Annotated in this window: 52 protein-coding genes and 1 pseudogene (2 of these 53 only partly in view); 33 read left to right on the top strand and 20 right to left on the bottom strand. The window is 71.8% G+C overall.

Going from position 1 to position 56183, the window contains the following annotated elements; all coding sequences use genetic code 11:
* On the bottom strand, nt 1-650 hold the 5' portion of the coding sequence (locus A8W25_RS18680; protein WP_079126170.1) for a hypothetical protein. It extends 28 nt beyond the left edge of the window; 650 of the gene's 678 nt are visible here — the first part of the coding sequence; it begins with the start codon at nt 648-650; the stop codon falls past the left edge of the window.
* A 318-nt stretch (nt 651-968) separates the two neighbouring features.
* Between A8W25_RS18680 and A8W25_RS18675 the strand changes: the two genes are divergently transcribed.
* The 3 genes from A8W25_RS18675 (at nt 969) to A8W25_RS18665 (ending at nt 7148) form a co-directional block, all read left to right on the top strand.
* A complete protein-coding gene (locus tag A8W25_RS18675) occupies nt 969-1628 on the top strand; it encodes a helix-turn-helix domain-containing protein (RefSeq protein WP_067162944.1) in 660 nt (219 codons plus the stop codon).
* Between the two features lie 211 nt (nt 1629-1839).
* A complete protein-coding gene (locus A8W25_RS18670) occupies nt 1840-2070 on the top strand; it encodes a hypothetical protein (RefSeq protein ID WP_067162942.1) in 231 nt (76 codons plus the stop codon).
* Nucleotides 2071-3146: 1076 nt separating this feature from the next.
* Entirely contained in the window at nt 3147-7148 is a 4002-nt protein-coding gene (locus A8W25_RS18665) for an AAA family ATPase (RefSeq protein WP_067162941.1), read from the top strand.
* 208 nt (nt 7149-7356) lie between these two features.
* On the opposite strand, the gene A8W25_RS18660 is transcribed toward A8W25_RS18665, so the two are convergent.
* Nucleotides 7357-7797 carry a hypothetical protein gene (locus A8W25_RS18660; RefSeq protein WP_067162939.1) on the bottom strand — a complete coding sequence of 147 codons (441 nt, stop codon included), beginning with the start codon at nt 7795-7797 and terminating at the stop codon, nt 7357-7359.
* Nucleotides 7798-8163: 366 nt separating this feature from the next.
* Here A8W25_RS18660 and A8W25_RS18655 point away from each other — a divergent pair, with 366 nt between their 5' ends.
* Nucleotides 8164-8952, top strand: coding sequence for a GntR family transcriptional regulator (locus A8W25_RS18655; protein WP_067162937.1), 789 nt, complete (start codon nt 8164-8166; stop codon nt 8950-8952).
* 4 nt (nt 8953-8956) lie between these two features.
* Complete coding sequence (locus A8W25_RS18650; protein WP_067162936.1) at nt 8957-9718, top strand: glycosyltransferase family 2 protein; 762 nt, start codon at nt 8957-8959, stop codon at nt 9716-9718.
* A 45-nt stretch (nt 9719-9763) separates the two neighbouring features.
* On the opposite strand, the gene A8W25_RS18645 is transcribed toward A8W25_RS18650, so the two are convergent.
* Together A8W25_RS18645 and A8W25_RS18640 are read right to left on the bottom strand one after the other, a co-directional pair.
* Nucleotides 9764-10687, bottom strand: coding sequence for an FkbM family methyltransferase (locus tag A8W25_RS18645; RefSeq protein ID WP_107470723.1), 924 nt, complete (start codon nt 10685-10687; stop codon nt 9764-9766).
* A gap of 83 nt (nt 10688-10770) precedes the next feature.
* Nucleotides 10771-12009, bottom strand: coding sequence for an amidohydrolase family protein (locus tag A8W25_RS18640; RefSeq protein WP_067162934.1), 1239 nt, complete (start codon nt 12007-12009; stop codon nt 10771-10773).
* Nucleotides 12010-12185: 176 nt separating this feature from the next.
* Here A8W25_RS18640 and A8W25_RS18635 point away from each other — a divergent pair, with 176 nt between their 5' ends.
* Nucleotides 12186-12638 (top strand): DoxX family membrane protein, encoded by a 453-nt coding sequence (locus tag A8W25_RS18635; RefSeq protein WP_067162932.1) that lies wholly within the window; start codon nt 12186-12188, stop codon nt 12636-12638.
* 225 nt (nt 12639-12863) lie between these two features.
* On the opposite strand, the gene A8W25_RS18630 is transcribed toward A8W25_RS18635, so the two are convergent.
* Nucleotides 12864-13388 carry a hypothetical protein gene (locus tag A8W25_RS18630; protein WP_158942613.1) on the bottom strand — a complete coding sequence of 175 codons (525 nt, stop codon included), beginning with the start codon at nt 13386-13388 and terminating at the stop codon, nt 12864-12866.
* Nucleotides 13389-13895: 507 nt separating this feature from the next.
* On the opposite strand from A8W25_RS18630, the gene A8W25_RS18625 reads away from it, so the two are divergent.
* Nucleotides 13896-16127 (top strand): MMPL family transporter, encoded by a 2232-nt coding sequence (locus tag A8W25_RS18625; protein WP_067162929.1) that lies wholly within the window; start codon nt 13896-13898, stop codon nt 16125-16127.
* Between the two features lie 250 nt (nt 16128-16377).
* On the opposite strand, the gene purU is transcribed toward A8W25_RS18625, so the two are convergent.
* Together purU and A8W25_RS18615 are read right to left on the bottom strand one after the other, a co-directional pair.
* Complete coding sequence (gene purU, locus A8W25_RS18620) at nt 16378-17229, bottom strand: formyltetrahydrofolate deformylase (RefSeq protein WP_067162927.1); 852 nt, start codon at nt 17227-17229, stop codon at nt 16378-16380.
* Nucleotides 17230-17288: 59 nt separating this feature from the next.
* Entirely contained in the window at nt 17289-17735 is a 447-nt protein-coding gene (locus A8W25_RS18615; protein ID WP_067162925.1) for an SCO4402 family protein, read from the bottom strand.
* A gap of 173 nt (nt 17736-17908) precedes the next feature.
* Between A8W25_RS18615 and A8W25_RS18610 the strand changes: the two genes are divergently transcribed.
* Entirely contained in the window at nt 17909-19246 is a 1338-nt protein-coding gene (locus A8W25_RS18610) for an ABC transporter substrate-binding protein (protein WP_067162923.1), read from the top strand.
* Nucleotides 19247-19302: 56 nt separating this feature from the next.
* Here A8W25_RS18610 and A8W25_RS34045 read toward each other — a convergent pair whose 3' ends face one another.
* Nucleotides 19303-20160 carry a hypothetical protein gene (locus tag A8W25_RS34045; protein ID WP_324616233.1) on the bottom strand — a complete coding sequence of 286 codons (858 nt, stop codon included), beginning with the start codon at nt 20158-20160 and terminating at the stop codon, nt 19303-19305.
* Between A8W25_RS34045 and A8W25_RS18600 the strand changes: the two genes are divergently transcribed.
* Nucleotides 20159-21202, top strand: a complete 1044-nt coding sequence (locus A8W25_RS18600; RefSeq protein WP_234386501.1) for an alpha/beta hydrolase family protein — start codon at nt 20159-20161, stop codon at nt 21200-21202. The two genes, A8W25_RS34045 and A8W25_RS18600, sit on opposite strands and share 2 nt — an antisense overlap.
* A gap of 42 nt (nt 21203-21244) precedes the next feature.
* On the opposite strand, the gene A8W25_RS18595 is transcribed toward A8W25_RS18600, so the two are convergent.
* Nucleotides 21245-21544: a DUF2087 domain-containing protein gene (locus A8W25_RS18595; protein WP_067162919.1), complete on the bottom strand. Its 300-nt coding sequence runs from the start codon at nt 21542-21544 to the stop codon at nt 21245-21247.
* Nucleotides 21545-21769: 225 nt separating this feature from the next.
* On the opposite strand from A8W25_RS18595, the gene A8W25_RS18590 reads away from it, so the two are divergent.
* Entirely contained in the window at nt 21770-22738 is a 969-nt protein-coding gene (locus A8W25_RS18590; RefSeq protein ID WP_067162918.1) for a helix-turn-helix domain-containing protein, read from the top strand.
* Here A8W25_RS18590 and A8W25_RS18585 read toward each other — a convergent pair.
* Nucleotides 22698-24074, bottom strand: a complete 1377-nt coding sequence (locus A8W25_RS18585) for an AMP-binding protein (protein WP_067162916.1) — start codon at nt 24072-24074, stop codon at nt 22698-22700. The two genes, A8W25_RS18590 and A8W25_RS18585, sit on opposite strands and share 41 nt — an antisense overlap.
* A gap of 120 nt (nt 24075-24194) precedes the next feature.
* On the opposite strand from A8W25_RS18585, the pseudogene A8W25_RS33510 reads away from it, so the two are divergent.
* The 4 genes and pseudogenes from A8W25_RS33510 to A8W25_RS18570 form a co-directional block, all read left to right on the top strand.
* Nucleotides 24195-24299, top strand: a pseudogene (locus tag A8W25_RS33510) (DNA primase); the annotation flags it as partial.
* A 55-nt stretch (nt 24300-24354) separates the two neighbouring features.
* Nucleotides 24355-25197: an ABC transporter ATP-binding protein gene (locus tag A8W25_RS18580; RefSeq protein ID WP_067162914.1), complete on the top strand. Its 843-nt coding sequence runs from the start codon at nt 24355-24357 to the stop codon at nt 25195-25197.
* On the top strand, nt 25194-26825 hold the full coding sequence (locus A8W25_RS18575; protein WP_067162913.1) for a transporter: 1632 nt from the start codon (nt 25194-25196) through the stop codon (nt 26823-26825). Before A8W25_RS18580 ends, A8W25_RS18575 begins: the two co-directional genes overlap by 4 nt.
* Before the next feature lie 106 nt (nt 26826-26931).
* Nucleotides 26932-27837, top strand: coding sequence for a polysaccharide deacetylase family protein (locus A8W25_RS18570; protein ID WP_067162911.1), 906 nt, complete (start codon nt 26932-26934; stop codon nt 27835-27837).
* Nucleotides 27838-27856: 19 nt separating this feature from the next.
* Here the strand turns inward: A8W25_RS18570 and A8W25_RS18565 are convergent, their stop codons facing one another.
* Together A8W25_RS18565 and A8W25_RS18560 are read right to left on the bottom strand one after the other, a co-directional pair.
* Nucleotides 27857-28738, bottom strand: a complete 882-nt coding sequence (locus tag A8W25_RS18565) for an alpha/beta fold hydrolase (RefSeq protein ID WP_067162909.1) — start codon at nt 28736-28738, stop codon at nt 27857-27859.
* 563 nt (nt 28739-29301) lie between these two features.
* Nucleotides 29302-29994, bottom strand: coding sequence for a metal-dependent transcriptional regulator (locus A8W25_RS18560; RefSeq protein WP_067162907.1), 693 nt, complete (start codon nt 29992-29994; stop codon nt 29302-29304).
* 237 nt (nt 29995-30231) lie between these two features.
* On the opposite strand from A8W25_RS18560, the gene A8W25_RS18555 reads away from it, so the two are divergent.
* Nucleotides 30232-30987, top strand: coding sequence for an SIS domain-containing protein (locus A8W25_RS18555; RefSeq protein ID WP_067162906.1), 756 nt, complete (start codon nt 30232-30234; stop codon nt 30985-30987).
* A 115-nt stretch (nt 30988-31102) separates the two neighbouring features.
* Nucleotides 31103-32263, top strand: coding sequence for a crotonyl-CoA carboxylase/reductase (gene ccrA / locus A8W25_RS18550; RefSeq protein WP_079126278.1), 1161 nt, complete (start codon nt 31103-31105; stop codon nt 32261-32263).
* Here the strand turns inward: ccrA and A8W25_RS18545 are convergent.
* The 3 genes from A8W25_RS18545 to A8W25_RS18535 are packed head-to-tail and all read right to left on the bottom strand — an operon-like array spanning nt 32247 to nt 34730.
* Entirely contained in the window at nt 32247-33017 is a 771-nt protein-coding gene (locus A8W25_RS18545) for a 4'-phosphopantetheinyl transferase family protein (protein WP_234386500.1), read from the bottom strand. The genes ccrA and A8W25_RS18545 overlap by 17 nt on opposite strands.
* Nucleotides 33010-34479, bottom strand: coding sequence for a class I adenylate-forming enzyme family protein (locus A8W25_RS18540; RefSeq protein ID WP_067162903.1), 1470 nt, complete (start codon nt 34477-34479; stop codon nt 33010-33012). The genes A8W25_RS18545 and A8W25_RS18540 overlap by 8 nt, the downstream gene beginning before the upstream one ends.
* Nucleotides 34479-34730, bottom strand: coding sequence for an acyl carrier protein (locus A8W25_RS18535; RefSeq protein WP_067162901.1), 252 nt, complete (start codon nt 34728-34730; stop codon nt 34479-34481). Before A8W25_RS18535 ends, A8W25_RS18540 begins: the two co-directional genes overlap by 1 nt.
* A 181-nt stretch (nt 34731-34911) precedes the next feature.
* Between A8W25_RS18535 and paaA the strand changes: the two genes are divergently transcribed.
* The 10 genes from paaA (at nt 34912) to A8W25_RS18485 (ending at nt 43333) form a co-directional block, all read left to right on the top strand.
* Entirely contained in the window at nt 34912-35919 is a 1008-nt protein-coding gene (paaA, locus tag A8W25_RS18530) for a 1,2-phenylacetyl-CoA epoxidase subunit PaaA (RefSeq protein WP_067162899.1), read from the top strand.
* Nucleotides 35916-36218: a 1,2-phenylacetyl-CoA epoxidase subunit PaaB gene (gene paaB, locus A8W25_RS18525; protein ID WP_067162897.1), complete on the top strand. Its 303-nt coding sequence runs from the start codon at nt 35916-35918 to the stop codon at nt 36216-36218. Before paaA ends, paaB begins: the two co-directional genes overlap by 4 nt.
* On the top strand, nt 36208-36981 hold the full coding sequence (paaC, locus tag A8W25_RS18520; RefSeq protein WP_067162895.1) for a 1,2-phenylacetyl-CoA epoxidase subunit PaaC: 774 nt from the start codon (nt 36208-36210) through the stop codon (nt 36979-36981). The genes paaB and paaC overlap by 11 nt, the downstream gene beginning before the upstream one ends.
* On the top strand, nt 36978-37472 hold the full coding sequence (gene paaD / locus A8W25_RS18515; protein ID WP_420708480.1) for a 1,2-phenylacetyl-CoA epoxidase subunit PaaD: 495 nt from the start codon (nt 36978-36980) through the stop codon (nt 37470-37472). Before paaC ends, paaD begins: the two co-directional genes overlap by 4 nt.
* Nucleotides 37473-37481: 9 nt before the next feature.
* Complete coding sequence (locus A8W25_RS18510; protein WP_067162893.1) at nt 37482-38588, top strand: 2Fe-2S iron-sulfur cluster-binding protein; 1107 nt, start codon at nt 37482-37484, stop codon at nt 38586-38588.
* 97 nt (nt 38589-38685) lie between these two features.
* On the top strand, nt 38686-39468 hold the full coding sequence (locus A8W25_RS18505; RefSeq protein WP_067162892.1) for an SDR family oxidoreductase: 783 nt from the start codon (nt 38686-38688) through the stop codon (nt 39466-39468).
* Between the two features lie 33 nt (nt 39469-39501).
* Entirely contained in the window at nt 39502-40353 is an 852-nt protein-coding gene (locus A8W25_RS18500; protein WP_067162890.1) for a tryptophan 2,3-dioxygenase, read from the top strand.
* On the top strand, nt 40346-41164 hold the full coding sequence (locus A8W25_RS18495) for an alpha/beta hydrolase family protein (RefSeq protein WP_067162889.1): 819 nt from the start codon (nt 40346-40348) through the stop codon (nt 41162-41164). Before A8W25_RS18500 ends, A8W25_RS18495 begins: the two co-directional genes overlap by 8 nt.
* A 127-nt stretch (nt 41165-41291) precedes the next feature.
* A complete protein-coding gene (locus A8W25_RS18490) occupies nt 41292-42767 on the top strand; it encodes an MFS transporter (RefSeq protein WP_067162886.1) in 1476 nt (491 codons plus the stop codon).
* Nucleotides 42764-43333: a TetR family transcriptional regulator gene (locus A8W25_RS18485; protein WP_067162884.1), complete on the top strand. Its 570-nt coding sequence runs from the start codon at nt 42764-42766 to the stop codon at nt 43331-43333. The genes A8W25_RS18490 and A8W25_RS18485 overlap by 4 nt, the downstream gene beginning before the upstream one ends.
* Nucleotides 43334-43432: 99 nt before the next feature.
* Here the strand turns inward: A8W25_RS18485 and A8W25_RS18480 are convergent, their stop codons facing one another.
* Both A8W25_RS18480 and A8W25_RS18475 read right to left on the bottom strand, forming a co-directional pair.
* Nucleotides 43433-44623, bottom strand: a complete 1191-nt coding sequence (locus tag A8W25_RS18480) for a sensor histidine kinase (protein WP_067162882.1) — start codon at nt 44621-44623, stop codon at nt 43433-43435.
* Nucleotides 44620-45279: a response regulator transcription factor gene (locus A8W25_RS18475; protein ID WP_067162880.1), complete on the bottom strand. Its 660-nt coding sequence runs from the start codon at nt 45277-45279 to the stop codon at nt 44620-44622. Before A8W25_RS18475 ends, A8W25_RS18480 begins: the two co-directional genes overlap by 4 nt.
* Before the next feature lie 89 nt (nt 45280-45368).
* Between A8W25_RS18475 and A8W25_RS18470 the strand changes: the two genes are divergently transcribed.
* The 4 genes from A8W25_RS18470 to A8W25_RS18455 are packed head-to-tail and all read left to right on the top strand — an operon-like array spanning nt 45369 to nt 48869.
* The gene (locus A8W25_RS18470; RefSeq protein ID WP_067162878.1) at nt 45369-45869 is read left to right on the top strand and encodes a hypothetical protein; all 501 of its coding nucleotides are present in this window, start codon (nt 45369-45371) and stop codon (nt 45867-45869) included.
* Nucleotides 45866-46924 carry an efflux RND transporter periplasmic adaptor subunit gene (locus tag A8W25_RS18465; protein ID WP_199831776.1) on the top strand — a complete coding sequence of 353 codons (1059 nt, stop codon included), beginning with the start codon at nt 45866-45868 and terminating at the stop codon, nt 46922-46924. Before A8W25_RS18470 ends, A8W25_RS18465 begins: the two co-directional genes overlap by 4 nt.
* Nucleotides 46921-47610: an ABC transporter ATP-binding protein gene (locus A8W25_RS18460; RefSeq protein WP_067162875.1), complete on the top strand. Its 690-nt coding sequence runs from the start codon at nt 46921-46923 to the stop codon at nt 47608-47610. Before A8W25_RS18465 ends, A8W25_RS18460 begins: the two co-directional genes overlap by 4 nt.
* Nucleotides 47611-47624: 14 nt before the next feature.
* Nucleotides 47625-48869, top strand: coding sequence for an ABC transporter permease (locus A8W25_RS18455; RefSeq protein ID WP_067162873.1), 1245 nt, complete (start codon nt 47625-47627; stop codon nt 48867-48869).
* Between the two features lie 78 nt (nt 48870-48947).
* Here the strand turns inward: A8W25_RS18455 and cynS are convergent, their stop codons facing one another.
* Nucleotides 48948-49418 carry a cyanase gene (cynS, locus tag A8W25_RS18450; RefSeq protein WP_067162867.1) on the bottom strand — a complete coding sequence of 157 codons (471 nt, stop codon included), beginning with the start codon at nt 49416-49418 and terminating at the stop codon, nt 48948-48950.
* 39 nt (nt 49419-49457) lie between these two features.
* On the bottom strand, nt 49458-50054 hold the full coding sequence (locus A8W25_RS18445) for a carbonic anhydrase (RefSeq protein ID WP_067162865.1): 597 nt from the start codon (nt 50052-50054) through the stop codon (nt 49458-49460).
* A 123-nt stretch (nt 50055-50177) separates the two neighbouring features.
* Between A8W25_RS18445 and cynR the strand changes: the two genes are divergently transcribed.
* Together cynR and A8W25_RS18435 are read left to right on the top strand one after the other, a co-directional pair.
* Entirely contained in the window at nt 50178-51080 is a 903-nt protein-coding gene (cynR, locus tag A8W25_RS18440; RefSeq protein WP_199831775.1) for a transcriptional regulator CynR, read from the top strand.
* Nucleotides 51081-51188: 108 nt separating this feature from the next.
* Nucleotides 51189-52355: an alpha-hydroxy-acid oxidizing protein gene (locus A8W25_RS18435; protein ID WP_067162863.1), complete on the top strand. Its 1167-nt coding sequence runs from the start codon at nt 51189-51191 to the stop codon at nt 52353-52355.
* On the opposite strand, the gene A8W25_RS18430 is transcribed toward A8W25_RS18435, so the two are convergent.
* Nucleotides 52304-53188 (bottom strand): AfsR/SARP family transcriptional regulator, encoded by an 885-nt coding sequence (locus A8W25_RS18430; protein ID WP_158942609.1) that lies wholly within the window; start codon nt 53186-53188, stop codon nt 52304-52306. The two genes, A8W25_RS18435 and A8W25_RS18430, sit on opposite strands and share 52 nt — an antisense overlap.
* 527 nt (nt 53189-53715) lie before the next feature.
* On the opposite strand from A8W25_RS18430, the gene A8W25_RS18425 reads away from it, so the two are divergent.
* Nucleotides 53716-56183 carry the 5' portion of a CHAT domain-containing tetratricopeptide repeat protein gene (locus A8W25_RS18425; protein ID WP_067162860.1) on the top strand. 1351 nt of this gene lie beyond the right edge of the window, so only the first 2468 of its 3819 coding nucleotides appear in the window; its start codon is at nt 53716-53718; its stop codon lies off the right edge, out of view.

The raw sequence follows: 56183 nt of genomic DNA, 5'->3' as shown, positions 1-56183 counted from the left end.
TGCACCCGTGACTCCATGGGCAGAGAGCGGTAGTCGCTCCAGATCTGCTCCACGCGGCTGAACTCGCGCCGGTCGGCCGCTACCCAGCCAGACAGTACGCTGCGCTCGACCGGGTCAAGGGCAGCGGCTGCCGTGAGCACCTTGTGCAGATCCGCTGCGAGCGACTTGCCTCCTACCCGGCACCGCTTGCACTCGGTGACCAGCTCCGTGCCCTTCGCGCCGTTCGGCTTCACTACTTCCCTGCGGGCGATGTCGAGCTGGGCTGCCTCATCGGTGCCGGCATAGGTCTCGCCGGGGGTGATGCCGCAGGAGCGGCACATGTGCCCGTCCCTAGCCAGCACCTCGCGTCGTCGAGCTGCGCCGATCGCGACCGTACCTGTCTTGCGGGTGGCGCGACCAGGCTCCCAGACGGGGTCGCCGGGCTTCACGAAGCGCTGCTCGTGGGAGTCCAATCCAGCGTCTTCCCTGTTGGTGTCGATGCGCCAACCGAAATCCCGAAGGTCTCGCATGCGCCGGTCGACTTGAGACACCCCGGGGAAGGCTGCTCGCAGCTCTTCCTTGGTGAAGGTGTTGCCCTCGCCGACCACGGAGACCAGCCACAGGGCCACGCGCTTCATCGTTCCGAGGCCGGCATCCTGCCAGGACGGCATGACATCTCCATTCGCGGGGGGCCGCCCTGCGGCGGCCGGGGTAGCACGGTGGGCAGCGGACTGCGGACATTCATTAGTAGCACGGCCCACACCCTCACTCCAGCGATTAGCGATCTTTACAGGAACAAGGAAACAGAGGACGTCCGTAAAGATCCGTTTTGGCCCTATTTTTCGGAATTAAAGACGCCAAATGCCCCCATGGAAAGTAGTCAGGAAAAAGCGCGGAACCATGCACCGCTGAGCCGGGGAGTGGCTAGGCTTCCAGTGATCGCCGGTTCCCCGTAGGCAATCTCGAGCGAGCGGAAGGGTTCGTTTGGCATGCCGTCACTTGGATCGATTAGCACCACCTGTGCGCCCGAGGCCACGGAAGAAGTTCGGGCGTTCGCCAACGCCCTCAAGCGCCTCATCCACTATGTCCGCCCTGGCGACACGATGGCGCAGAAAGCGAAGGCGATGCACATCTCGCCGCCGCTCCTCTCCCACTGGCTCAACGGACGTCGACTTCCGCGCCCGGCGGCCATCGAGGCACTGTCCGGGTTGGCGCTGGAGGGTGTGGCGGGCGATAGGGACATCGCCAAGCTGGCCCACGAGTTCGCAGCACTCGAGCCACTCCTCCAGGCTGCGCGGAGGTCGACCTGCCGCCGATGCGCGGCCGGTTGCACCTGCGCCGAGCCGGGAGGCAAGGGGGACCGGCGCAACAGTTTCTGCAACACCGCCGCCGACAAGGGGGACCGGCGCAACAGCACGGCACCGTCGAAGCCGGATTTACCCATGCGCCTGGCGGCGATGCCCGACATCGACCGCGTCAACCTTCTGCAGAGGCTGGGGGCGGTGCTGCCCGAAGGGGAAATCGGCGCAGTCGCGGATACCCTCGCATGCGCGGGAATGAAAGTGGAAATGGAGATCCTTATCCGGCACGCAAAGTCGGCCGGGAGGGATTCGACGGAAATTGCAATCGCCCTCGGTGGACTCCGCTAGAATTTCGAATAATCACTTCTCGCTCGAATCAGAAATGAGGGAGAACCACTGTCCAGTGAAACGCGTGAGGGATTACGTCACCCTCTCAACGACTACTGCCGCGCACCTCCAGAAGTGCAGGGAAGGCCCGGCCTGAAGGGTCTGCAAACCACGACCGGGACCTCCCCTGCCGAAACGCCCGTCGGATCGATGACCAACTAGGAGTTCCACCTTGAATGGTAAGACCCTCCTGGCCCGATTGGCCAGGAAGATCAAGGCTGCCTGCCAGCAGCTCCACGTCGCCTTCGACGGCGCGGGACGCGTAAGCCCCCTGTGGGAGAAGACCCGTCGCCGACTCCGCTTCCTCCGCTGGACGCTGGTGATCCAGATCATCAAGGGAGCCGCATTCGCCGGCGGCGGCATCATCATCCAGATGATGGCTACTCGGTTCCTCAACCGCTGAGGTCGACTCGACGCTCACTGCCGCACCTGCCGGCGGAAATCAGGGGATGACAGACCCGCCGTATCAGCGACGGCAGGCTGAACAGCCAAGTGGTGTGCGGTACCCGGCGAATGTCGGCGGGCGCCGCACACCGCTGGCCTGCATCAAACAGACAGCCGGATCACCCACGCCGCCGGCGACCTCACCGTGCGCCAGAGCCCATCTCCCCCAGATCACCGCCGGCGCCCGCGAACGCAATGACCATGCGGGCGCACGTCGACGAGGACGAACCATCGGGTGGCCCCCTGGGAGCCATCTGGGAGCCGACCCGCTCCCCGAACCCCGTCCAGGCCACGCAAGACCAACCGGGACCATGGGCCTGACCTGCATAAACGCCATCGCCACTGGCTAGATCACCAACCGAACCTCATTCGGGACGAAGAGGTCGTGGGTTCAAATCCCGCCACCCCGACAGCCGCAGGACCAGATCAGGTCCGGTACTGAGAAATCAGTGCCGGGCCTGATCTGTTTTTCCGGGCCGTCCGGAGACCGGAACGCCCGGGGAGCCGGCGGGGAGCGGATCATCGCGGGCGCCCCACGCGGAAGAGGCCGTTCTCCGGGAGAACGGCCTCTTCCGCGTTGTCTGCTGTCGGTGCCCTCTGCGACCGAAGCATTCACGGCTGACCGCATGGGTCCGGCACCGGTCCCTCCCCTGTGGGGACCGGTACCGAACCACACGGTCGGCGTCGTCCGCGCCGGCGTGGCGCGGAATGCCGGACCCGTGGTTGACGCGCCGGCGGCCCGGAGGGGGCTGGCTCCACGGATCCCTCAGGCTCACGCGGCGAGGCCGTCGCCGCCGTCTCGGGTGACTCCGAATCGAAGCTGACCGAGAACATGCGGCATCATGAGCTGTCTCTTCGAGCGCCGGGCCGGTGGCCTGTCTGGGCTTCGCCCGGTCGGTGCGCTACTGCGTCGAGATCCTGCCAGCTGCGGCTCCCACCGAGGAGGCCCTGGCATCGATTTCACGGCTTAACCGCAGGTCAGCCGTATAGGGTGAGTTTTCCGGTCCGGATGTCCAGGCGCGGGGGAAGTAAGGAGTGGAGACCTTGAGTTCCGACTCAGGGCCACGCACAGCCTTCGCGGAACGTCTCGCGCTGCTGTACACGGAGGCCGGCAACCCTCCCCTCAAGCGCGTGGCCGAGGCAGTCGTCCGGCTTCAGCGCGTCGACGAACGAGGGCGGCCCGTGCGGGTGTCCGCCCAGCGGATCAGCGACTGGCGACGGGCCCGGAACGTGCCTGCCCAGTTCGCCGCCCTCTCCGTGGTGCTGCACGTCCTGATTCCCGAGGCGCGGCGCTCGCGGCCCGCGCCCGTGTCCAAGGGCCTGTACGACCTGGCGCAGTGGCAGCGTCTGTGGGAGCGCGCGGTCGCCGACCCGGTCGGCGACCGCCCCGCCGCACCCCCGGAAGAGGACGAGCGGCCTCCGGTCGAAGCCGTGGCCGTGCCCGGTGGCGTGTGCCCGTACCGGGGGCTGGCCTCGTACCGTCAGCAGGACGCCCGGTGGTTCTTCGGCCGGGAGCGGAGCAGGGACGCCCTCGTCGCCCAGCTCCGCGCGGCGGAGCGGACGGGCGGCCTGGTCATGCTCGTGGGCGCCTCGGGAGCGGGAAAGTCCTCCCTGCTGAACGCCGGGTTGGTGCCCGCGCTGCGGAACGGCGGACCGGGCGACGAGGAGAGCCGGGCGAGGCAGGTGCTTCAGCTCGTGCCGGGAGGCGACCCGCTCGCGGAGCTGACCCGCCGGATCCCTGAGCTCGCACCCGTCGTCTCCGCTTCGGCGGAGCCCGGTACCGCGCGGTTCGCGCACGCGGTGCGGGAGGCCGTCACGGCATGGGCGCGGCGCGAGACCTCTGCCGCCGCCTCTCCCGTCGTCATCGTGGACCAGTTCGAGGAGACGTTCACCCTCTGCTCCGACGAGACGAGCCGGCGTACCTTCGTCCAGCTCCTCCACGCCGCGTGCACGCCGGCCGACTCGGGCGACCCGGCCCCCATGCTCGTCGTCCTCGGCATACGCGCCGACTTCTACGAGCGGTGCCTCGGGTATCCCGAACTGGCCGACGCCCTGCAGCACCGGCACATGGTGCTCGGGCCGCTGACCACCGCAGAGCTGCGCGAGGCGGTGACCGGCCCGGCCAAGGCCGTGGGCATGGAGCTCGAACCGGGCCTGGCGGAGCTGATCGTCCGGGAAGTGAGCGCCGACGGCCCCCGAGGGGTGCACGACGCCGGGGCGCTGCCGCTCCTCTCCCACGCCCTGCTCGCCACCTGGCAGCGGCGGAAGGCCGGAAGGCTGACGCTGGCCGGCTACCGCGCGGCGGGCGGAATCCAGGGGGCGGTGGCGGCGACCGCCGAGCGTGCCTGGTCGAGCCTCGACCCGGCGGCGCGTACGGCCGCGCGACTGCTCCTGCTCAGGCTGGTCAAGCTGAGCGAGGACACCCAGGCCACCCGTAGACGGGGGACGCGGCGCCAGCTGGCGGAGGAGTCGACGGATCCCAACAGGACCGAGGAGTCGCTCGAAGCGCTGGTGAGCGCCCGGTTGGTGACCCTCGACGCGGAGACCGTGGAGATCACCCACGAAGCGCTGCTCCACGCCTGGCCCCGGCTGCGCGACTGGATCGACGAGGACAGGAACGACCATCTGCTGCGCCAGCGGCTGGAGGAGGACGGCAGGGCCTGGGAGAGCTCGGAGCGGGACACCTCGCTGCTCTACCGGGGTTCCCGGCTGGAACAGGCGCACGCCTGGGCGAAGTCCGCCGGCGACACCTTCCTGACCCGTAGCGCCGTGGAGTTCCTGGCCGCTTCGGCCAGGCTGCGCAAGCGCACGGTCTGGCTCAGCCGCAGTGCGATATCGGCTCTGGTCGTCCTGGCGATCCTCGCTGTCTGTGCGGCGTGGGTCGCACGGGAGCAGCGGGACGACGCCGTGTTCGAGCAGGTGGTCGCCGAGGCCGATCGCGCCCAGCACACGGACCCGTCGCTGTCCGCGCAGCTCGCCCTGGTCGCCCACCACTTGCGGCCGGACAACGAGGGCACGAAGAACCGGCTGATCTCGATCGTGAACGCCCCGCTGGCCACTCCGCTCCTCGGCCACACCGGAGCCGTCTACCTCACCTCGTTCAGCCCGAACGGGCGGATCCTGGCCACCGCCAGCTACGACCGGACGGTTCGGCTGTGGGACGTGGCCGACCCGGCGCGGCCCAAGCGTCTCGGCGCACCCCTGACCGGCCACACGAGCTGGGTGAGCAGCGCGGTCTTCAGCCCGGACGGCAGCACCCTCGCCAGCGCTTCGGACGACGGCACGATCAGGCTGTGGGACGTACGCGATCCCAGCCGTCCGCAGCCGCTGGGTGCTCCTCTGACCGGCCACGACGGCACGATCTACCTCCTCGCCTTCAGGCCGGACGGACACACCCTGGCCTCCGCCGGCGAAGACCGCACCGTTCGGCTGTGGGACGTGGCCGACCCGCGCCGGCCGAAAGCCCTCAGCGCCCTGACCGGCCACACCGCCGCCGCCCGTTGCGTGGCGTTCAGCCCTGACGGGCGGACGCTGGCAGCGGGTGGCGACGACGGCTCGATCAGGCTGTGGGACACAGCGGATCCGCTGGAGCCGGTGCTCCTCGGCACGGGGCTGACCGGCCACACGGGCACAGTGCACTCCGTGGCCTTCAGCCCCGACGGCCGCACCCTCGCCAGCGGCGGCGCGGACGACACCATCCGGCTCTGGAGCGTTGCCGACCCCCGTCACGCGGCTCCGCTCGGCACCCCGCTCGCCGGCCACACCGGCCCCGTCTGGTCGGTGGCCTTCAGCCCCGACGGAAGCAAGCTCGGCGCCGCCAGCGCGGACAGCACGGCGAGCCTGTGGAACGTCAGCGATCCGGCCTACCCGTCGCAGGTCGGCGAGCCGCTCGCGGGGAGCAGCGGCGAGATGTACGCCCTGGGCTTCAGCCCCGACGGCCGGACCCTCGCCACCGGGAGCGGCGACAGCAAGGTCCGGCTGTGGTCCATCCCGACGTCGGACATGATCGGCCGCATCGGGGCGTTCCGCCCGGACGGACGGGTGCTCGCCACGGCCGCGCGCGATCACCGGGTGCGGCTGTGGAACGTGGCGGCTCCCAACCGTCCCGTGTCGCTGAGCGAGCCGTTCACGCCGGGGGACGGTGATGTGCGTTCGCTGGCGTTCTCCCCCGACGGCCGCACACTCGCGGTGCTGATGAGAAACCGCGCGGTGCGGCTGTGGAACGTCACCGACCCGACTCGGCCCCGCCCCTACGGGTCGCCCGTCGCCCTGCGCACCCGGTTCTCCGGCCCCGACGCGCTGGCGTTCAGCCCGGACGGGCGCACTCTGGCGACGGCCTACGACGACCGCACGGTGCAGCTGTGGAACGTCGGCGACCCGTCCCGGCCCCGCCCGCTCGGCACGCCGCTCTCCGGCCACAAGGGTTACGTCAACTCCCTGGTCTTCAGCCCGGACGGCCGCACTCTCGCCAGCGGCAGCGCGGACGGCACCATCAGGCTGTGGAACGTGGCCGACCCGCGCCGCGTCCCCCAGCTCGGCGCGCCCCTGACAGGGCACCTCGGCCCCGTCAACGCCCTCTCCTACAGTCCGGACGGCCGTACGCTGGCCAGCGGCAGCGACGACGACACGGTCCGGCTCTGGAACATCGCCGACCCGCTCAAGGCGGTCCGGTCGGGCCCGCCCCTCACCGGCCACACCGAAGCGGTCGTGTCGCTGACGTTCCGGCAGGACGGCCGCACCCTGGCAAGCGGCGGCAACGACAACGCGGTCCGGCTCTGGAACGTGGGCCACCCGGCCGAGGCCGCTCCCATCGGTCAGTCGATGAGCCCCAACGCCAAGACGGGAAATTTCCTGTCCTTCAGCCCCAACAGTCATCTGCTCGGGGTGTCGAGCGGCAGCGATACGGTCCGGCTGTGGAACTTGGACGCCGATGAGGCCATCAGGCGTATTTGCTCGACCACTCGGGGTGTCCTCACGCCGGAAAAATGGCATGAGAATCTACCTCGACTCTCGTATGCGCCTCCTTGCGACCAGTAACCACGCGGTGTGATCCCGATCACAAGTCGTCGATTCGGCCGAGCAGTCCATTCCCGCCGTGCCAGCAGCGTTGTTAGTGTTGGCGACAGCCCGATCGCTGACGCATCCCCCGTCGTCAGCGATCGGGCGCTTCCATGCCCCGGCAAGAACATAAACAATGCCGCGGGGCAGGTAATTGGCCCGCTTTGAGGAAATAGCCGCGCCGCGCTTAATGACCATGCGTATCGCACTCGGGCGCGGCCCGCTCGCCGCAGGCTCGGTGCGGCCGCGAAAGGCTCCACCGGCGGTACTGCTCGCGGACGTAGTCGCGACGATCCGCGTCGGTGGCCAGCTCCGCGCCCCGGCAACTGAGGCCCGAGTGCACCGAGTCGAACGCGATCAGCCGACGGGCGGCCTCCTGCGCGGTCCGGATCGCGAATACGGCGGACTCCGGCGCGTAAGCGGCTGTCTCCTGGAGAGCGATACGGTCCAGGAGCGCGGCCTCGCGGAGCCAGAACTCCCGGCCCACCGCCGGGTCGACGGGGTGGCCGGCGGCGGCCCGGTCGGCGACCCATCCGATTTCGCGGGCGATCTCCGGTGCGTTTTCATACGCGTCGGCGGGGTCGGCCGAGTCGTTCACGGCCGCGGGATTCACGGGTTCGAACGTCACTGTTCCTCCTTCGGGATCGCTGTGTTCAGACACGGAAGCGCCGAGGGCCGTGCAGACGCACGAGCGCCTGGAACCCCATCCGAACGGGCGCGTACGAGCCGAGAGTCGTCGCGAGCGTCACGGGCCACGAGCTCCAGGTCGTACGCCTCGGCCCGCCGCACCCCGCCGCCCGAGACCTGGAGCGCCACGACGTTCCCGGCGGAAGGTCCCGTCACGGAGGCTCCGGGCGGTGCATACTCATCAAGAGGTCATCTCCTCAACTCCTCTTTATGAGTTACCCGACTATGACGTACCCCTCTCGACTCGTCAAGACCTCTTTAGGAGTCGTAGGCTGATCACTGTCGAACCACAGGACGGTGAGCACCCATGGCAGTGGCGTACGAGCGGATCGCGGACGAGCTTCGGCAGTCCATCCGCACAGGTGAACTGAGGCCTGGAGACCGTCTGCCTCCGGAGACGAAGCTCGCGGAGACGTACAAGCGGAGCGTGCCGACGATCCGCGACGCACTCCGGCTCCTGCGGGACGAGGGGCTGATCGAGAAGCAGCACGGCCGGGGCAACTTCGTCCGCCGCCCGCGTACTTCGGCGCTGCGCGACAACGCCCGGCACCAATGGGAGAAGGACCGCGCGCGCGAATCTATGGACGAGCGGCTGCAGACGGGTGCGACCGAGCACGACACCGGCCTGAAGGTGAACGACCTCGTCTTCTTCGCGGCCTATCGGGAGATCAAGGCCGAGAAGGATCTCGCGGAGGCCTTCGGCGTTCCGGAGGGAACCGCTCTTCTGGAGCGCAGCTACCGGACGCGGTACGCCGCCGAGAGCGCCCCCTTCAGCCTGGTCACCTCTTACATCCCGCGCTCCCTGATCGAGGAGAACCCCGACCTCCTGGACGAGACGAAGGAGCCGTGGCCGGGCGGTACGCAGAACCAGCTCCACACGGTCGGGATCGAGGTCGACCGCGTCGAGGAGCGGGTCACGGCGCGGCCGCCGACGCCCGAGGAGGCCGAGGAACTGGAGCTGCCGCCGGGGACGTCGGTCCTGATCCTCCGGAAGAAGTCCATCGACATCGACGACCGGGTGGTGGACGTCTCGGACGTGACGCTGCCCGGCGACCGCACGGAACTGCTCTTCACCACTCCCCTGGAAAGGTGGTGACGCCGTGCGTCGGCGCATCGTCATCATCACCGCTGTCCACGGCCCCTCGGCCCACTTCCTCCCCGACGCGTACAAGTCGATCCGCGAGCAGGAACTGCCCGAGGGCTGGGAGTGGCACTGGGTGATCCAGCAGGACGGCAAGAGCGACGACGTCGCCCCGCACGTTCCCCTCGACGACGAGCGGGTGACCTTCCGGCAGGGGCGCCCCGGCGGCCCGGGGGTCGCCCGCACGATCGCCCTCGCCCACGCGGACGGCGAGTACGTCAAGATCCTCGACGCGGACGACCAGTTGCCGCCGGGTGCGCTCGCCCGCGACCTCGCCGCCCTGGAGGCCGACCCCGGCATCGGCTGGGCGACCTCGCGCGTCCTGGACCTGATGCCCGACGGCTCCCACGTCGGCTTCCCCGGCGACCCCGAGCCCGGCCCGGTGGAGCGCGGCGAGGTCCTCGCGTACTGGAAGGCGAATGGTTTCCGCGCGCAGGTCCACCCGGCGACGCTGTGCGTCCGCCGTGACCTGCTCGTCGCGCTCGGCGGCTGGATGGCCCTGCCGGCGTCCGAGGACACGGGGCTGCTGCTCGCCCTGAACGCCACCAGCCGCGGCTGGTTCTCCCCCGAAGTCGGCCTGCTCTACCGCAAGTGGCCCGGCCAGGCGACCGGCCAGGCGACCCACACCGACACCGACGAGCGCGACGCGCGCATGGCCGTCGTGGAAGCGAGGGCACGAGCGCTCGCGCAGTTCACGTGGCGGTATCCGGCCGACGGTTGAGTCTCGAATCCCCGTCGTTCTCCAGGAAACGGCGGGGATTCTCCGTCAGGGAAGCGTTTCCGCGTCCACCCGGGAGAAGATCAGATCGCTCTCGCCCACGACCGGCCCCCGCCAGCGAACCGGCACCGCGGGCGCGCCCCGCAGAGCCCTCGGATAGCTCTCCGGTGCGTACTCGTTGGTGAGCCGGTAGATGTTGAAGCCGTGGCTCCGCATCGTCTCCAGCAGTTCGTCGGCGGAGTCGCCGAGTTGCGCCATGCGCTCAGGGGTCACCTCGACGGTGATCTCGGCGTCGGGACGGAGCTTGTCGAGCAGGGGAGCCATGCCCCGGACGACTCCTCCCTCCGCGCCCTCCACATCGATCTTGATCACTCGCGCCGAAGCGGTCTCCGCCGGATCGAGCAGGTCCGGCAGCGGAACGGCCTCCATCTCGAACACCGACTCGGCGGCGCCCTCGTACGGAACGATGCTGTTCGCACCCAGGTTGTACGGGCTGGCGAGGACGAACTTCAGCGTCTTGCGGCTGTCCGAGACGGCGGCGTTGGCCGCCCGGATATTGGTGCACCGGTTCAACTCGGCCTGTCGCAGAAGCCGCTGATGGAACAGCGGGGAGGCCTCGACCGCCACCACGCGTCCCGTTTCCCCGACCAGCCGAGAGGCGAGCACGCTGAAGTAGCCGATGTTCGCCCCGACGTCGACGAAGCCGTCCCCCGGCCGCAGCCGGCGACGGAGCCAGCCCGTCATGTGCGGCTCCCACACCCCGAACAGGTAGAGGTACCGCTGGATCAAGTCCCGGGTGTCGACGGCGAACCGGGCCCCGAAGCCGGTGTCGACGACCCGTCGCCGCGGGTGATCCCTGAGCCGGGGATTGAGGTAGTGCGCGGCGAGCGCGGCCTTGGCGAGCGAGCCGGGAGCGCGGCGCACATAGCCGCGCCCCAGGGTGACCAGGGCCTCTGAAACGGGATTCGTCATCCGATCGCCTCTCCGGGGGGTGCCACACGAACCGTAGCGTTGTGGCCCCGTCGTACGGCGAGCGCCCCGTTCGGCGCCCGGCGTCAGGCGGAGGAGATGACCGCCCGGTCCTGGTCGAGCGGCAGCCCGAGCATACGGATCGCGTTCCCGCGCAGCAGCTTGTACGCCACGTCCTCCGGGAGCCCGCCCACATGGTCGGCGGCGACCTGTTTGGTGTGCGGCCAGGTCGAGTCGACGTGCGGATAGTCCGTCTCGAAGGTCGCGTTGTCGACCCCGACGGTCTCGATCGACTCGATGCCGTGCCGGTCGCGGAAGAAGCAGCAGAACATCTGCCGGTAGTAGTACGTGGACGGCGGCTCGGGGATCAGGTCGCGGACCCCGCCCCAGGCGCGGTGCTCCTCCCACACGTCGTCGGCGCGCTCCAGGGCGTACGGGATCCATCCCATCTGGCCCTCGCTGTACGCGAGTTTGAGCTGCGGGAACTTCACCAGGACACCGCTGAAGAGGAAGTCCATCATCGAGGCCATGGCGTTGTTGAAGCTCAGCGAGGCCTGGACGGCGGGCGGCGCGTCCGGCGACGCCGCCGGCATCTGCGAGGACGAGCCGATGTGCATGTTGACCACCGTCCCCGTCTCCTCGCACACCGCGAAGAACGGGTCCCAGTAGCCGGAGTGGATCGACGGCAGGCCCAGATACGTCGGGATCTCGCTGAAGGTCACCGCGCGGACGCCCCGGGCGGCGTTGCGCCTGATCTCGGCAACGGCGAGACCGACGTCCCACAGCGGGATCAGACACAGCGGGATCAGCCGACCGCCGCTGTCCCCGCACCACTCCTCCACCATCCAGTCGTTGTACGCCCGCACACACGCGAGCCCGACCTCCTTGTCCTTGGCCTCGGCGAAGGTCTGGCCGCAGAACCGGGGGAAGGTCGGGAAGCAGAGGCTGGCCTCCACGTGGTTGAGGTCCATGTCCGCGAGCCGCGCCTTCGGGTCCCAGCAGCCCTGCCGCATCTGCTCCCGGGTGATGCCGTCGAGCGTCATCTCGTCGCGGGAGAACCCGACGGCGGCGATGATCCGCTTGTACGGGAAGAGCAGCCCCTCGTACTCCCACCAGTCGGTGATCTGTCCGGCCGGATCGGTGGTGAACCGGTACTTCCCGCCGATGTACCGCAGATCGCCGATACCGGCGGTGAAGGGCTTCGGTCCCTTGTCGCGATGCTTCGCCGGGAGCCAGGTCTCGAAGAGATGAGCAGGCTCGATCACGTGATCGTCCACGCTGATGACCCGGGGAATCTCCCTGGTACCGCTCAGGTCGCTGACCACCCTGTACCCCCAGACTGCCCGCCGGCGCACCGGCTAGATCTGACGACCCATCAGATTCAGGGTATGGGGTCACCCCCTCGACGGCAAGGACGAATCGGGAGCCGTACCTCTTGCGGGGCGGGCGAAGGCGCGCTGAACTGACGATCCATCAGTTCAGCGCGGATGAGGGGAACAGGATGCAGACGACCTGGCTCAGCGGCCCCGAGTGGTTCGCGGTGCTCCGCATCGGCCTGGGCCTGTGGTGGCTGGAGAGCTGGCGCCACAAGGACAAGAAGCAGTGGTTCGCGGGCGGTGGCATCCGCTGGGCCGCGGGCATAGCCGAGAAGCACCGCTGGCCCTTCGTACGCCGCGGCTTCGACCTGGTGGTGAAGCCGCGCCCGAAGCTGATGGCGTACGTCGTCGCCTACGCGGAGCTGGCCCTCGGCCTCGGCCTGACCGTCGGCCTTCTGACCCCGATCGCCCTCGTCGGCGGCCTGGTACTCAGCTTGATCTACTTCGTGCTGATGATCCACGACTGGGCGGAGCAGGGGCAGAACCTGATGATGGCCCTGATCGCCGTTGTCGGGCTGTTCGCCGTGTGCTGGCAGAGCTGGTCGCTGGACGACGCGTTCGGTCTGTTTCTGCGGTAGGGGCGGGGGCTGCGACGTGCGCTGATCGCCATGGGCTGATCGCCACGCCGCCGTCGCGGGCCCTGGCCTGCGACCGCCGTCCGGGCACCGGGCCGGTTCCGTCGGCGCCCGGTGCCCGGCGCCCGGTACCCGGTACCCGGTGCCCGGTGCCCGGTGCCCGGTGCCCGGTGCTCGGTGCCCGGTGCTCGGTGCCCGGTGCCCGGTGCCCGGACAGGGAGCCGGTGCCTACATCCAGCCCGCTTCCAGAGCCGTGGCGACGGCGGCGGCCTCGGCCGCGTCCGCCTCCGCGTTCAGCGTTTCATCGCGCCCCAGCCCCGCACTGCCCGCGGCGGCGCCGGCGGCCTGAGAGGCCTTGATCGCGGAACGATAGGCGGCCTCGGAGAGCTCGCTCGCCCCACCGTGGGACCGGGCCTCCTGGGCTGCGACAGCCGCCGCGGCCGCGGCGTTCCTCGCGCCGCGGGCGTCGGCCGCGGGATCAGGAGCGTTCTTGGCGAGCTCGGCGAGAGCCTGACGGGACAGGCGGACGCCGTTGGCGGCCCTCGCGGCGCCCTCCCTGGGCACGAGCTCGGCCCGGCTCAGCGCGATGCCGGCGTACAGGCAGGCGGCCGCGGCCCGGTCGGTGGCACTGCGGCCCCGCGCGAGGTGGGGCCGCCGAACGGCCCACTCGGACGGGGGCGTTGCCGCGTCATCGACCACTGTGCCCTGTTGCCGAGAAATCCCTGACTGCCGGCTGCCGTTGCGGTCGCTCATGGCCATCTCCTTGTCTGTCGGGACGACGGTGTGACCCGGTTCGGATGCCCGCAAGTGGCCGGGGACGCTGCAAAGGACAGGGCCCTTCAACGGACGGGCGGCAGGGTGACACGCGGCGCGCGAACAGACCAGAGACATCCACGGGTACGCCGTACGCCGTGCGGACGCCGTTGGCGGCCCTTCAGGAATCAGCGGTCACGAAAACCGGGCAGGCGGACCGCCCTGACATGCTCGGTCCTCTTTTTCGGGGCGGCTTGCGGAGTTCCTGAAGTCGATATCTCGACTGACGCGCTCAAAGGGAACCGGTCACGGTGATCCGAAGAGCCCCGTCGTCCGCTTCACCAAGGACGTCTTTTCCGCATGCGATTCCCAGGACCATTTCCGTCGCGACCGGATGATGCCGTAGCGCTTCCACAAATGCCCTAACCCGGCGTGCCGTTCCCTCCCGCTTCGCTTGTGATGGAGGTGTACGAGCCCCATGCGTCGTCGGCTGTCGTGGAGTGGCCCATGTCCGCACCAGATTCCTCCCCGCCCCCCGCCCCCTTGGGGCGGCTGAGGCGGGTCGGGCAGTGGTGTGCTCGGCATTCCGTCGTGGTCATCTGTCTGTGGCTCGTCGCACTCGGCGCGGTGCAGGGGTTGAACCGCGCGTTCGGGGGGACGTACACCGACAACTTCTCGCTGCCCTCCACCCAGTCGCAGGAGGGCTTCGCCGTCTTCAAGGCGCACGATCCGGCCGCGGGCGGATACGGGACCCAGATCGTTCTGCATGACGGGAAAGGGCCGCTGAGCGGCGTCAGCGACCAGCTCGGTGAGGTCGTCGGCAATCTGGGGAAGCTGCCGCACGTCGTGTCCGTACAGAATCCGCTGGCCGCTCCGCCCACGCCCGCGGGGCAGCCCGACACCGGGCCGTTGTCCGGGGACGGGGCCACCGGGTACATCACCGTGCGCTTCGACATCCTGCCCGCCACTCTGGGGGGCGACTATCTCGACGAGGTCGACGACGCCGTCGCTCCGCTGCGGCAGGCCGGGGTGGACGTCGAGTACGGCGGGCCGCTCGGGGAGCTCGCGCGGCCGGAGCCCAACGACCTGATCAGTGAGGTCGTCGGGTTCGGGGTGGCGATCGTGGTGCTGCTCGTCGCGTTCGGCAGCGTCCTCGCCGCCGTGATGCCGCTGGTCACCGCGCTGGTCGGGGTGGTCGTCGGGCTGGGGGCGCTGGGGCTGCTCGCGGCGGCGTTCACGCTCTCCACCGTGTCGCCGACGCTGGCCACGATGATCGGGCTCGGTGTCGGGATCGACTACGCCCTGTTCCTGCTCACCCGGCACCGCCAGCAGATCATGGACGGGATGGACCCGGCGGAGAGCGCCGGGCGGGCGGTCGCCACCAGCGGGCGCGCGGTCCTCGTCTCCGGCTGCACCGTCATCGTCGCGCTGGCCGGCCTGTGGTTCTCCGGCATCGGCTTCATCGGCAAGCTCGGCGTCGCGGCCATGATCACGGTCGTCTCCGCGGTACTGGGCGCACTCACCCTCGTACCCGCCCTGCTGGGGCTCGTCGGGCGGCGGATCGACGCGCTGCGCGTCCGTACGCCGGTGGCCGAAGCCCCTGCCGAGGACGCCGGGAGCGATGCTCCCGCCCATGGGTGGCGGGGCTACGCGCAGCGCGTGGAGCGGCGGCCCTGGTGGTTCCTGATCGGCGGCGTCGTCGTCATCGGCATCCTCGCCATCCCCGTGTTCTCCATGCGGCTCGGGCACATCGGCGACGGCGCGGACCCCACCAGCTTCACCGACCGGCGCGCCTACGACCTCATGGCGCGGTCGTTCGGGCCCGGCTCGAACGGGCCGCTCACCCTGGTGATCGACCAGAGCCAGGTGCCGCAAGCCGACCGCTCGGCGCTCGCCCAGTCGGTGTCGAAGGCGCTGACGGGGCTGGCGGACACCGCCTCGGTCTCGCCGCTCAAGCCGACCTCGGACGGGGACGTGCTGGCCGCCACCCTGATCCCCCAGGCCGCGCCGCAGTCCGCGGCGACCACCGACCTCGTGAACCACCTGAAGGACGACGTCCTCCCGAAGGCCGTCTCGGGCACCGCCGCGCACGGCTATGTGACCGGGACGACCGCCACCCAGGTCGACTTCGTCGACGTCATCTCCAGCCGCCTCCCGCTGATCATCGGCGCGGTCGTGGCCCTGGCCTTCCTCATCATCCTCATCGTGTTCCGCGGACTGCTGGTCGCCGTCAAGGCCGCGCTGCTCAACCTGGTGTCCATCGCCGCCTCGTACGGGGTCGTGGTCGCCGTCTTCCAGTGGGGCTGGGGCGGCCCGGCGCTCGGCGTCTCGGGCACCGTGCCCATCGAGAGCTATGTGCCGATGATGATGTTCGCCATCGTCTTCGGCCTGAGCATGGACTACGAGATCTTCCTGCTCTCCCGCGTCCACGAGTGGTGGCTGCGCACCGGCCACCCCGGGGACAGCGTCGCGCACGCCCTGGAGATCACCGCCCGCGTCATCACCTGCGCGGCACTGATCATGGCCAGCGTCTTCGCGGCCTTCCTCCTCAGCGAGAACATCGTGATCAAGATGCTCGCCCTGGGCCTGGCGGTGAGCGTGCTCGTCGACGCCACGGTCGTCCGACTGCTCCTGGTGCCCGCCGTCATGACCCTCCTCGACCGGCACGCCTGGTGGACCCCGGCGTGGCTCGACCGCCTCCTCCCCCACCTCGACGTGGAGGGCAGCGACGCCGACTGACCCCGTCCCGACTGCGCGCCCAGCCCCCACCGGCCCGCAGATGACCACCGACCCAGGGGCGCGGGGAACTGCGCGCCCAGCCACGCACGGCCCGCAGGCGACCACGGACCCAGGGGCGCGGGGAACTGCGCGAGCAACTCAGCACCGGCCCGCAGGCGACCACGGACCCAGGGGCGCGGGGAACTGCGCGACAAGCCCCCACCGGAGCCGCAGGGGGCGCGGGGGACTGGGGGCGTGCCCCCAGATGGGGTTACGCGAAGACCACCGTGCGGCGGCCGTTCAGCAGGATGCGCCGCTCCGCATGCCACTTCACCGCCCGCGCCAGCGCCTGGCACTCCACGTCGCGGCCCACCGCCACCAGCTGGTCGGGGGTGACCTCGTGGCCCACCCGTTCGACCTCCTGCTCGATGATCGGGCCCTCGTCCAGGTCCGCCGTGACGTAGTGCGCCGTCGCACCGATCAGCTTCACACCCCGCGCGTGCGCCTGGTGGTACGGCTTCGCGCCCTTGAAGCTCGGCAGGAAGGAGTGGTGGATGTTGATGATCCGGCCGCTGAGCTGCTTGCAGAGGTCGTCGGAGAGGACCTGCATATAGCGGGCGAGCACGACGAGCTCGACGCCTTCGTCCCGTACCAGCGCCAGCAGCTCCGCCTCCGCCGCCGCCTTCGTCTCCTTCGTCACCGGAATGTGGCGGAAGGGGATGCCGTACGAGGCCACCAGCTCGGCGAAGTCCGTGTGGTTGGAGACCACCGCCGCGATCTCGACCGGCAGCGCGCCGATCTTCGAGCGGAAGAGCAGGTCGTTGAGGCAGTGGCCGAACTTCGACACCATCAGCACGATCCGCATGCGCTCCTCCGCGCGGTGGATCTGCCAGTCCATCTGGAAGGAGTCGCCGACGGCCGCGAAGCCGGCGCGCAGCTTGTCGACGGTCACCGGGGCCTCGGCCGAGAAGTGGACCCGCATGAAGAAGAGACCGGTGTCGCGGTCTCCGAACTGCTGACTGTCCTCGATATTGCAGCCGGTGATGAAGAGGCAGCTCGACACGGCGTGCACGATGCCCTGTTTGTCCGGGCAGGAGAGCGTGAGGACGTACTGGTCAGTCATCCAGGCAGGATGCCACAACCCGCCCGGCCCCCCGGGCACGGCTCAGGATGCGGACCCGGCTACGCCGAGCGCGTCAGGATGCGCAGGACCTCAAGGGAGCGCGGCCGCGCGTCCGGGGCGTCCGCGTCGTTCGACGCCAGCCGTACGTGCGCCTCGCGCGCCGCCCGTACCGCCTCCGGCCACCCGTGGTGGGCCAGGAACGCCGACACCGGGGCGTCCGCGCCGACCTGGTGCATGATCCGCAGCACCCGCAGCACCGCCACGTCCACGAGGGCGGCCTCGCCGGAGTCCCGGAAGACCGTGCCCACGTACTTCTCGGCCGACCAGTTGTCCAGCCAGGTGTCCTCCACCAGCCGGTAGACGGCGTCGGTGATGTCCCCGTACCCCTCCTGCCCGGCCAGCCACACCTCCTGCTGGAAGGCGTCGTCGGAGAGCATGTGCAGCGCGGATCGCACGTTCGCGCGCCAGCGCCACCACGGCATGTCATTCAACGGCATGCCGCCCATGGTGGGGGAGCGACGGCCGCGACGGGAAGAGCTGGCTGAACCTTGCTGCACGCGGTCGATCGTACGTTCATGTTCTCCCCGGCCCCAGGCGCCCCCGTAATTCACCCGCACGTCACCCAGTGTTGGGAAGTGCTCACTCTGCCGTTACCCATGAGGCGGAATTGTGCAGGGACATGACCGGATGGCGCAGCTCCTCCTCCTCCCGCCCCTTCCACTCCGCGGCGACCGCGCTGGTCGCCGCGTGTACGGCGGTCGGAGCCTCGCTGGTGACCGGCTGTGGCGTGCTCCCTGGGACCACGGGGGGATCCAGGGAGCCCGTCACGGTCATGACCTGGGCACCCGACAGCACGCGCGCGACCAATATGCCCGGAATGCCGTCCATGGCCCAGGCGTACGCGCGCTGGGTCAACGCGCACGGCGGCATCGACGGGCACAAGCTCCAGGTCCTCACCTGCAACGAGCACAACACCGCCACCGGGGCCGCCGAGTGCGCCCGCCGCGCGGTCAAGGAGAACGCGGTCGCCGTCGTCGGCTCCTACAGCCAGCACGGCCGCGCGTTCATGGCCCCCCTGGAGGCCGCCGGGATCCCGTACATAGGCGGATACGGCGTCTCCGACGAGGAGTTCACCAGGGCGCTCTCCTACCCCGTCAACGGCGGCCAGGCCACCTTGATGGCCGGCACCGGCAAGCAGCTCGCGGTGTGGTGCGAGAAGGTCGCACTGGTACGGCCGGACACCGTCTCCGGCGACATCCTGCCCCTGCTGCTCAACTCCGGCCTGACCACCGGCCACCGCAAGCCCTCCGCCGACATCCGCACCGCCGAGGACGCCGGCGACTACACCCCGCAGGCCCAGGAGGCGCTCGTACGGGCCGGGGCGGACCCCGAACTGCCCGGCAGGATCGGCAAGAAGGCGGCCGCGGAACGGGCCCGCAAGGGGTGCGTCACCGCGGTCCTGGGCGACCGTACCGAGACGTTCTTCGACTCGTTCCGGCGCGTCGAGAGCGACGGCCAGAAGGTGCAGATCGCCTCGGTGCTCGGTTCGGTCGGGCAGCCGCTGGTCAACCGCACCGGCGGTGCGGACGGCCCGTTCGAGGGCGCGTACGTCACCGGCTGGTACCCGGAGGCGGGCGATCAGCGCTGGGAGCCGATGAAGCAGGTCATCCGGGAGCAGGCGTTCCGGGACGACACCATCGACGCGGCGGACGCGGGCGTCCAGACGACCTGGATCGCCTACACCGTCCTGAAGAAGGTCGTCGAGTCGCTCGACCAGAACGACGTGGCCGCGCACGACCTCGTCCGCGCGCTCAACAAGGGCGTCAGCGTGGAGACGGGCGGGCTCACCCCGGCGCTGCGGTGGAAGTTCGAGGACATGCTGGCGGCGCCGGACTTCCCCCGGATCGTCAACCGCGAGGTGACGTTCCAGGTGGTGAAGGACGGGCGGCTCACGGCGGCGCAGCGCGGGTTCACGGACGTCAGCGCGACGCTGGAGGACGCGTCGGCGCTCGGCTGACGCGGGTCGCCGACGCGGTCCGCACGCGGGTCGCCGGCGCGGGTCTCCGACGTGGGTCAGAGCTGGGCGGAGGACCGCTTGGTCAGCCCGTACTTGCCCGCGATGGCGTTCCACAGCCCCGCCGCCTGCTTCTTGGCGAGGGTCGCCTCGCCGCTGGCACGGTCGCCCTGGGCGGCTTCGGGCGTACGGCGGGCGTGGCCGTGCTTGCAGCCCTTGTCCTTGGCGGACTGGTCGGCCCAGGCTGCGTAGTGGTTGTCGGCGGACGCGGACGCCTGCCACGCCTTGGTGAGCTCGGCGGTGAGCTTGGCGTTGTTGGGCAGCTTGTCCACGGCGACCTTCTGGAGCCGGGTGACCAGCTCACCGCGCTGGCGGGCGGCGTCGCGCAGGGTCGAGGCGGCGGTGTCCAGCTTGTCGCAGCCGCGGATGCCGGCGACGGCGCCGATGACGGCGTCACGGCTGTTGTTGCTGTCGGCGAGCAGCTTGTCGAGCTCGACGGCCTGCGCCTTGGCGGGGTCGGCGTCGGGCTTGCCGTCACCGCCGCCGGTGGTCGGAGTGGTCTTGGCGATGGGCTCGCTGTCGTCCTTCTTGTCGCCGTCGCCGCCGCCGGTGCCGCTGATCAGATACCCGGCGCCGAGTCCGACGACCGCGAGGCCGATACCGACGGCGGCGATGATGCCGAGGCGCGAGCGGCGCGGGGGCTCGTCGTCGTACGCGTCGTACGGGGCCTGGTGCGGCGGTGGCGCCTGCGGGGTCTGCATCTGGACCTGGACGGGCGGGCACACCGCTTCGGCGGCGCCGCGACCGTCGGCGTTATCCCCGGCGGCGCCGGCCGCATCGGCCCTGCCGGCCGCATCGGCCCTGCCGGCCGCATCGGCCCTGCCGGCCGCACCGGCCGACGCCGCCGCCCGGCCCATGCGACTGCCGCGCCCCACCGGCGAGTTCGGGGTGGGAAGTTCCGTGTTCCACCTGGTCGACCGGTCGCGCACGGACCCGTGGCAGGCCGGCGCGGACGCGCGTGAGCTCATGCTCACCCTGCACTATCCGGCGGCGCGGTCCGGGCCCGGGCGCCCGGCGCCGTACGCCACCACCGAGGAGACGGGCCTTCTGGTGAAGGGCCTCGGCATCGAAGCGGCCGTCCCCGCGGCGCAGTTGAGCGCTACGCGGACCCACAGCCGCCCTGACGCGCGGCCCGCGCGGGGGAGTTACCCCCTGATCGTGCTCTCGCCCGGCTTCAGCGTGTCCCGCTACACCCTGACCGGTCTCGCGGAGGACCTCGCCAGCAGGGGGTATGTGGTCGCCTCCCTGGACCACGCGTACGAGTCGTTCGGCATCTCCGTCCCCGGCGGCCGGACCCTGACCTGTCTGGCGTGCGACGCGGTGGGCCCCGGCGGAGTGTCGGGGAGCGTCGTGACGGCGACGCGCGCCAAGGACGTCTCCTTCGTCCTAGACCGGCTCACCGGACGCCATGCGATATGGCGGTACGCCGACATCATCGACAAGCGGCACATCGGTATGGCCGGCCACTCGATAGGCGGCGCGAGCGCGGCGTCGACGATGGTGGGGGACCGGCGGGTCGCGGCCGGCATCAACATGGACGGGGCGTTCTGGGACACCCTGCCCGCGGGAGGGCTCGGCGGGCGCCCCTTCATGATGCTCGGCACGGACGAGCACCGGCCCGGCGGCCCCGACGCGACCTGGGACCGGACGTGGCCGACGCTCGGGGGCTGGAAGCGCTGGCTGAGCGTGTCCGGGTCGGAGCACTTCACCTTCTCCGACAGCCCGGCCATCGAGCGGCACTTCGGCCTGCCGCAGCCGCCGCTGCCCGCGGAGCGCGCGATCGGCATCACCCGCACCTATGTGGCCGCCTTCTTCGACGAGCACCTGCGGGGGATACCGCAGCCGGTGCTCGCGGGCCCGACGGCCGAGAACCCGGAGGTGAGGTTCGAGAACCCCTGACGCGCCTAGGGTCCGGCCGGTGCCCGGCCGGTGCCCGGCCGGTCAGGCCGCGCGCTGGTAGCTGGCGCCGTCCCGGGTCCGGGTCAGCAGGCCCGCCGTGATCAGATAGCGGCGCAGCGCCGGGAAGTCGTCGTGCACCGTGAGCAGAGCCTCGTTGATCTCCCGCTCGGTGTACTGCCGTCCCGGCTCGAAGAGCGTCTCCTTGAGGTGGACGAGCAGTTGCTCACGACGGGCCGCCTTGCGCGGGATCGCTGTCAGACGGCCGTGGGAGAAGAGCGCGGCCACCCCTCGGGAGTCGTGGGTGGGGGTCTCTGGCGCGCCGCTGGCGGTGTTCGCTGACATGGCGGGAAGACTTCCTCATGGGTCGGCCGACGGGCAACGGGATTTCGCCCGCACCGCGCTGGGGCGGCCGCCGCGACGCTCCTCGCGGCACTCGCGCGGCGTTCCGGCTCCGGGCGGGACTTGGCAGGTGAACGGCGTTGGATGGCCGATCATGCGCTCGACTCTTGACGAACGGGTGTGTCATTCTCGGGCCGCACCGGACATTCGGCGCCACGGGGGTGGGCGATGGGTCTGACGAGCGAGTTCACCACCGCGGTCGTGCCGGCGGCCGAACGGTTCGCGCTGTGGAGCGAGTTGGCCGCGCAGTCCCATGTGCGCAACTGGCTGCGCAGCGAGTGCGCCGAGGACTTCGATGCCCGGCTGCGCGTCCTGGACCTCGGCGATGTGCGGGTCTCCACGCTGACGTACCCCAGCGTGGAGATCACCCGTACGCCCAGGCTGATACGGCAGGACGACCCCGAGGTCTACCAGGTCAACGTCCTGATGTCGGGGCGGGGTCACGCCGCGCAGGGCGGGCGGGAGGCGGCCGTGCGCGCCGGGGAGCTGGTCCTGGTGGACAGCGGCCTCCCCTTCGAGGGCGGGTTCGACGGCGAGCTCTCCTCGATGACGGTGGTGCAGCTGCCCCGGACCCGGCTGCCGCTGCCGCAGGCCGTGGTCCAGCGGGTCACCGCGACGCCCATCGCCGCCGACCGGGGCCTGGGCGGGGTGTTCGGCCGCTGGCTCGCCGACCTCGACGCCCGCGCCGACGAGTGCGCGCCCGGCGACATCCCGGCCCTGGCCTCGGTGACGGTGGACCTGCTCGCCGCCGTGCTCGGGCGCCGGCTGGCCGTCGAGGAGGAGATGAGCCCCGAGTCGCGCAAGCAGGCGCTGCGCGTGGAGGTCTGCGACTTCATCAACCGGCATCTGAGCGACCCCTCGCTCTCGCCCGCGACGGTCGCCGCCGCGCACCGCATCTCCCTGCGCCACCTCCACCAGGTCTTCGACTCGCGCGGGACGACGGTCGCCGCGTGGATCAGGTCCCGGCGGCTCGACTGCTGCCGCCGGGACCTGGCCGACCCGGCGCTGCGCCGCCGTCCGGTGTACGCGATCGGCGCCCGCTGGGGTTTCATCGAGCCCTCCCACTTCAGCCGCGCCTTCCGGGCGGCGTACGGGATCAGCCCGCGTGACTACCGTGAGGCAGTCCGGAGTCGCTGAGCGGGTCGTCCACCCGGGAGTGGTAGTAGAGGAAGCCGTACTCGTCGGCCCAGCAGGCGTCGCCCGTGAAGGTCCAGCCGTTGCGCACGGTGTCCTGCTGGCGTTCGTCGTCGAGGTAGCGGCAGCCGGTGGGCCCCTTGACGGCGAGCGCGCCGACCTGGCCGTACGGAAGGGGGCGCCCGGACTCGTCGACGATCGCGGTGAGATAGCCCGGGACGGGCCGCCCGATCGCGCCCGGTCGTGACCAGGCCTCCTCGCCGCGCATCGAGACGATGATGTGGAGCATCTCGGTGGAGCCGAGCCCGTCGATCACGCTGTTGCCGGTGCGCTGCTTCCATCTGCGCCGGGTCTCCAGGGGCAGCGCCTCTCCGGAGGAGACGCACTCGCGCAGCGACGCCAGGTCGTACGGGGTGGGGTCGGCGCAGATCGCCTGGTAGCGGGCGGGCCCGCTGAAGCAGACGGTCGCCCGGAACTCTCCGACGGCCCGGGCGAGTTGACGCGGCGACGAGGTGGGGAGCAGTACGGTCGAGGCGCCGACGTGCAGGGGGAAGAGGAGCAGCCCGCCCAGCCCGTAGGTGTCCGCCAGCGAGGGGGTGCCGATGAAGCGGTCGTCGCCGGTGGCCCTCAGGACGTGCTGGGGGAAGGAGTTGCACGCGGCCATCACATCGCGGTGCGAGTGCACCGTGGCCTTGGGCGTCCCCGCGGTGCCGGAGGTGAAGGCGATGAGACAGGGGTCGGTCGCGGCGGTGTCGACCGGGAGCGACCAGTCGGGTTTGTCCTGCATGGCCTGCTCCAGACCGGCCTCGGCGCCCGCCCCGCCGAGGAAGAACATCGTCCGGGGCGCCCGCCCGGTCGACTCCAGCTCGGACCGCAGGCCGGACTCGCACAGGGCGTGGGTGACCCGGGCCTTGTCGATCACCTGGGTGAGCTCCTTGGCCCGCAGGGTCGGCGCAGTGGCCACGACCACCCCGCCCGCCCGCACCACCGCCAGCCAGATCGCCGCCAGCATCGGTGTGTTGGCACCACGCAGCAGCACCCGGTTGCCCGGCACCAGGCCCATGTCCTCGGTCAGGACGTGGACGATGCGCGCCACGACCGTGGTGAGCTGCTCATACGTCCAGCGCACGCCATGGGGGGACAGCACGGCGGGCCGCTGTGCCCGGTCCAACGAGCCGCCCCCCTCCAGGAGTTCCCACGCGCAGTTCAGCCGCGCGGGAAAGCGCAGTGAGGGCATGCCGAGGAGCAGGTCGGGCTGGAGCGGCCCGGGTGGTAGGTGGTCCCGTACGAAGGTGTCCGCGTGGGCGGATCCGTGGTCTGCTTGCGATGGGGTGTTCAACTGCCTGCCCCCTCCTGGTCGGCTTGTGCCTCATTCAACGAGGGCCTACTAGAGATGTCCTTGACGATCCGTGCGCGCTCCTTGCCGGATCGTGTGCACGGGGACGATCGGGGCTGGTGCCCCACCCCCGCCAACCGCTGGCTGCCCGACGCCGAGGAGCTCATCAGCCCCCTCGCGTACGCCTGCGGACGCGAGGCCGCCGCCGCCCGGGCGCGCCACTCGTAGGGTGTCCCCGATACGTGCGTACGAACGTACGGACGGGGACGAAAGGCGCACCACCATGCCGGACCAGACATTCGACGGCGGCTCCGCCCCTGCGGAACCCGACTCCTCGGGCGGGGGCCGGGACCTGCCGCCCGCGGTCCGGGTCAGTGATCTGTGGAAGCGCTTCGGCGACCAGATCGCCGTCGCCGGGATCGATCTGGAGCTTCCGGCGGGCAAGTTCATCGGCCTGGTCGGGCCGAACGGGGCGGGCAAGACCACCACCCTGTCGATGGTGACCGGCCTGCTCCGCCCCGACCGCGGCACCGTCGAGGTCGGCGGCCACGACGTGTGGCGCGACCCGGTCGCGGTGAAGTCCCGGATCGGCGTGCTGCCGGAGGGGCTGCGGCTCTTCGAACGGCTGACGGGGCGCGAACTGCTCGGCTACACCGGCCGGCTGCGCGGGCTGCCCGGCGCCGAGGTCGACAAGCGGGCCACCCAGCTCCTGGACGTCCTGGACCTCGCGGGCGCCCAGCACAAGCTCGTCGTGGACTACTCGACCGGTATGCGCAAGAAGATCGGGCTCGCGGCGGCGCTGCTGCACAACCCCGAAGTGCTGTTCCTGGACGAGCCGTTCGAGGGCGTCGACCCGGTCTCGGCGGCGACGATCCGCCGCGTCCTGGAGCGCTACACCGCGTCCGGCGCGACCGTCGTCTTCTCCAGCCACGTCATGGAGCTCGTGGAGTCGCTGTGCGACTGGGTCGCGGTGATGGCCGCCGGGCGCATCCGCGCACAGGGCACGCTCGCCGAGGTCCGGGGCAGCGCGAGCTCGCTGCAGAACGCCTTCCTCGAACTCGTGGGCGCCCACGGCCGCGACACCGGCGACACCCTCGACTGGCTCGGCGGCGGTGCGGCCCGATGAGCAGCGCCCACACGGCACCGAAGGCCCCCGTATCCCCGGGCGCGCCCTCCCTCACGCCCCTCTTCGTCCGGCTGAAGCTGTCGCTGCTCAGGAACGGGCTGCGGCAGTCGGGCGGGCGCCGGGCCGCCTACATCACCTCGGCCGTACTCGCCCTGCTCTTCGCGGCCCTCCAGCTTCTCGGCCTGCTGGCGCTGCGCGGCGACGCCCACGCGGCCACGGTCGCGGTCCTGGTCACCGCCGTCCTCGCGCTCGCCTGGACGGTGATGCCGCTGTTCTTCCCCAGCGGCGACGAGACCCTGGACGCGACCCGTCTGGTGATGCTGCCGCTGCGCCCGCGCTCGCTGATCACGGCGCTGCTCGCGGCCTCCCTGGTCGGCATCGGGCCGCTGTTCACGCTCTGCCTGGTGCTCGGCTCGGCGCTCGCGGTGGTCCACAGCGCGGCGGCGGCCGGGGTGGCGTTGCTCGCCGTACCGCTGACGATCCTGGTGTGCGTGGCGCTCGCGCGGACGGTGGCGACGGCCAACACCCGCCTGCTGACCTCCCGCAAGGGCCGCGACCTCGCCGTGCTGAGCGGGCTGGTGATCGCCATCGGCTTCCAGTTCGTCAACTTCGGGGTGCAGAAGCTCGGCGACTCGGGCGGCCTCTCCGCGCTCGACCCGGCCGGGGACGTGGTCCGCTGGCTGCCGCCCGCCGCCGCGATCGGCGCGGTCGACGCGGCCGGCGAGGGCGCGTACGGCCGCGCCGCCGTACAACTCCTGCTCACCGCCGTGGCGTTGGCGGCCCTGCTCTACGGCTGGCAGCGCTCGCTGGAACGGCTGATGACGAGCCCGGACGGCTCGACGCTGCGGCCCGCCGACACGGCCCGCAAGCAGGCGGACCGGCCGGGCCTGGCCGGGCTGCTGCCCGAGGGCCGCACCGGCACCGTGATGCTGCGCACCCTGCGGTACGCCTGGCGCGACCCCAAGACCAAGGCGGCGTGGATCACCTCGCTCGCCATCGGTCTGATCGTCCCGGTCGCCAACGCCCTCCAGGGCAACGGCACGGTGTACTTCGCCTCGTTCGGCGCGTTCATGCTGGGCGCCCAGATGTACAACCAGTTCGGGCAGGACACCTCGGCGTTCTGGATGGTCGTCCAGACGATCTCCACGCCCCGGGACGCCTATCTGGAGCTGCGCGCCCGCGCCTTCGCCATCGCGCTGGTGACGGCCCCGTACACGGTTCTGGTCGCGGTGGTGACGGCCTCGATGGTCGGCAACTGGCCGGCGTTCCCGCAGGCGTTGGGGCTCTCGCTGGGGCTGCTCGGCGCGATGCTGGCGACGGGCGCGGTCGCCTCGGCGGTGTGCGCCTACTCGGTCCCGCAGGACAGCCGCAAGAACGTGGCGCCGGGGCAGGGCGGCATCGCCTCCCTGGCGATCCTCGGCGGGATGCTCACCAGCGGGCTGCTGTCCGCGCCGCTGATCGCCCTGACGATCTGGCTGCACGTCTCGGACCGGCACGGCGCGCTGTGGCTGCTGCTGCCGCTGGGGGCGGTGTACGGGGCGCTCGTCGCGTACGCCGGGCTGCGGGTGGCGGCCCCGCGCACGGCGAAGCGGCTGCCGGAGATCCTCACGGCGGTCAGCCGGGGCTGACGGCGGGACGGGCGGGCGTCACTCTCCTGGGTGACGCCCGCATGCGCGCCACGGCGGGCCTGGGTAGATCTTTTGTGTGACCGCGTATCGAGTGACGCTCAGGGCCGTGACCGCCGGGCTGGCCACCTCGGTACTGCTGTTCTGCGTGGCCTGCGCCACCGGCGCGAGCGCCCCCGACGCGCCCCGGGCCGCTCCCGTCCACCATGTCCACGAGGGCGACGAGAGCCCGCCGGAGGTCGATGCGGAGGACGGCCGGGGGCCGGGCGCGCTGCCGTACTCACCGCTGTGCCGGACCGCCAAGTGCATCGCGCTCACCTTCGACGACGGGCCCGGCCCGTACACCGCGCGGCTGCTCGACATACTCGGCCGGGAGGGCGTGCGGGCGACGTTCTTCCTGGTCGGCGAGAAGCCCGTGCACACCTATCCCGACCTCGTACGGAGGATCGCCGCGCAGGGCCATGTCATCGGCAACCACACCTGGACGCACCCGGTCCTGACCGGTCTGCCCGAGGCGGAGGTCCTGCGCCAGCTCAGCCTCACCCAGTCGGTGCTCCAGCAGCTCACCGGGACCAGGCCGACGCTGATGCGGCCGCCCAAGGGCCTCACGGACGCCCGGGTGACGGGCGCGGCCCGGGCGCTCGGGCTCGCCCAGATCCTGTGGAACGTGACCGCGACGGACTACCACAACACGACCACCGAGCTCGTACGGAAGCTGGTCCTGGAGCGGGCCCGGCCGGGCGGCGTGGTCCTGCTGCACGACGTGCTGCCGTGGACCGTGCCCGCCGTGCCCGGCATCATCGCCGGGCTGCGGAGCGCGGGCTACACGCTGGTGACGGTCTCCCAGCTGTACGAGAACATGCGGCCGGGCGAGCAGTACCCGGTGTGGGCGGCACCCGCGCCCACCGCGCCCGCGCCCAGTACGTCCGCGCCCAGTACGTCCGCGCCCAGTACGTCCGCGCCCACCGCGCCGCCGCCCGCCAAGCCTGCCCCGGCGGCCCCCGGGCGCGGCTGACGGTCCGTACGCGACCGGGTCAGGGGTTCGTCGGGACCGGCTGCTCGGCCGCCTCCCGGAGGAACGGCTCGACCGCGGCCCGCCAGCCCTCCGGCTGGTCGTAGTGGACGAGATGGCCGGCGTCGGCCACTTCCGCGTACTGACCGCGGGGCAGTACGCGGACCATCTCCTGGGCCTCGGCGCGGCCGAGCTCGCCGTCGAGGCCGCGGACCACCAGCGCCGGGCAGCGGACCTGGGCCAGCTCCTCCCAGTGCGCGTCGTACACCCAGGTCTCGCGGGAGGTGAGCATCTGGCGGCGGGAGAAGACCGGGCGCCAGCCGTCGGCGCGCTCGGCCATCACCTCGGCGAAGAACTCGCCGCGCGCGGGGCTGGGGCGCTCCACCCAGGGGTCGTCCTCGCCGAACCACTTCCGTACGTCCGCGAGCGTCGCGAACGGGACCGGCCAGGACTTGAACCAGTCCTCCCACTCGCGCTGGGAGGCCGCGCCGAGCGCCGAGGCGCGCATGTCGCAGATCACCAGGGCGCGGACGAGGTCGGGGCGGCGGGCGGCGAGCTGCCAGGCGGTGAGGGCGCCCATGGAGTGGCCGACGAGGGTGACCGGGGCGAGGGCGAGCTGCTCGATCGCCGCCTCGGCGTCCGCCACATAGGCCTCGCGGGTGAAGGGCCCCTCGGCGGGCTTGTCGCTGCGGCCGTGGCCGCGCTGGTCCAGGGCGACCGCGCGGTGCCGCTCGGCGAGCCAGCGGGCGGTGGGCGCCCAGTGCGCGGCGCGGCCCATCAGTCCGTGGAGCAGTAACACCCCCGGCGCCCGGCCGTTCTCCCGGCGGTCCTTGGGCGGGTCCGCGAACTCCCAGGCAGCGAGGCGTACGCCATCGGATCCCGTCACGTCGCTGCGTCGCACCATGTGTCCTGGCACCCCCTTCAGCCCCCGAAGCCCTGAGGTCAGTTCACGGCAGGGTATCGAACCTCTATTCGAAAACTCGCGTCTCTCGCGCAACACCCCTCGTTCGAGTGACCGGACTCAAGGATTGACGGGCCGCCCCGAGGGGAGATCTTCTGCGGGAGGCGGGCGGCCACGGTGGGACCGACCGGCCGGCCCGAGGGAGCTGACCCCGAGAGCTCGGGGCTCCGGGTCAGCACCGGGGAGGGCAGGCCCCGGCGCCGCAGGGCGTCGGGGCCCTCTGCGGTGCCCTGGGACGCGGCTCCCGGCATGATCCCCACCTTCCCTCACGGCCGTGCGCTCTTCGGCTCCTTGAGGTCATATGCCTCACCCGACAGCGTGGCACGCGAACCGCCCGTCCGCTGCCGATCCGACCGGAATCAACGGGCCGGAAACGGGCCGGAACGGCGGTCGGCCCACCCTCTCAACTCCCGTACACCCCAAAGGAAACGGGGGCGGCGACGCGCGTCCGCGCGACACCGCCCCCGCGACCTGCGAGGTCTGCCCCGCCACTCGGCGGGTCCGCCCTACCGCTTGGCCACGAAGACGTGGGACGCCACGTCCGCGCCGAGCTCGGCGGCCTCGCCGCTGCTGCCGACCAGGACGCCGCCCGGGGACCGGGTCACGCTGACGACCGCGCCGGGCTGCACGCCCGCGCGACGCAGCGTGTACATCAGCTGGGCGTCCGTCTGGATCGGCTCGCCGATGCGGCGCACGACGACCGTCATGCCGTCCTCGGTGGCCTCCAGCTCGTTGAGGCTGATGATGCCGTCCTCCAGGAAGGCGTCGGCCTCGGCCTTCTCGCCCAGCTCCTCAAGGCCCGGGATCGGGTTCCCGTACGGAGACTCGGTCGGGTGGCGCAGCAGCTCAAGCACCCGCCGCTCCACCGCCTCACTCATCACGTGCTCCCAGCGGCAGGCCTCGGCGTGCACCTGCTCCCACTCCAGGCCGATCACGTCGACGAGCAGGCACTCGGCGAGCCGGTGCTTGCGCATGACGCGGGTGGCCAGGCGGCGGCCCTCCTCGGTGAGCTCCAGATGACGGTCGCCCGCGACCTGCACCAGGCCGTCGCGCTCCATGCGCGCGACCGTCTGGCTCACGGTCGGCCCGCTCTGGTCGAGTCGCTCCGCGATCCGGGCGCGCATGGGGACCACACCCTCTTCCTCAAGTTCGAGGATGGTGCGGAGATACATCTCCGTCGTGTCGATCAGTCCGGACATACGTGCCCCTCGATGCTGTGAATGTTGAAAGCACTCGTGCGCTGGCCCTGGCTCAATTCTGACGCATCCCACTGACAACCGTGCCCCGGCCGGGGAGCCGCCTGCGGAACGGGCGGGGGATCCGCCACGACGGGGCGTATTGACAGGGCAATGGTCCAGACCGCAACGTGTGCGGCGGCGCGGACATTCCCTCCCCCGAGCATTCCCCCGAGCACTCCCTTGGAAAGGGCCCAGGCGATGAGCGAGAGCAAACTGGCCGGTCAGTTCTTCGATGCCGCCATCGGACTGCTCCAGCGGGTACGGGACGAGGAGGGCGCGAACGTCGCCGCCGCCGGTACCGCGATCGCGGACACCGTGGCGGCGGGCGGCCGCCTCTTCGCCTTCGGCGCCGGGCACTCCTCGCTGGCCGCGCAGGACGTCGTCTACCGGGCGGGCGGTCTCGCCCTGATGAACCTGCTGGCCGTGCCGGGCACGGTCGGGGTCGACGTGACGCCCGCGACGCTGGGGTCGGCCCTGGAGCGCGTGGACGGACTGGCGGGCGCGGTCCTGGACTCCAGCCCCGCCAGGCCCGGCGACGTCCTGGTGATCATCTCCCTCTCCGGGCGCAACTCGCTGCCGGTGGAGATGGCGATGAACGCGCGGGCGCTGGGGCTGAAGGTCATCGGCGTCACGTCGCTGGCGTACACCGAGGGCACGAAGTCGCGGCACGTCTCCGGCACGTTCCTGCGCGACCACTGCGACATCGTCCTCGACAGCAAGATCGCGGTCGGTGACGCGGAGCTCACCCACGAGGCGATCCCGGCGCCGTTCGCGCCCGCGTCGACGGTGGTCACCAGCGCGCTGATGCAGGCGATGATGGCCGCCGCCGCGGAGTCCCTCGCGGAACGCGGCATCGAGCCGCCGCTGTTGCGTTCGGGGAACGTGGACGGGGGCCACGAGTGGAACGGGCGGGTGCTGACGGAGTACGGGGACCGGATCTTCTTCCGGCACTAGGCGCCGCGCCGGGCGGGCGCCACCCGTCCCCCGTGACCCCCTCAGGAGCCGCCTCGTGACCCAGGACCTGTACGAACTCGGTGACGCGCCGCCGCTGGGCGAGGCGCCCAAGCGCATGTACGCCTCGCTCATCCGGCCCGAGCGCTACGGGCAGCCCATCGACGCCTTCCGTACCGAGGTCGTGGACGTGCCCCCGGTCGGGCCCGGCCAGGTCCTCATCAAGGTGATGGCGGCGGGCGTCAACTACAACAACGTCTGGGCCTCGCTCGGCGACCCGGTCGACGTCATAGCCGCCCGGCAGAAGCGCGGCGCCGTCGAGGACTTCCACATCGGCGGCTCCGACGCGTCCGGCGTCGTCTGGGCGGTCGGCGAGGGCGTGCGCCTCAAGCCGGGCGACGAGATCGTGCTGCTGGCCAGTGTGTGGGACGAGAGCGCCGAGGACATCCGGCTCGGTGCCGACCCCTGCACCTCGTCCTCGCAGAGCGTGTGGGGCTACGAGGAGAACTACGGCTCGTTCGCGCAGTTCGCGGTCGTCGACGAGTACCAGTGCCACCCCAAGCCGAAGCGGCTGTCCTGGGCGGAGGCCGCCTGCTACATGGCGACCGCCGCCACCGCCTACCGCCAGCTCTTCGGCTGGGAGCCGCACACCGTGCGCCCCGGCGACGCGGTCCTGATCTGGGGCGGGGCGGGCGGCCTCGGCTGTATGGCGATCCAGATGGTCAAGCAGCGCGGCGGCATCCCCATCGCGGTCGTCTCCAGCGACGAACGCGGCGAGTACTGCGTACAGCTGGGCGCCAAGGGGTACATCAACCGCCGCGACTTCGACCACTGGGGCCGGCTGCCCGACGCCTCCGACGACGACGCCATGGGTGAGTGGCTCAAGGGCGCCCGTGCCTTCGGCCGCCGCTTCTGGGAGGTCCTCGGGGAGCGCCGGGCGCCCAGGATCGTCCTGGAGCACTCCGGCGCCGACACCATCCCCACCTCGATGTACATGTGCGACAACGCGGGCATGGTCGTCATCTGCGGCGGCACCACCGGCTACAACGGCGATGTGGACCTGCGCTTCCTGTGGATGCGCCAGAAGCGGCTGCAGGGCTCCCACGTCTCCAACGCGCGTGAGGCCCGCGAGGTGACCACGCTCATCGACCGGGGCCTGCTCGACCCGTGTCTCTCGCTCACCCTCGGCTTCGAGGAGATCGGCAAGGCCCACCAGCTGATCCACGACAACGAGCACCCGGCCGGGAACATGGCCGTCCTGGTCAACGCCAAGGCGTAGCACGGTGGTCGGGCCGTCGCGCCACGGGGGCGACGGCCCAGCTGAACACACCCGGCCCGGCCGGTCGCACCCGTACGTCGATGACCTGCCTCGGCAGCCCTCTCGGCCAGGTGCGGAAGCCTCCCGGAACCGGGCTGGTCGCCATGCCCAGGAGGGTCGCGGGTGCCTCACTGCCGAGCAGGGTGCTGAACGCCTTGAACGCCGCCTCCTTGGCCGAGAAGACGGCGAGAAGGCGGCTCTCGGCGTCGGCTGCCGCGGGATCGAGGCCGGCGCGCTCGTCGGGGCCGAGCACCAGGTGCGCGCTGTTCAGCGGCAGACCGCGCAGTTCGAGGTCGCAGCCCAGTGCGTGGAAGCGCGCGCCCGGCGCGGCCAAGGCGACGGCCAGACCACCGGAGTGGCTGATCGAGCCTTCGAATCCGGCCGGGAAGAGCGGCCGTCGGCCGGACCGGGGGAGCTCCCCCGCCGAGTGACCCGCCTCGGCCAGCGCCCGGCGGGCCGCACACCGTCCGGCGAGGAAGTCACGGCGGCGCGGGAGCGGCATCGCTGCGGCCGCCGCCCACTCCCCCGGCCCGGCCGGGCGCGCCCACGGATCGTCGACGCGGACCAGTCCGAGCGAGAGCCCCTGGGCACGCAGGGCGGGGCGCAGCAGGAGCACCGCGTGTTCGGCTCCCGCCCGGCCGGAGGCAGGGTCCGGCCGGGTTGCTCCGGCGCCGGGCACCTGGTCCCTCTCACCGCGCCCCGCCGCGTCACGCACGCAGCAGCTTCTTGATGATCTTCCCGGCCGGGTTGCGCGGCACCTGGTCGATGAACTCGATCCGCCGGGGCCGCTTGTACGAGGCGAGGCGCTGCGCCAGATGCGCCTGCAACTCGACCGTGCCGGTGCCCTCTTCGACCACCACGTACGCCAGTGGGACCTCGCCGAAGTCCTCGTCCGGCACGCCGACGACCGCCGCGTCGCGCACCGCCGGGTGGGTCTGGAGCGCGCGCTCGATCTCCGAGGGGTAGACGTTCTGACCGGCCCGGATGATCAGGTCCTTGCTGCGGTCGATCAGCCGGATCAGACCGTCCCGGTCGATGAACCCCAGGTCACCGGTGCGGATCCAGCCGTCGACGGTGATCTCGGCCGTGGCGGTCTCGTCGCCCCAGTAGCCGCGCATCAGACCCGGGCCGCGGACGCAGATCTCCCCGATGGCGCCGGGCTCGACCTCCTCGCCCTGTCCGTCGAGGGCGCGCGCGGACATCCCGGGGATGACCCGGCCGGCCGGGATCACCTCGGGCACCGCGCCGGGCGCCGGGTGCTCCTCGGGGCCGAGGGTGACGAACGGGCCGCCGACCTCGGTCATCCCGTACACCTGCCGGAATCCGCAGCCGAGCCGTTCGACGGCCTCGGCGTAGATGTCCGGCGGCATGGGCGCGGCCCCGTACAGGATCTCGCGCAGGGTCGAGAGGTCCGCGGTGTCGGCGGACTTCGCGCGCAGCAGGAAGCGCAGCATCTGCGGGACGAGCCAGACGTGGGTGGCGCGGTGACTCTCGATGGCGGCCAGCGCGGTCTGCGGTGTGAACCCGGGCATCAGGACCACGGTCGCGCCCGCGGCCATATAGGTCAGCGAGACGACCATGCTGCCGTGGTAGAGCGGGCAGCAGTTGACCAGCACCATGTCGTCGGCGGGCCGGGACACGGCGAGCCAGCCGAGCGCGATGGCCCGGAACGAGGCGTGGTCGACGGTGACGCCCTTGGCCTGCCCGGTCGTCGCCGAGGTGTGCAGGATCGCCGCGGGGGCGTCGTCCGGGATGTCGTCGAGCGCCGGGCCGCCTTCGGCGCCGAGCGCGGCGAACGCCTCGTCGTCCAGGCAGACGCGGGTGCGCACCGGCAGGTCGGGGTGGCGGGCCAGCAGCGCGGCCTCGCCGATCACCGCGACGGCGCCGGTGCGTTCGACGATCCCGGTCACCTCGGCCGGGGTCAGACTGTGGTTGAGCGGGACGAACAGCGCCCCGACGCGGGCCAGCGCGAAGTACGACTCCAGGACCTCGATACGGTCCAGGGAGAGCACGGCGACACGGTCACCGCGCCGGATGCCGAGCCCGGCGAGCCCGTGGGCGAGGCTGATGCCCCGGTCGTGGAACTGGGCCCAGGTGACGGAGCGGTGCTCGTCCACCAGGGCCGTCCGGTCGGGGAAGCACTGGCGGTTGCGCTCCGCCAACTGGGTCAGCCACATCAGGCGGCGCCCGGCTGCGGGGTGGCGGCGTCGCGGCCGGCGACGAACCGCTCGTAGTCGGCGATGGTGGTCAGGCCCTCCATGTCCTCGGCCGTCACCTCGACGCCGGTGCGCTGCTCGATGAGCAGGATCAGCCGGACGAGGTCCCCGGAGTCGATCCCGCTGGCGCTGAGGTCCTCGTCGTCCCCGATGGCCTCGGCGAACTCCGGTGTGCCGGTCAGCTCGACCAGCATCGTCCTGATGGTGCTCATGGGCGTACCCCTCTCGTTGCACTGACTACCGAAGAGAGAGGCGCACTTGGCCCCGCACACTCCCCGGCCCACGCGTGACCTTCGTCACGGGTCGACGGTGTCCGCGCAGGGATTGAACGCCCCAGGTCAGACCTCTTCTTCTGTGAAGGCACCGCCACTACGGCGGTCCGGGGACGAAGGGGTGGTCGACGGCGTGGAGCAGCTCAACGCGCACTTCGAGGCGCTGCTCGCGGCCGGGGAGCAGATCGAGCCCCGGGACTGGATGCCCGACGGCTACCGGCGGATGCTGATCCGGCAGATCTCCCAGCACGCGCACTCCGAGATCATCGGAATGCAGCCCGAGGGCTCCTGGCTCACCCGCGCCCCCTCGCTGCACCGCAAGGCCTCTCTGCTGGCCAAGGTGCAGGACGAGGCGGGGCACGGGCTCTATCTGTACTCGGCGGCGGAGACCCTCGGGGTGTCGCGCGCCGAGCTCCTGGACGCGCTGCACAGCGGTCACCAACGGTATGCGGCCACCTTCAACCACCCCGCCCTGACCTGGGCCGACACGGGCGCGATCGCCTGGCTCACGGACGGCGCGGCCGTCGTCAACCAGGCGCCGCTGTGCCACACCTCGTACGGCCCCTACGCCCGGGCGATGCGCCGGGTGTGCCAGGAGGAGGCGTTCCACGTCCGCCAGGGCTACGACGTGCTGTGGTCGCTGTGCCAGGGCACGCCCGCGCAGAAGGAGATGGCGCAGGACGCGATCGACCGCTGGTGGCTGCCGGCCGTGGCGCTGATGTTCGGCCCGCCGGACACCGTGGCGGGCGGGGCGGACGACCGCACCGCGGCCATGGGCGCCGCCGTCTCCCAGCGGTCGATGGCCTGGGGCATCAAGCGGCACACCAACGACGAGCTGCGCCAGCGGTTCGTCGACAACTGCGTGCCGCAGGCGGAGCGGATGGGGGTGACCCTGCCCGACCCGGCGATCCGCTGGAACGAGGAACGGGGGCACTACGACTTCAGCCCGATCGACTGGCAGCTGTTCCGCGGCGCGCTCGGCGACGGTTCGCAGTGCAGCCGCCAGCGGCTCGCCCACCGGGTGGCGTCGCACGAGGACGGCGCCTGGGTGCGCGAGGCGGTCGACGCCTACGCGGCGGACCTCGCCGACGAGGCTGAACAGGACGACGAGGGAAGGCGCGTGTCATGAGCGAGCGGTCCGCACGGGTGCTGACGCCGTGGGAGGTGTTCATCCGGCCGCGCCGGGGCCTGGCCCACCAGCACGTGGGCTCGGTGCACGGCGCCGACGCCGACATGGCGCTGGCCAACGCCCGGGATCTGTACACCCGTCGGGGCGAGACGGTCTCGGTGTGGGTGGTGCGCTCGGACGCGGTGCACGCCGCCTCACCGAGCGAGAAGGACCCGTTCTTCAGCAACGCCGCCCACAAGCCGTACCGGTACCCCGAGCACTACATCCCGCTGAACGAGGAAAGCGGCCATGACGGCTGAGCCCACCGCGCAGAACGCGGACCTCGCCGAGTACGCGCTGCGGCTCGGCGACGACGCGCTGGTGCTCTGCCAGCGGCTGTGCGCCCTGGTGACCCGGGCACCCACCATCGAGGAGGACCTGGCGCTCTCCAACATCGCGCTCGACCTGCTCGGCCACGCCCGCACCCTGCTCGCGTACAGCGGCCGGCTCGACGGCACCGGCCGCGGCGAGGACGAGCTGGCCTACCACCGCACCGAGCGGCAGTTCCGCAACACGCTCCTGGTGGAGCTGGCGCCCGGCGACTTCGCCGTGACGATCGCCCGCCAGCTGGTGTACGCGCACTACAGCAGGCTGCTGTGGAGCGCCCTGGAGAAGTCCCGCGACGACACCCTCGCCGCCTTCGGAACCCGGGCCGCCCGCGAGGTCGAGTACCACCAGATGCACGCCGACCAGTGGACCGTGCGCCTCGGCCGGGGCACCGCCGAGAGCCGCCGCCGGATGCAGGCCGGGCTCGACCTGGTGTGGCCGTACGCGGCCGAACTCTTCGCGCCGGACGCCCTGGTGGACCGGCTGGACGCGGACGGGACCGCCCTCGCCCCGGCGCGGCTGCGCGAGGAGTGGGAGCGGGAGGTCGCCGCCGTCCTCGACGAGGCGCGCCTCCAGCTGCCCAAGCCCTCGTGGCGGGCGACGGGCGGCCGGGACGGGCTGCACACCGAGGCGTTCGCACCGCTGCTCGCCGAGTTCCGGTCGGTACGCCTCCAGTACCCGGGAGGCACCTGGTGAGCGCCGCGCGGCTGGACGCCGACCAGGTGCGGGCCCGGGTGAACACCGTGCCCGACCCCGAACTGCCCATGATCTCGCTGGCCGATCTGGGGGTCGTCCGCGCGGTGGAGGAGGCGGCCGACGGGGCTCTGGAGGTCGTCATCACCCCGACCTTCCTGGGCTGCCCGGCCATGCCCGCGATCGAGGCCGGGATCCGGGCCGTGCTCACCGAGAGCGGCCACCCCGACGGGCGGGTGCGGCAGGTGCTCTCGCCCGCCTGGACCACCGACTGGATCACCGACGAGGGCCGCCGCAAGCTCTCCGAGCACGGCATCGTGCCGCCGGGCCCCGCCCGGGCGCCCCTGTCGGTCCGGGTCGGCCTGGGCGTGCCCTGCCCGCACTGCGGCTCGGTGGCGACCCGGCCGCAGAGCCCGTTCGGGGCTACCCGCTGCCAAGCCGTCCTGGTGTGCACCTCGTGCCAGGAGACCTTCGCGCATCTGAAGGCGATGTGACGCACCCTCATGACGACAGCGACGACTAGCGGGACGACCGCGCCCGCCCGCCGGGCGACCGGTTGGTACCGGCTGCCGGTCACGGCGGTGGAGCCGGTCGGCGACGAGGCCGTGGCGATCAGCCTCGCCGTGCCCGGCCCGCTCGCGGACACCTTCGCGCACCGGGCCGGCCAGCACGTGGTCGTACGGCACCGGCCCGAGGGGCGGGAGCTGCGCCGCAGCTACTCGGTCTGTCTGCCGCCCCGCGACCCCGCCGGGCTGCGGCTGGTGGTCAAGCGCCTGGGCGCGGACGGCTTCGCCGAGTACGCCACCACGGAGCTGACCGTCGGCGACACCCTCGAAATCGGCCCGCCCACCGGCGACTTCCGGCTGGCGGACGTGCCCGGCGCACACCACGTCCTGGTGGCGGGCGGCAGCGGCATCACTCCCCTGCTCAGCATGGCCGCGGCCGCGCTGCGGGAGGACCCCCGCTGCCGGGTCTCGCTCGTCTACGCCAACCGCAGCGCGCAGTCGGTGCTCCTGGCGGACGAGCTGACCGACCTCAAGGACGCGCACGTCGGCCGGTTCTTCGCCCTGCACGTGCTCTCCCGCGAACAGCGCGAGAGCGAGCTGCTGTCGGGCCGGATCGACGCGGCCCGGCTGCCCAAGCTCCTGGCGCTGCTCGGCGCCGAGCCCGACGAGCGCACGCACTTCTACCTCTGCGGGCCCTGGGGGCTGGTGGAGACCGTGCGCGAGGCGCTCACCCGGTGGGGCGCGGACGAGGAGCGGGTGCGCTTCGAGCTCTTCTCCACCGGCGGCGGGCTCCCGCCCGCTCCCCCGCCCGAGCCGCTGGGCCGCACCGGTCGCATCTCCGCCCGGCTGGACGGCCGCACCACCGAGACGGTGATGCGGCCCGAGGACCGCGTGGTGCTCGACGCGGTGCTGCGCGCCCGGCCCGAGACCCCGTACTCCTGCCGCGACGGCCTGTGCGGCAGCTGTCGCGCCAAGGTGGTCCGCGGCAGCGCGGTGATGGACCGTCAGTATGCCCTGGGCCCGAAGGAGTTGGCGGCGGGCTACACCCTGCCCTGCCGGGCCCGCCCGGAGTCGGACGAGATCGCGCTCGACTTCGACGCCTGAGCCCGCCCGTCCCGCCGGGCACCCGCGATCCATGGATCGCCGCCCCCCCGACCGCCGCGAAGGCCGCGCGGTCCCCGAGATCACAGGAGTGTGGAGCATGACCAGTACGGGCAGGCTGAGCGACCGGACGGCCCTGGTGACCGGCGGCAGCCGGGGGATCGGCCGGGCGATCTCGCTGCGGCTGGCCGCCGAGGGCGCCCTGGTGGCCGTCCACTACGGGCACCGCACCGAGGCCGCCGAGGAGGCCGTCGCCGAGATCGAGGCGGCGGGCGGCCGGGCGTTCGCGCTGCGCGCCGAGCTGGGCGTGCCCGGCGACGCCGAGGCGCTGTGGACCGCCTTCGACAAGGGCCTCTCGGAGTACGGCGCCCGGCCCGGTCTGGACATCCTCGTCAACAACGCCGGGATCACGCTGCCCAAGCGGATCTCCGACGTCAGCGAGGAGGAGTACGACCGGCTCTTCGCCGTCAACGTCAAGGCCCCCTTCTTCGTCATCAAGGAGGGACTCGGCCGGCTGCGCGACGGCGGCCGCATCATCAACATCTCCTCCGGCGTCACCCGGATCGCCATGCCGAACATCTCCGCGTACTCGATGACCAAGGGCGCCCTGGACACCCTCACCCTCGCCCTCGCCCCCGAGCTGGGCCCGCGGGGCATCACCGTGAACGCGGTGGCGCCCGGCTTCACCTACACGGAGATCAACCCGACCCTGAAGGTGCCGGAGGTGCTCAACGCGTACGCCGCCACCTCCGTCTTCAACCGGATCGGCCGCCCGTCGGACATCGCCGACGTGGTGGCGTTCGTGGCGAGTGACGACGCGCGCTGGGTCACCGGCCAGTGGCTGGACGCGACCGGGGGCGCGCACATCGGAATGCCGGCCTGACCACCCGGCCCGCCCCACGACCTACGGAGACCCATGACCGAGCAGACCAGCGCCCTCGCCACGCCCCCGGCCGCCGACGAGGCGCCCCAGGTGCAGTTCGAGGGGACCACGCCGTACGAGGACTACGTCCACGCCTCGCTGCTTTCCACCCTCCAGCGGCCGCTCTCCAACGACCCCGGTGAGATGGCGTTCATCGTCACCACCCAGGTGATGGAGCTGTGGTTCACCCTCATCGTGTACGAGTGGCGCACGGCCCGGGACGCGTTACTCAAGGACGACCTGGAGCAGGCCATGGACGCGCTGCGCCGCAGCCGCCGCTCGCACCAGGCGCTCAACGACTCCTGGACACCGCTGGCCGCGCTGACCCCGGCCCAGTTCAACGGGTTCCGCGCGGCCTTCGGCGAGGCCTCCGGGTTCCAGTCGGCCCAGTACCGGCACATGGAGTTCCTGCTCGCCGACAAGTCCCGCTCGATGGTCCAGGCGCACCGGGGGCACCCGGCCGTCTACGCCGAGCTGGAGGAGGCGCTGGCCGCGCCGTCGCTCTACGACGAGGTGCTGCGCTTCCTCTACCGGCGCGGCCTGCCCGTGCCGGAGCACGTGGTGGAACGGGACGTCACCGAGGCCTACCAGCCGGACTCCTGGGTCGAGGAGGTGTGGCGGCAGATCTACGCCGGGCCGCAGGACAGCCCGCTGGTGCGGCTGGGCGAGGAGCTCACCGAGGTCGCCGAGCTGGTGCTGCGCTGGCGCAGCGACCATCTGCTCGCGACCCGCCGGGCGATGGGCGCCAAGGCGGGCAGCGGCGGCTCCCCGGGGGTGGCGTGGCTGGAGAAGCGCGCCCACCGGTCCGTGTTCCCCGAGCTCTGGACGGCCCGCAGCCATGTCTGAGACCGCCCCCGCACCCAGGACTCCCTCCGCGTTCGCGCTGGAGGAGGAGCGCCGGGTGCTGAGCATCCGCCCGGTGCTCGCCCCCGTGCACCGCAAGTACGGCTCGCATCCGCACCAGGTGTACGACCTGTGGCCGGCCGAGGACCCCGGGGCGCCGATGGTGATGCTGCTGCACGGCGGCTACTGGCGCTACGACCGGATGCATCTGACCCCGTTCGCCGCCCATCTGGCACAGAACGGGTTCACCACGGTCCTGCCGGGCTTCCGCAGGTCGGGCGGGGCGGGCGGCTACCCCGCCACCTTCGACGACATCGCCCTGGCCGTGGACACGATCCCGCAGGGGCGGCCGTTCGTCCTGGCGGGCCACTGCTCCGGCGGCCACCTCGCCCTGTGGGCCGGGGCGCGCGGGCTGCTGCCGGAGAGCTCGCCCTGGTACACGACCCGGCTCCCCACGGCGGTCCTGGGCCTCGCCCCGATCACGGACCTGGCGGCGACGATCCGCGACGACCTCAGCGACGGCGCGGGCCTGCAACTGCTGGGCGGCGCCGACCAGGTCGGGGCCCGGCTCCCGCTGGTCGATCCGCTCACGCTGCTGCGGGAGAAGGGGACGACGGGGGTACGGACGGTGGTGCTGCACGGGGAGGCGGACGAGGAGGTGCCACTGGGGCAGTTCGCGGACTACCTCGCGGTGCACAAGGACGCCGAGCCCGTCGTGCTGCCCGGGACCGGGCACTACACCCTGATCGAACCGGGTTCCGCGGCGTCGCGGGCCGTGATCGAGACGCTGGGAAGGCTGGCCTCCGGAAGCTGAGCGGTCCGGGGGACTTCCAGGAGTCCGCTCAGCGGCTCCCAAGGCGGGGACACGGGGGTGCACAAGCGTTTACCCTGAGAGGGGTGAACGCTTGTGCACCCCCTTCTCGACCAGCCTCTGGAGCAGCATGACCGCGGCGTCAGCCACCCCCGCCCACGACCCCCGCAGCCGTTTCGTCGTGCCCGTGCTCGCCTTCTGCGGTGTGGTCGTCGCCGTGATGCAGACGCTGGTCGTGCCGCTGCTGCCGCACATCCCGGCCCTCACCGGAAGCACACCGGCCGCCGCGGGCTGGCTCGTCACCATCACCCTGCTCACCGGCGCGGTCTTCACCCCGGTCCTCGGCCGGGTCGGCGACATGTACGGCAAGCGGCGCGTCCTGCTCGCCTCGCTCGGTGTGCTGACCGCCGGGTCCGTGCTGTGCGCCGCCACCTCCGACATCGGCGTGCTCATCGCGGGCCGGGCACTCCAGGGCGCCGCCCTGGCCGTCATCCCGCTCGGCATCAGCATCATCCGCGACGAACTGCCGCCGGCCCGGGTGCTGCCGTCCATCGCCCTGATGAGCTCCACCCTCGGCATCGGCGCCGCCGTGGGGCTCCCGGTGGCCGCCCTGGTCGTGGAGAACTTCGACTGGCACACCATGTTCTGGGCGTCGGCCGCCCTCGGCCTGCTCGATCTGCTCCTGGTGCTCTGGATCGTGCCGGAGTCCCCGGTGCGCACCCCCGGCCGCTTCGACGTGCTCGGCACCCTCGGCCTCACCGCCGCCCTGGTCGGCCTGCTGCTCGCGATCACCCAGGGCGCCGACTGGGGCTGGACCTCGGCGCCCACCCTCGGCCTGCTCGCCGGTTCGCTGCTGGTGGCCCTCGTCTGGGGCGCCTACGAGCTGCGCACCGCATCCCCGATGGTCGACCTGCGGGTCTCGGCCCGGCCCACGGTCCTGCTCACCAACATCGCCGCGCTCTTCATCGGGTTCGCCTTCTACGCCAACTCGTTGGTGACCGCGCAGATGGTGCAGGAGCCCAAGGCGACCGGATACGGGCTCGGCGCCTCCCTCGTGGTCAGCGGTCTGTGCATGCTGCCCGGCGGCCTCTCGATGGTCGCGCTGTCACCGGTGTCGGCCAAGATATCCGCCAAGTACGGCCCCAGGACGGCCCTCGCCCTGGCCGCCTCCGTCATGGCGGTCGGGTACGTCGTCCGGTTCTTCACCAGCCACAGCCTCTGGCTGATCGTGGCCGGCGCCACCGTGGTCTCCGCCGGCACCGCCATCGCGTACTCGGCGCTCCCGGCCCTCGTCATGCAGGGCGTTCCGGTGGGCGAGACCGGCGCCGCCAACGGCCTCAACACCCTGATGCGCTCGGTGGGCCAGGCGTGCTGCAGCGCGGTGGTCACCGCGGTCCTGGCCAACGTGACGTTCGAGGCGGCGGGCCGTACCGCGCCCACCCTCCACGCGTATCTGCTGATCTTCCTCATCGCGGCGGGCGCCGCGCTCGCGGCCCTGGTGGCGACGGCGTTCCTGCCCTCGCGGCGGCCCGGGCGCGCCGAGCCGTCCGCGCCCGGTACGGTCGGAGCGTCGACATCGGTGCCCGCGGCCCAGGAGGGCAGATGACCACCGCCGAGCACACCGCCACCCCCGAGCAGGGCACGGGGCGGGACGCCATCCTGCGGGCCGCGCGCCGCGCCTTCGCCCTGCGCGCCTACGCCGAGGTGACCCTGCGGGGCATCGCGGCCGACGCGGGGGTCAGCCCGTCCCTCATCGTGAAGCGGTTCGGCAGCAAGGAGCAGCTGTTCCACACGGTCGCCGACTTCCAGCCCGTGGCCGACGAGCTGTTCGCGGCGCCGCCGGCCTCGCTGGGGCGCCATCTGGTCCTCACCATGCTGCGGCTGCGTGACGAGTTCCGGGGCGACCCGCTGCTGCGGGTCGTCTTCTCGCTCGGGCGGGACGACGAGCGGACGCTGCTGCGGGACCGGTTCCGGGAGCAAGTGACCGCGCGGCTGTCCGGACTGCTGCCCGGGCCCGACGGGGAGTTGCGGGCCGAGTTGATCGCCGGGCAGTTGCTGGGGCTGGGGGCCACGCTGAGCCTGCATCGCCCTGGTGCGGGCAATCTCGCCTCGCCCGAGCGGCTTGCCGATTTGTATGCGCCAGGCTTGCAGCGGCTGATCTCCGGCGACTGACCGCTCCCGCCTGTTGTTCCTCGACTGCGGGCCGTCCAGGGGTGGTCGCGCAGTTCCCCGCGCCCCTGGGGGGGTACGGGACCAGCCCACCCGTAGCCCCTAGGGGGTACGGGAGAAGCCCACCTGTACCGTCAACCCACCCCCCTCCCCGTTCGCGTACGCCGCCGTCGTCCCCCCGTGTGCCCGGGCGATCGCCGCGACGATCGACATGCCCAGGCCGGCGCCCTCGCCCGGGGCATGGCGGTGGCGTTGGGTGAGACGGCGGAACGGCTCGAAGAGCAGGTGGACCGTGTCCGGCGGGATCTCGGGGCCGGTGTTGGACACCGTGATGCCGTCGGGGCCGGTGCGGACCTCGACCCGGCCCTGCGGCACGTTGTGGCGGATGCCGTTGGCGACCAGGTTGTGCAGCAGCCGGTCGAGCAGCACCGCGTCACCGGGCACGGTCAGGGGTCCGGCCCGGAGCGTGACCGTGACGCCCCGCTCCCGGGCCTCCCGCGCGAGCGCGTCCACCGCCTCGCGGGCGACCTCGTGCACCGCCACCGGCTCCCGGCGCTCCAGGCCCTGCTCGGAGGCCGCGAGCAGCAGCAGCCCCTCGATGATCCGCTCGCTGTCGTCGGCGACCGCGATGAGCCTGGCGCGGATCCGCGCCACCTTCGGCGCGTCCGGCTCCCCCGCGAGCCCGATCTCGGCCGCCGCCCGCTGCACGGCCACCGGGGTCCGCAGCTCGTGGGCGGCGTTCGCGGCGAACCGCTGCTGCGCCGAGACGAGCTGCTCCATTCGCCCCAGCATCCCGTCGAAGGTGTCCGCGAGTTCCTTGAGCTCCCCCGGCGGGGCCTCCAGGGCGATCCGCTCGTGCAGGTTCTCGCCGGACAGCCGCCGTGCGGTCTCGGTGATCACGGCGACCGGGCGCAGCACCCGGCCCGCCATCCACCAGGCCAGGGCGATGGAGAGCACCGCGTAGGCGCAGAGCACGATCACCGAGACCACCAGCAGCCGGTTGAGCGCGGCGTCCTCGGCCGCGTCGCTGAGCGTCCGGGTCACCGCGAGGCCCCGTACGACGCCCGGCGGCAGCGGGGACGGGCTCGCGGGCACGGCGCTCTGCCAGGGAGCGGGAGTGGGGGTGGGGAGGTCCCTCAGCTCCTTGGCGGGCACGGCGGTCGTCACGGCCGTGCTGATCGACGTGTAGAGGCCCTGCTGGACCAGCAGGTACACCACCCCGGTGAGCAGGGCGCCCGCCAGGACGAGGAGCCCTCCGTACAGCGCGGTCAGCCGGGCGCGTTCGGACCTCATGCGCCGATCCGGTAGCCCGCGCCCGGCACCGTCTCCACCACGGGCGGCTCGCCCAGTTTGGCGCGGAGCTTGCTGAGGGTGACGCGTACGGCGTTGGTGCGGTAGCTGGTGTGCTCCTCCCACACCTGCTCGATGAGGTCCTCGCCGCTGACCACCGCGCCCTCCGCCCGCAGCAGCGCCTCCAGGACCGCGAACTCCTTGCGCGACAGATGCAGATGGCGTCCGTCCCGGTCGGCCTGGCGGCGGGCGGTGTCCAGGACGATCCCCGCGCGCTCCAGGACGGGCGGCAGCGCGGGCCGGGCGCGGCGGCCGAGCGCGAGGACACGGGCGAGGAGCTCGTCGTACGCGAACGGCTTGGCGAGGTAGTCGTCGGCGCCCAGGCCGAGTCCCTCGACCCGGTCGCGTACGGTCCCGGCGGCCGTCAGCATCAGCACCCGGGTGAGCAGCCGCTCCTCGACCACGTGGCGGCACACGTCGTCGCCGTGCAGGCCCGGCAGATCGCGGTCGAGGACCATCACGTCGTACGTGCCGAAGGCCAGCTTGCGCAGCGCCTCGGTGCCGTCCGTGGCCACATCCACGGCGAGCGCGTCGCGGCGCAGCCCCTCGGCGATCATCTCCGCCAGGAATTCCTCGTCCTCCACCACCAGTACGCGCATGCCCCCTGTGTATACGAAGGCGGCCTTTCGCCGTTGTTAACGCTTCCGCTGAGAGAAACGAAACACCCCCTCGCGGCAGGCTCCCGGCCATGACGACTTCGCAGCGACACCTCGGCAGGATCATGGCGGCCACGGCCCTCTCCGCTCTGGCACTCGTCGCCACCGGCTGTTCGGGCGACAAGGGCTCGGACGGCGGGAACGACGGCGCGAGCGACGCGGGCAAGAAGGCGGACCAGGCTCTGGCGCACCGCAAGTGCCTGCGCGAGCAGGGGCTGAACGTGCCCGAGCCCAAGCCCGGCCAGGACGACCGCGCCCTGAGCATCTCCGGCGACGGCATGACCAAGGAGAAGATGGAGAAGGCGCTGAAGGCGTGCGCGGGCAAGGGGGGCTCGGGCGGCGGCGGCCAGGGCCCGACCCAGGCCGACAAGGACAAGATGCTCAAGTACGCCCAGTGCATGCGCAAGAACGGCTTCGCCATGCCCGACCCGAAGTTCGACGGCGGGATGATGTCGGCGCAGCGCATACCCGAGGGCGCCGAGAAGGAGAAGTTCGACAAGGCGAACAAGGCGTGCGAGAGCGTCAACCGATGAGCCGCCGCCGACTGGCCGTCGCGCTCACCACGATCGTCCTGGTCGCCGGGGGCGGCGTCGCCGTCACCGCGCTCGGCACCCCCGAGCACAAGAAGTCCGAGGACCGCTCCGGTCTGCCGCCCGCCACCGCCCCCGTCACCCGCGGCGACCTCAGCGACAGCTCGCAGCAGGACGGCACGCTCGGTTTCCTCGGCGAGCGCCGGATCAACGCGGGCGCCACCGGCACCCTCAACTGGATCGCGGGTACGGGCTCGACCGTGCGGCGCGACGGGCGCCTCTACGAGGTGGACGGCAGGCCGGTGCGGCTGATGTACGGCTCGGAGCCGATGTACCGGACGCTGAAGAGCGGCGACAAGGGCAAGGACGTGCGCCGGATCGAGGAGAACCTGGCGGCGCTCGGCTACACCGGCTTCACCGTCGACGACGAGTACACCTCGGCCACCGCCGCCGCGGTGAAGCGCTGGCAGAAGTCCCACGACCTCAAGCAGAGCGGGCAGATCGGGCCCGACCAGATCGCCTTCGCGGGCAGCGCCCTGCGGATCAAGGAGGCGGGCGCGGCGGCCGGCGACCCGGTGAGCCCCGGCAAACCGGTCCTCACCGTGACCGGCTCGGAGCGGGTCGTACGGTTCAAGGTGGCGGTGGCGGACGCCGAGCGGGCGAAGACCGGGACGAAGGTCTCCGTACAGCTGCCGGACGGCGGCAGGGCGCCGGGCCGGGTGAGCGGGGTCGGCAGGACCGCGAAGCCGGGCGACGACGCCCAGGACAAGACGCCGAAGATCGAGATCACGGTCTCCTTCGACGACCCGAAGAAGGTCGACGGCTTCGACCAGGCGCCCGTCACCGTCGAGCTGACCGGCGAGACGAAGAAGGACGTCCTGTCCGTCCCGGTCAACGCGCTGCTCGCGCTGCCCGGCGGGGGCTTCGGGGTCCAGGTGGTGGAGAACGGCACCGCCCGGGAGGTCGAGGTCGGGCTCGGCATGTTCGGGCAGGGGCGCGTGGAGATCAGCGGCAGTGGGCTGCGCGAGGGAACGAAGGTCGGGGTGCCGTCCGTATGAGCACGGTCGTCCGGCTGACGGGCGTCACCAAGGAGTACGCGGGCGGCGTCCGGGCCCTCGACGGGGTCGATCTCATCATCGGGCAGGGCGAGTTGCTGGCGATCGCCGGTCCGTCCGGCTCCGGCAAGTCCACCCTGCTGCACATCGTCGGCACCCTGGACCGGCCCTCCGCCGGGACGGTGGAGATCGCGGGCCACGACGTCGCCTCGCTGAGCGACCGGCGGCTCTCGGCGCTGCGCTCGCAGCACATCGGCTTCGTCTTCCAGGCGTTCCATCTGGTGCCGGGCGTCAGCGCCCGGGACAACGTGGCCGAGGGGCTGCTCTACTCCGGGCTCTCGCGCGCCCGGCGCCGCTCCCTGGCCGCCGACGCGCTCGCCCGCGTGGGCCTGGCGGACCGGATGAAGCACCGCCCGCACGAGCTGTCCGGCGGCCAGAAGCAGCGCGTCGCCATCGCCAGGGCCGTCGTCGGCGAACCCGATCTGCTGCTCGCGGACGAGCCGACCGGGGCGCTGGACTCGGCGTCCGGAGAGGCCGTGATGGAGCTGCTGCACGATCTGAACCGGGAGGGGGCGACCATCGCCGTCATCACCCATGACACCGAGATAGCGGCGGGGCTCCCCCGCCAGGTGCGCATCCGCGACGGGCGCGTCGTCGCGGACACGGCACGGGGAAAGGTCGCGGCGTGACGGATTCCAGCTCGGTGACGTCCAACGGTCTCGCGGACACGGGCACCTCCCGCCGCCCCGGCGGCACTTCACGGCTCAAGGCCGCCCGGCTCGGCCCCCGGGACGTCCTGCACGTCGGTTCGGCCGGGCTGCGCAGCCGTCCGGTGCGGGTGGTGCTCTCCGCTCTCGGGATCGCCATCGGCATCGCGACGATGATCGCCGTGGTCGGTATCTCGGCCTCCAGCCAGGCGCAGTTGATGCGGCAACTCGACGCGCTCGGCACCAACATGCTGGTGGCGAAGCCGGGCGAGAGCATGTTCAGCGGGCAGGAGGTGAAGCTGCCCAAGGACGCGCCGGGCATGGTGGGCCGTATCAACGGCGTCCAGGAGGTCGGCGCCACCGGCGACCTCAAGCAGTCGGTGCGGCGCACCGAGAAGATCCCCAAGGCCGAGACCGGCGGGATCGCGGTCAAGGCGGCCGGCGAACGGCTCCTTCAGGTCCTGCGCGGCAAGGTCGCCTCCGGGACCTGGCTGAACGCCGCCAACGGCCGCTACCCGTCCGTGGTGCTCGGCCACGTCGCCGCCGAACGGCTCGGGGTGACCGGGCCGGGGCAGCAGGTGTGGATCGGCGACCGGTACTTCACGGCCGTCGGCGTCCTCGGCCCGATGCCGCTGGCACCCGAGATCGAACGCTCGGCGCTGGTCGGCTGGTCGGCGGCACAGCGGCTGCTCGGCTTCGACGGCCACCCCACGGCGGTCTACGAGCGGTCCACGGACGCCTCCGTACGGCAGGTGCAGAAGCTGCTCGCTCCCACCGTCGACCCGCGCAACCCGCAGAACGTCGCCGTCAGCGACCCGTCCGCCGCGCTCCAGGCGAAGGCGGCGACCGAGGGCGCGCTGTCCACGCTGCTGCTCGGCCTGGGCGGGATCGCCCTGCTCGTCGGTGGGGTCGGGGTCGCCAACACCATGATCATCTCGGTTCTGGAGCGCCGCCACGAGATCGGTCTGCGCCGCTCACTGGGCGCCACCCGGGGCCAGATCCGGGTGCAGTTCGTCGCGGAGTCGCTGATGCTCTCGGGTCTGGGCGGGCTCGCGGGCGTCGGTCTCGGCGCGGCGGCGACCGGCGTGTACGCCTCGTCCGGCGGGCTGCCGTGGGTGGTCCCGCTGTGGGCGGTCGGCGGCGGCTTCGGCGCGACCCTGGTGATCGGCACGATCGCGGGCCTGTATCCGGCGGTACGGGCGGCACGGCTCTCCCCCACGCTGGCGCTGCACGCGGCGTAGTGAGGGAGATGGCGGGTGGGCGGCGGGCCGTCGTGGGGGACGGTCTGCCGCCCACCTCCGTATCCGCTCAGAACCGGGTCAGAACGGCTTGGTCGGCAGGTACTTGCCGTCCAGCGTGATCACCGCGCGCTCGCCGCCCTCGGGGTCGGCGACCTTCTTCACGTCCAGCTTGAAGTTGATCGCGCTGATGATGCCGTCCCCGAACTGCTCGTGGACCAGCGCCTTGAGCGTGGTGCCGTACACCTGGAGCATCTCGTGGAAGCGGTAGATCGTCGGGTCGGTCGGGATGCCGCCGGGGATGGAGCCGCGCGTCGGGACGGTCGCGAGCAGCGTCGCGGCGTCGTCGTCCAGTTCCAGGAGCGCGGTGACCGCCTTCGCGGCATCGGCCGGGAGGGCGTGCTGGCCGAGCACGGCGGCGGTGACGAAGGCGACGGACAGACCGGTGACGTCGGCTATCCCCTGCCACGAGAGGTCCTTGCGTGTCTTCGCCTCCACGGCGGCGACGGCGACGGCCTGACGGGCAGCGGGGTCGAACTGGGCGTGCAGCATGGGAAATCGGTTCCTTCCGAAGTGGGACGGTGGGATGGATCAGGCGGCGCAGGCCGCGCGGCCGACGGTGCCGAGCTCCTCGACGGTGCCGCACGGGATGTCGTAGACCCAGCCGTGCAGGGTGAGCGTGTGCCGGGCGAGGGCGCGGGCCACCGAGGGGTGGGTCGCGAGGTTGGCGAGCTGGGCGCGGACGTTCTCGCGCACCAGGGCCGTCACCCGCTCCGCGCCGGTGGCGGTGGTGCGCGCCCGGGATGCGTCGGCGTGCCGCAGCCAGTCGGCGACGGCCGCCAGCGACTCCAGGTCGTGGCCCTCGGCTAGCGCGGTCATCGCCCCGCAGGCGGAGTGTCCGCACACCACGACGTCGGTGACGCCGAGGACGGCGACCGCGTACTCCACGCTCGCCGCCACACCGTCGGGGGCGGGGCCGTACGCGGGGACGAGGTTGCCCGCGGTGCGGATCACGAACAGATCGCCCGGCTCGCTCTGGGTGATCAGCTCGGGCACCACCCGGGCGTCGGAGCAGCTGATGAACAGCGTGCCGGGCCGATGGGTGCCGGCCAGAGCGGCGAAGAGCTCCGCCTTGGCCGGGAAGACGTCCTGGCGGAACCGCGCGACACCCTCGGTGAGGTCTTGCATGTCACTCCCTTCGATGACTGTCGGCCCCGAGAGGCTGACGAGATCCACCATGCATGACCTGCCCCTATAGCGTCCAAGACGTATTATCCATGTCTGCTATTGGTCTCATCTATAGTTGAGGGCATGGCTCCGGAACTGCGTCATCTGCGCTATCTGCTCGCCGTCGCCGAGCACGGCAACTTCACCCGTGCCGCCGAGGAGCTGCGCATCTCGCAGCCCACGCTCTCCCAGCAGGTCAAGCAGCTGGAACGCACGGTGGGGGCGCAACTCCTCGACCGCACCGGCCGGACCGTACGGCTCACCGACGCGGGCGGGACGTATGTCCACTACGCCCGCCGCGCGCTACGGGAACTGGCCGCGGCCGAGCGTGCCGTCCTCGATGTCGCCGACCTCTCGCGCGGCGGTCTGCGGCTGGCCGTGACGCCGACGTTCACCGCGTATCTCACCGGCCCGCTGATCGCGGAGCTCCACGCCCGGCACCCCGGAATCACCCTGGACGTCAAGGAGCTGGCGCAGGACCGGATCGAGGCCGGGCTGCTGGCCGACGAGCTCGATCTCGGTATCGCCTTCCACCGGCCCCATCTGCCCGGCATCACCGCGACGCCCCTGTTCACCGAGACCCTGACCCTCGTGGTGGCCGCCGCGAGCCCCGGCCCGGGCACCGGACCGCTTCCCGCCGGCGACCTGGCACACCTCCGACTCGCCCTGCTGAGCGGCGACTTCGCCACCCGCGGCCATATCGACGCCTACCTCGCCGCCCACCGGGTGCGCCCGCGCATCGCGGTGGAGGCCAACTCCGTCCAGGCCCTCACGGAGATCGTGCGGCGCACCCCGCTGGCCACCGTGCTGCCCGACGCGGTCACCCACGACCACCCGTATCTGCGTCCGGTCCCGCTCGAACCGCCGCTGCCCGCCCGCACGGTGACCCTTCTGCGGCGCGAGAGCGCGTACGAGAGCGCCGCCGCCCGCGCCTTCACCCGCCTCACCCGACAGGTCGTACGCGACCGCGCCTACCCGCCCGTCTGAGCCGGGCCGCAAGGGGCGCTGCGGCGAGAAGACGAGGGGTAGGGCACTGTGGGGTCGCGCCCGGGCGACGGGCCCGTGGGGTCGGGGATCGAGGGAGAGGGCCGCTTGATGAACCAGCCATTCGGTTTCTACCAGAACGAGATCTACTTCGAGGGGCTCGGCGGCGTCGTGCCGCGGTTCCCGTTCACGTACGAGGAGTTGGCGTCCCGGGCCGAGGCCGCGCTCGGGCCGTCCCTGTGGTCGTACGTGGCGGGCGGCGCGGGCGACGAGCGCACCCAGCGGGCCAACGCGTCGGCCTTCGAGCGCTGGGGGCTGTACCCGAGGATGTTCGTCGGGGCCGCGCGGCGCGACCTGTCCGTCGAGCTGTTCGGGGTGACCCTGCCGTCGCCGCTGTTCATGGCGCCGATCGGGGTCCTCGGGCTGTGCGCCCAGGACGGGCACGGCGATCTGGCGACGGCCCGGGCGGCCGCGCGCACCGGCGTCCCGATGGTCGCCTCGACGCTGACCGCCGACCCCATGGAAGAGGTGGCCGCCGAGTTCGGCTCGACTCCGGGCTTCTTCCAGCTGTACACGCCCTCCGACCGCGAGCTGGCCGAGAGCCTGGTGCGGCGCGCCGAGAAGGCGGGCTTCAAGGCCGTCGTCGTCACCCTGGACACCTGGGTCACGGGGTGGCGCCCGCGCGATCTGAGCACCGCCAACTTCCCCCAGCTGCGCGGCCACTGCCTGGCCAACTACACCTCCGACCCGATCTTCCGGGCCACTCTGGAACGCACTCCCGAAGAGGATCCGCGGGCGGCCGCCGGGCGCTGGGCGCAGATCTTCGCCAACCCGCTCACCTGGGACGATCTCCCCTGGCTGCGGTCGCTCACCCAGTTGCCGCTGATCGTGAAGGGCATCTGCCACCCCGAGGACGTCCGGCGCGCCAAGGACGGCGGCGTGGACGGCGTCTACTGCTCCAACCACGGCGGCCGCCAGGCCAACGGCGGGCTGCCCGCCCTCGACGCGCTGCCCGGTGTGGTCGAGGCGGCCGACGGTCTGCCCGTCCTGTTCGACTCGGGTATACGCACCGGGGCGGACGCGGTGAAGGCCATAGCCCTCGGCGCCACGGCCGTCGGCGTCGGGCGCCCCTATGCGTACGGGCTGGCCGTGGGCGGTACGGACGGCGTCGTCCACGTGCTGCGCTCGCTGCTCGCCGAGGCCGATCTGCTGATGGCGGTGGACGGTTATCCCACGCTGGCGGACCTCACACCGCAGTCCCTCCAGCGCGTTCTCTGACCTTCGCGCTCCGGCCCTCGTACGGCCGACGCCGTCACACCGACGGCTTCCAGCCTCGCCGGGTCGGCCCGCAGGATGGCTTCCTGGGTCAGCCGCAGCGGCGGGCCCGGCTCCACGCCCAGCTCCTCGCGGATGACCTGGCGCGCGCTGCGGTAGACGCCCAAGGCGTCGCCCTGGCGGCCCACCCGGTAGAGGGCGGCCATCAACTGCCGGTAGAAGGGCTCGCGCAGCGGGTGCTGGACGACGAGTCCCTTGAGCTCCTCTATCACGGCGTGATGGCGGCCGAGCGCCAGGGCCGATTCAATGTTCAGCTCGATGCAATTCAGCCTTTTTTCCTCCTCCACGGCGGCGAAGGAGCCGATCTCCGAAGACCCCGACATGCCGTCCAGAACCGGCCCCCGCCACATGGCGAGGGCATTTCTCAGACACTCGGAAGCAGCCGCGTAGTCGGCCGCCAGGTAACGGGCCCGGCCACTTTCATACAACCTCTCGAAGGTCCGTACATCGAGTTGGTTCTGGCTGACGTCGAGAATGTAACCCGGGGAAACGGTGACGATCGGCGAGGCCCGGCCGGGTGTGCCGAGCAGCTTGCGCAGCTGTGACACATAGACCCGCAGGCTCGCCGCCGCACACCGCGGCGGATGCTGTTCCCAGAGCTCCGCCATGAGTTTGTCGCCCGGTACCGTCTCCCCTGCCCGGATCGTCAGCAGAGCCAGCAGCTTGGCGATCTTCGGTGGCGCCGGCGTCAGATCGACGTCACCGCAGGTCACCCGGAGCCGCCCCAGTACCTCGTAGCGCAGCGGATGACTCGGTCGTGCATAGGACAGGGACACGTGACGCAACCCCCTTGAATGCATGCCAGGCATTCAACTAGTTCGGATCTCCCCGTTCACCCCAGGCACTCGCGCCCAAGCTGAACGCGATTGCCGATAAACATCGTAGTCGAGCACTCGTTACGTAACCATTAAAAGGGCGCTAACACCTGGAGCGCAGCACCCAGGAGTCATTTCGGCCACCAATCAGCGGGAATTCGATTACTAATTCCGATGCCTGTATACGGAACGCCCGAGGCGGGCGGCCGGGTGTGCCCCGGGCGAGGGGGCGGCCTGGTGTCCGTCCGGGGCGACGGCATCGGTTGTCTGGGACATGCCCACAGCTTGGCGGGGCGGTACCGTCCGTACGAGTGGCTGGATAGCCATGGTTCGCAGGGATCGGGCCACGCGACCTGACGGGGATCACGCCGGATAACAGCGAGGATCCGGCCATCGGGTTCGGGTCACACACCGAGGCCGGATTGTCTATCCTCGCACTCACATTGAGTGGCTGGGGAACCACTCGTGGTGATCATGGGGGTGGGGCCATGACCGAGCCGCTCAGCGAACGCCTGCTGGTGGACCTGCTGGACGACGGCCGGGTGCGGGTGTCGTCCTGGCCCGCCGCCGAGCACTCCCCCAGACCGGCCGGGGACCCGGCCGAGCTGGTGTGGCCGCTGGACGAGCAGGAGATGGCGGACCTGCGCTGGTATCTGGAGCAGTATCTGCGGATGCCGTTCGGCGTGTACGAGCAGCGGGGGCCGCGGGTGGCGGAGCGGCTGCCCGAGTGGGGCGCCCGGATCTTCTCGGCGCTGTTCGCCACGGCCGAGGCGCGCAAGGCGTACACCGAGGCGCGGACGCGGGGCGGACAGCTGGAGATCGTGCTGCGGTCGTGCTCCGCCGAACTGCTGGGCCTGCCGTGGGAGCTGATGGCCGACCCGGCGCGCACGGTCCCGATCGCGCTCGACCAGGTGGCCGTCTCGCGCAGCCTCCAGACCGGCGACACCCGGCAGGTGTTCACCGTCCCGGGCTCGCGGCTGCGGGTGCTGATGGTGATCTCGCGCCCGGACGGCGAGGCCGACGTCGGCTACCAGATGATCGCCCGGCCGCTGCTGCGCCGCCTTGAGGCGGTACGCGGAAGCGTGGAGCTGGTGGTGCTGCGACCGCCGACCCTGGAGCGGCTGGAGGAGGTGCTGACACGGGCCCGCGAGGACGGCGAGCCGTTCCAGGTGGTGCACTTCGACGGCCACGGCGTCTTCGGCCGGCTGCCGGCCTCCGGCGGCTGGGGCCCGATGATGTTCCAGCAGTCGGGCCCCCAGGGGATGCTGGCGTTCGAGAAGACCGGCGGCGGCAGCGATCTGGTGCCCGCGGGCCGGGTGGCGCAGGTGCTCGCCGGGGCGCAGGTGCCGGTGGTGGTCCTCAACGCCTGCCAGTCGGCCGTCGTCGGCTCCCAGGTCGAGGCGGCGGTGGCGACCCGGCTGATGCAGGAGGGCGTCGCCTCGGTGGTGGCGATGGCCTACAGCGTGTACGCGGTGGCCGCGTCCGAGTTCATGGCCGCCTTCTACGAGCGGCTGTTCGCCGGGGACCGGATGGCCGAGGCGGTCGCGGCGGGGCGCCGACGACTGGCCCTGAACAACGAACGCCCTTCGCTGAAAGGCATGTTGCCGCTGGCCGACTGGATGGTGCCGGTCTTCTACACCCGCAGCGAGGTGCGCTTCCCCGGGCTGCGCACCGAGCGGGAGTCGTCGGAGTCCCTCGACGGCATCCTCGACGCGATCCGGCGCCGACCCGAGGGCGGCCAGGAGTCGCGGCCGGACCAGGAGCTGGCCGCCGAGGGCGAGTTCATCGGCCGCGACGCGCTGTTCTACCGGCTGGACGTCGCCGCCCGGCTCCAGCGTGTGGTGGTCCTGCACGGGCCCGGCGGAACCGGCAAGACGGAGCTGGCCAAGGCCTTCGGCCGCTGGTGCCGCGACACCGGCGCGGTCGACCGGCCGGAGTGGGTGATCTGGCACTCCTTCGAGCCCGGGGTCGCCTCCTTCGGGCTCGACGGCGTCGTCAACGCGATCGGGCGCCGCGTCTTCGGCGAGAAGTTCGACACGCGGTTCGTCCTGCTGGACGCGGCGCAGCGCCAGGAGGCGGTGGAGCGGGCGCTGCGGACCCGGCGCGTGCTGCTGCTGTGGGACAACTTCGAGTCCGTACGCGCCATGCCGGACCCCGGGCAGGCGACGCCGCCGCTGCCGGAGCGGGAGCAGGGCGAGATGCGCGCGTTCCTGTCCCGCCTGGCCCGCGACAGCCGCAGCGCGGTCGTCATCACCAGCCGCTCCGACGAGTCCTGGCTGGGCGAGGGCGTCCGCCGCATCCGGGTCGACGGCCTGGACACCGAGGAGGCCACCCAGTACGCGGAGCAACTGCTCGCCCCCTACCCGCACACCCGCAGGAGCCGCGAGACGCGCGCGTTCGGGGAGGTGATGCGATGGCTGGACGGCCATCCGCTGAGCATGCGGCTCGTACTGCCGCATCTGGACACGACGAGCGCGGACGATCTGCTCGACGGGCTGCGGGGGGTCAGAGGGCTGCCCGGGGGCGACGACGGGGGCCGCACGACGTCGCTGGCGGCGAGCATCGCGTACTCGTTCGATCATCTGTCGGGGGAGGATCAGCGGGCGATGATCGTGCTGAGCCTGTTGCACGGGGTGGCGGACGCTGACGTGCTGGGGGCTTTCTCGGCCGTGCCGGAGGTGCCCGAGCAGTTCCGGGACCGCCCCGGTCAGGTCTGGGCCGAGCTGCTGGAACGGGCCTCGGCCCTGGGTCTCCTGTCGCCGGGTGAAGCGGGGACGTACCGGATCCATCCGGCGCTGCCGTCCTATCTGGCCGACCGCTGGAAGTCACAGGCGGGCGACGCGTACGACGATCAGCGCACAGCCTCCATCCACGCGCTGCTGGAGACCCACGCCGTCTTCAGCTCCTGGCTCAGCGAGCAACTGACCGGGAAACAGGCACAGTTCGCCGTGGCGCT

The organism is Streptomyces sp. ERV7, assembly GCF_001653515.1.
GTDB lineage: Bacteria > Actinomycetota > Actinomycetes > Streptomycetales > Streptomycetaceae > Streptomyces.
This window is presented reverse-complemented; position numbering and strand designations above follow the sequence as displayed.

Coding starts and splice junctions, on each gene's coding strand:
- A8W25_RS18675 (WP_067162944.1), top strand. CDS start 969: ATGCCGTCACTTGGATCGATTAGCACCACCTGTGCGCCCGAGGCCACG.
- A8W25_RS18655 (WP_067162937.1), top strand. CDS start 8,164: ATGGCAGTGGCGTACGAGCGGATCGCGGACGAGCTTCGGCAGTCCATC.
- A8W25_RS18645 (WP_107470723.1), bottom strand. CDS start 10,687: ATGACGAATCCCGTTTCAGAGGCCCTGGTCACCCTGGGGCGCGGCTAT.
- A8W25_RS18635 (WP_067162932.1), top strand. CDS start 12,186: ATGCAGACGACCTGGCTCAGCGGCCCCGAGTGGTTCGCGGTGCTCCGC.
- A8W25_RS18630 (WP_158942613.1), bottom strand. CDS start 13,388: ATGAGCGACCGCAACGGCAGCCGGCAGTCAGGGATTTCTCGGCAACAG.
- A8W25_RS18625 (WP_067162929.1), top strand. CDS start 13,896: ATGTCCGCACCAGATTCCTCCCCGCCCCCCGCCCCCTTGGGGCGGCTG.
- purU (WP_067162927.1), bottom strand. CDS start 17,229: ATGACTGACCAGTACGTCCTCACGCTCTCCTGCCCGGACAAACAGGGC.
- A8W25_RS18615 (WP_067162925.1), bottom strand. CDS start 17,735: ATGGGCGGCATGCCGTTGAATGACATGCCGTGGTGGCGCTGGCGCGCG.
- A8W25_RS18610 (WP_067162923.1), top strand. CDS start 17,909: ATGACCGGATGGCGCAGCTCCTCCTCCTCCCGCCCCTTCCACTCCGCG.
- A8W25_RS18600 (WP_234386501.1), top strand. CDS start 20,159: ATGCGACTGCCGCGCCCCACCGGCGAGTTCGGGGTGGGAAGTTCCGTG.
- A8W25_RS34045 (WP_324616233.1), bottom strand. CDS start 20,160: ATGGGCCGGGCGGCGGCGTCGGCCGGTGCGGCCGGCAGGGCCGATGCG.
- A8W25_RS18595 (WP_067162919.1), bottom strand. CDS start 21,544: ATGTCAGCGAACACCGCCAGCGGCGCGCCAGAGACCCCCACCCACGAC.
- A8W25_RS18590 (WP_067162918.1), top strand. CDS start 21,770: ATGGGTCTGACGAGCGAGTTCACCACCGCGGTCGTGCCGGCGGCCGAA.
- A8W25_RS18580 (WP_067162914.1), top strand. CDS start 24,355: ATGCCGGACCAGACATTCGACGGCGGCTCCGCCCCTGCGGAACCCGAC.
- A8W25_RS18575 (WP_067162913.1), top strand. CDS start 25,194: ATGAGCAGCGCCCACACGGCACCGAAGGCCCCCGTATCCCCGGGCGCG.
- A8W25_RS18565 (WP_067162909.1), bottom strand. CDS start 28,738: ATGGTGCGACGCAGCGACGTGACGGGATCCGATGGCGTACGCCTCGCT.
- A8W25_RS18560 (WP_067162907.1), bottom strand. CDS start 29,994: ATGTCCGGACTGATCGACACGACGGAGATGTATCTCCGCACCATCCTC.
- A8W25_RS18555 (WP_067162906.1), top strand. CDS start 30,232: ATGAGCGAGAGCAAACTGGCCGGTCAGTTCTTCGATGCCGCCATCGGA.
- ccrA (WP_079126278.1), top strand. CDS start 31,103: ATGTACGCCTCGCTCATCCGGCCCGAGCGCTACGGGCAGCCCATCGAC.
- A8W25_RS18540 (WP_067162903.1), bottom strand. CDS start 34,479: ATGTGGCTGACCCAGTTGGCGGAGCGCAACCGCCAGTGCTTCCCCGAC.
- A8W25_RS18535 (WP_067162901.1), bottom strand. CDS start 34,730: ATGAGCACCATCAGGACGATGCTGGTCGAGCTGACCGGCACACCGGAG.
- paaB (WP_067162897.1), top strand. CDS start 35,916: ATGAGCGAGCGGTCCGCACGGGTGCTGACGCCGTGGGAGGTGTTCATC.
- paaC (WP_067162895.1), top strand. CDS start 36,208: ATGACGGCTGAGCCCACCGCGCAGAACGCGGACCTCGCCGAGTACGCG.
- A8W25_RS18510 (WP_067162893.1), top strand. CDS start 37,482: ATGACGACAGCGACGACTAGCGGGACGACCGCGCCCGCCCGCCGGGCG.
- A8W25_RS18505 (WP_067162892.1), top strand. CDS start 38,686: ATGACCAGTACGGGCAGGCTGAGCGACCGGACGGCCCTGGTGACCGGC.
- A8W25_RS18500 (WP_067162890.1), top strand. CDS start 39,502: ATGACCGAGCAGACCAGCGCCCTCGCCACGCCCCCGGCCGCCGACGAG.
- A8W25_RS18495 (WP_067162889.1), top strand. CDS start 40,346: ATGTCTGAGACCGCCCCCGCACCCAGGACTCCCTCCGCGTTCGCGCTG.
- A8W25_RS18490 (WP_067162886.1), top strand. CDS start 41,292: ATGACCGCGGCGTCAGCCACCCCCGCCCACGACCCCCGCAGCCGTTTC.
- A8W25_RS18485 (WP_067162884.1), top strand. CDS start 42,764: ATGACCACCGCCGAGCACACCGCCACCCCCGAGCAGGGCACGGGGCGG.
- A8W25_RS18480 (WP_067162882.1), bottom strand. CDS start 44,623: ATGAGGTCCGAACGCGCCCGGCTGACCGCGCTGTACGGAGGGCTCCTC.
- A8W25_RS18475 (WP_067162880.1), bottom strand. CDS start 45,279: ATGCGCGTACTGGTGGTGGAGGACGAGGAATTCCTGGCGGAGATGATC.
- A8W25_RS18470 (WP_067162878.1), top strand. CDS start 45,369: ATGACGACTTCGCAGCGACACCTCGGCAGGATCATGGCGGCCACGGCC.
- A8W25_RS18465 (WP_199831776.1), top strand. CDS start 45,866: ATGAGCCGCCGCCGACTGGCCGTCGCGCTCACCACGATCGTCCTGGTC.
- A8W25_RS18460 (WP_067162875.1), top strand. CDS start 46,921: ATGAGCACGGTCGTCCGGCTGACGGGCGTCACCAAGGAGTACGCGGGC.
- cynS (WP_067162867.1), bottom strand. CDS start 49,418: ATGCTGCACGCCCAGTTCGACCCCGCTGCCCGTCAGGCCGTCGCCGTC.
- A8W25_RS18445 (WP_067162865.1), bottom strand. CDS start 50,054: ATGCAAGACCTCACCGAGGGTGTCGCGCGGTTCCGCCAGGACGTCTTC.
- cynR (WP_199831775.1), top strand. CDS start 50,178: ATGGCTCCGGAACTGCGTCATCTGCGCTATCTGCTCGCCGTCGCCGAG.
- A8W25_RS18435 (WP_067162863.1), top strand. CDS start 51,189: ATGAACCAGCCATTCGGTTTCTACCAGAACGAGATCTACTTCGAGGGG.